Source organism: Apibacter adventoris (genome assembly GCF_002964965.1).
GTDB lineage: Bacteria > Bacteroidota > Bacteroidia > Flavobacteriales > Weeksellaceae > Apibacter > Apibacter adventoris.
In genome coordinates, this window is sequence record NZ_PSZN01000019.1 from 1 (window position 1) to 57,671 (window position 57,671).

The 57,671-nt window shown below is 31.1% G+C and carries 39 protein-coding genes and 1 tRNA gene (1 of these 40 running past the window's edge); 20 read left to right on the forward strand and 20 right to left on the reverse strand.

The window, feature by feature from the left end; genetic code table 11:
* The first annotated feature begins 152 nt into the window (after positions 1-152).
* Both C4S76_RS07695 and C4S76_RS12140 read left to right on the forward strand, forming a co-directional pair.
* A complete protein-coding gene (locus tag C4S76_RS07695; protein ID WP_105193893.1) occupies positions 153-3,269 on the forward strand; it encodes a T9SS type A sorting domain-containing protein in 3,117 nt (1,038 codons plus the stop codon).
* A 19-nt stretch (positions 3,270-3,288) separates the two neighbouring features.
* Complete coding sequence (locus C4S76_RS12140; protein ID WP_105193894.1) at positions 3,289-13,236, forward strand: SpvB/TcaC N-terminal domain-containing protein; 9,948 nt, start codon at positions 3,289-3,291, stop codon at positions 13,234-13,236.
* 1,154 nt (positions 13,237-14,390) lie between these two features.
* Here the strand turns inward: C4S76_RS12140 and C4S76_RS07705 are convergent.
* Entirely contained in the window at positions 14,391-14,690 is a 300-nt protein-coding gene (locus C4S76_RS07705) for a hypothetical protein (protein WP_105193895.1), read from the reverse strand.
* 93 nt (positions 14,691-14,783) lie between these two features.
* Between C4S76_RS07705 and C4S76_RS07710 the strand changes: the two genes are divergently transcribed.
* Positions 14,784-15,038 carry a hypothetical protein gene (locus C4S76_RS07710; protein ID WP_105193896.1) on the forward strand — a complete coding sequence of 85 codons (255 nt, stop codon included), beginning with the start codon at positions 14,784-14,786 and terminating at the stop codon, positions 15,036-15,038.
* Here C4S76_RS07710 and C4S76_RS07715 read toward each other — a convergent pair whose 3' ends face one another.
* From C4S76_RS07715 to C4S76_RS07725, 3 genes are all read right to left on the reverse strand, one after another.
* Entirely contained in the window at positions 15,039-15,971 is a 933-nt protein-coding gene (locus tag C4S76_RS07715; RefSeq protein WP_181044084.1) for a site-specific integrase, read from the reverse strand.
* Positions 15,972-16,146: 175 nt separating this feature from the next.
* Positions 16,147-16,220, reverse strand: a tRNA-Arg gene (locus tag C4S76_RS07720).
* Positions 16,221-16,258: 38 nt separating this feature from the next.
* Positions 16,259-19,942 (reverse strand): glycosyltransferase family 117 protein, encoded by a 3,684-nt coding sequence (locus C4S76_RS07725; RefSeq protein WP_105193898.1) that lies wholly within the window; start codon positions 19,940-19,942, stop codon positions 16,259-16,261.
* A 165-nt stretch (positions 19,943-20,107) separates the two neighbouring features.
* Here C4S76_RS07725 and C4S76_RS07730 point away from each other — a divergent pair, with 165 nt between their 5' ends.
* The 7 genes from C4S76_RS07730 to C4S76_RS07760 all read left to right on the forward strand — a co-directional run bounded on the left by C4S76_RS07730 (position 20,108) and on the right by C4S76_RS07760 (position 27,437).
* On the forward strand, positions 20,108-21,610 hold the full coding sequence (locus C4S76_RS07730) for a GH3 auxin-responsive promoter family protein (RefSeq protein WP_105193899.1): 1,503 nt from the start codon (positions 20,108-20,110) through the stop codon (positions 21,608-21,610).
* Between the two features lie 43 nt (positions 21,611-21,653).
* A complete protein-coding gene (locus tag C4S76_RS07735; RefSeq protein WP_105193900.1) occupies positions 21,654-22,508 on the forward strand; it encodes a glycosyltransferase family 2 protein in 855 nt (284 codons plus the stop codon).
* Positions 22,505-23,623 carry a hypothetical protein gene (locus C4S76_RS07740; RefSeq protein ID WP_105193901.1) on the forward strand — a complete coding sequence of 373 codons (1,119 nt, stop codon included), beginning with the start codon at positions 22,505-22,507 and terminating at the stop codon, positions 23,621-23,623. The genes C4S76_RS07735 and C4S76_RS07740 overlap by 4 nt, the downstream gene beginning before the upstream one ends.
* On the forward strand, positions 23,620-24,420 hold the full coding sequence (locus tag C4S76_RS07745; protein ID WP_105193902.1) for an FkbM family methyltransferase: 801 nt from the start codon (positions 23,620-23,622) through the stop codon (positions 24,418-24,420). The genes C4S76_RS07740 and C4S76_RS07745 overlap by 4 nt, the downstream gene beginning before the upstream one ends.
* An 18-nt stretch (positions 24,421-24,438) precedes the next feature.
* Positions 24,439-25,917 (forward strand): lipopolysaccharide biosynthesis protein, encoded by a 1,479-nt coding sequence (locus C4S76_RS07750; RefSeq protein WP_105193903.1) that lies wholly within the window; start codon positions 24,439-24,441, stop codon positions 25,915-25,917.
* A gap of 99 nt (positions 25,918-26,016) precedes the next feature.
* Positions 26,017-26,838, forward strand: coding sequence for a hypothetical protein (locus C4S76_RS07755; protein WP_105193904.1), 822 nt, complete (start codon positions 26,017-26,019; stop codon positions 26,836-26,838).
* 74 nt (positions 26,839-26,912) lie between these two features.
* The gene (locus tag C4S76_RS07760; protein ID WP_105193905.1) at positions 26,913-27,437 is read left to right on the forward strand and encodes a DUF4442 domain-containing protein; all 525 of its coding nucleotides are present in this window, start codon (positions 26,913-26,915) and stop codon (positions 27,435-27,437) included.
* A 21-nt stretch (positions 27,438-27,458) separates the two neighbouring features.
* On the opposite strand, the gene C4S76_RS07765 is transcribed toward C4S76_RS07760, so the two are convergent.
* From C4S76_RS07765 to C4S76_RS07780, 4 genes are all read right to left on the reverse strand, one after another.
* Positions 27,459-28,637 (reverse strand): carcinine hydrolase/isopenicillin-N N-acyltransferase family protein, encoded by a 1,179-nt coding sequence (locus C4S76_RS07765; RefSeq protein WP_105193906.1) that lies wholly within the window; start codon positions 28,635-28,637, stop codon positions 27,459-27,461.
* Between the two features lie 5 nt (positions 28,638-28,642).
* A complete protein-coding gene (locus tag C4S76_RS07770; RefSeq protein WP_105193907.1) occupies positions 28,643-29,338 on the reverse strand; it encodes a rhodanese-like domain-containing protein in 696 nt (231 codons plus the stop codon).
* 16 nt (positions 29,339-29,354) lie between these two features.
* Positions 29,355-32,132, reverse strand: a complete 2,778-nt coding sequence (locus tag C4S76_RS07775; RefSeq protein ID WP_105193908.1) for a TonB-dependent receptor — start codon at positions 32,130-32,132, stop codon at positions 29,355-29,357.
* 378 nt (positions 32,133-32,510) lie between these two features.
* Positions 32,511-33,125, reverse strand: a complete 615-nt coding sequence (locus C4S76_RS07780; RefSeq protein WP_105193909.1) for a deoxynucleoside kinase — start codon at positions 33,123-33,125, stop codon at positions 32,511-32,513.
* 160 nt (positions 33,126-33,285) lie between these two features.
* On the opposite strand from C4S76_RS07780, the gene C4S76_RS07785 reads away from it, so the two are divergent.
* The 5 genes from C4S76_RS07785 (at position 33,286) to C4S76_RS07805 (ending at position 36,856) form a co-directional block, all read left to right on the forward strand.
* Positions 33,286-33,750, forward strand: coding sequence for a hypothetical protein (locus C4S76_RS07785; protein WP_105193910.1), 465 nt, complete (start codon positions 33,286-33,288; stop codon positions 33,748-33,750).
* Between the two features lie 89 nt (positions 33,751-33,839).
* A complete protein-coding gene (gene prmA, locus C4S76_RS07790; protein WP_317045851.1) occupies positions 33,840-34,676 on the forward strand; it encodes a 50S ribosomal protein L11 methyltransferase in 837 nt (278 codons plus the stop codon).
* Entirely contained in the window at positions 34,666-34,956 is a 291-nt protein-coding gene (locus C4S76_RS07795) for an ATP-dependent Clp protease adaptor ClpS (protein ID WP_105193912.1), read from the forward strand. The genes prmA and C4S76_RS07795 overlap by 11 nt, the downstream gene beginning before the upstream one ends.
* 154 nt (positions 34,957-35,110) lie before the next feature.
* Complete coding sequence (locus C4S76_RS07800) at positions 35,111-35,857, forward strand: electron transfer flavoprotein subunit beta/FixA family protein (RefSeq protein ID WP_105193913.1); 747 nt, start codon at positions 35,111-35,113, stop codon at positions 35,855-35,857.
* Between the two features lie 39 nt (positions 35,858-35,896).
* Positions 35,897-36,856, forward strand: coding sequence for an electron transfer flavoprotein subunit alpha/FixB family protein (locus tag C4S76_RS07805; RefSeq protein ID WP_105193914.1), 960 nt, complete (start codon positions 35,897-35,899; stop codon positions 36,854-36,856).
* A gap of 98 nt (positions 36,857-36,954) precedes the next feature.
* Here the strand turns inward: C4S76_RS07805 and rpsJ are convergent, their stop codons facing one another.
* The 6 genes from rpsJ to C4S76_RS07835 form a co-directional block, all read right to left on the reverse strand.
* Positions 36,955-37,260, reverse strand: a complete 306-nt coding sequence (gene rpsJ, locus C4S76_RS07810) for a 30S ribosomal protein S10 (protein ID WP_055425679.1) — start codon at positions 37,258-37,260, stop codon at positions 36,955-36,957.
* 12 nt (positions 37,261-37,272) lie between these two features.
* The gene (gene fusA, locus C4S76_RS07815; protein ID WP_105193915.1) at positions 37,273-39,402 is read right to left on the reverse strand and encodes an elongation factor G; all 2,130 of its coding nucleotides are present in this window, start codon (positions 39,400-39,402) and stop codon (positions 37,273-37,275) included.
* A 12-nt stretch (positions 39,403-39,414) separates the two neighbouring features.
* The gene (gene rpsG, locus C4S76_RS07820; RefSeq protein WP_105193916.1) at positions 39,415-39,891 is read right to left on the reverse strand and encodes a 30S ribosomal protein S7; all 477 of its coding nucleotides are present in this window, start codon (positions 39,889-39,891) and stop codon (positions 39,415-39,417) included.
* A 24-nt stretch (positions 39,892-39,915) separates the two neighbouring features.
* Positions 39,916-40,296, reverse strand: coding sequence for a 30S ribosomal protein S12 (gene rpsL, locus C4S76_RS07825; RefSeq protein ID WP_105193917.1), 381 nt, complete (start codon positions 40,294-40,296; stop codon positions 39,916-39,918).
* A 206-nt stretch (positions 40,297-40,502) separates the two neighbouring features.
* Complete coding sequence (locus C4S76_RS07830; RefSeq protein ID WP_181044085.1) at positions 40,503-42,173, reverse strand: T9SS type A sorting domain-containing protein; 1,671 nt, start codon at positions 42,171-42,173, stop codon at positions 40,503-40,505.
* Between the two features lie 418 nt (positions 42,174-42,591).
* The gene (locus tag C4S76_RS07835) at positions 42,592-44,145 is read right to left on the reverse strand and encodes a T9SS type A sorting domain-containing protein (RefSeq protein ID WP_105193919.1); all 1,554 of its coding nucleotides are present in this window, start codon (positions 44,143-44,145) and stop codon (positions 42,592-42,594) included.
* A 160-nt stretch (positions 44,146-44,305) separates the two neighbouring features.
* Between C4S76_RS07835 and C4S76_RS07840 the strand changes: the two genes are divergently transcribed.
* Positions 44,306-44,956 (forward strand): protein-L-isoaspartate(D-aspartate) O-methyltransferase, encoded by a 651-nt coding sequence (locus tag C4S76_RS07840; RefSeq protein WP_105193920.1) that lies wholly within the window; start codon positions 44,306-44,308, stop codon positions 44,954-44,956.
* A 115-nt stretch (positions 44,957-45,071) separates the two neighbouring features.
* Here the strand turns inward: C4S76_RS07840 and mqo are convergent, their stop codons facing one another.
* Entirely contained in the window at positions 45,072-46,553 is a 1,482-nt protein-coding gene (mqo, locus tag C4S76_RS07845) for a malate dehydrogenase (quinone) (protein WP_105193921.1), read from the reverse strand.
* Between the two features lie 166 nt (positions 46,554-46,719).
* On the opposite strand from mqo, the gene C4S76_RS07850 reads away from it, so the two are divergent.
* Both C4S76_RS07850 and bshA read left to right on the forward strand, forming a co-directional pair.
* On the forward strand, positions 46,720-47,349 hold the full coding sequence (locus C4S76_RS07850) for an alpha/beta hydrolase (protein WP_105193922.1): 630 nt from the start codon (positions 46,720-46,722) through the stop codon (positions 47,347-47,349).
* 24 nt (positions 47,350-47,373) lie between these two features.
* On the forward strand, positions 47,374-48,498 hold the full coding sequence (gene bshA, locus C4S76_RS07855) for an N-acetyl-alpha-D-glucosaminyl L-malate synthase BshA (protein ID WP_105193923.1): 1,125 nt from the start codon (positions 47,374-47,376) through the stop codon (positions 48,496-48,498).
* A 429-nt stretch (positions 48,499-48,927) separates the two neighbouring features.
* On the opposite strand, the gene C4S76_RS07860 is transcribed toward bshA, so the two are convergent.
* The 5 genes from C4S76_RS07860 to surE all read right to left on the reverse strand — a co-directional run bounded on the left by C4S76_RS07860 (position 48,928) and on the right by surE (position 53,856).
* Complete coding sequence (locus C4S76_RS07860) at positions 48,928-49,764, reverse strand: hypothetical protein (RefSeq protein ID WP_105193924.1); 837 nt, start codon at positions 49,762-49,764, stop codon at positions 48,928-48,930.
* Positions 49,765-49,855: 91 nt separating this feature from the next.
* Positions 49,856-50,683: a hypothetical protein gene (locus C4S76_RS07865; protein ID WP_105193925.1), complete on the reverse strand. Its 828-nt coding sequence runs from the start codon at positions 50,681-50,683 to the stop codon at positions 49,856-49,858.
* Between the two features lie 95 nt (positions 50,684-50,778).
* Positions 50,779-50,988, reverse strand: a complete 210-nt coding sequence (locus C4S76_RS07870) for a heavy-metal-associated domain-containing protein (RefSeq protein WP_105193926.1) — start codon at positions 50,986-50,988, stop codon at positions 50,779-50,781.
* Between the two features lie 240 nt (positions 50,989-51,228).
* Positions 51,229-52,926 (reverse strand): amino acid permease, encoded by a 1,698-nt coding sequence (locus C4S76_RS07875; protein ID WP_105193927.1) that lies wholly within the window; start codon positions 52,924-52,926, stop codon positions 51,229-51,231.
* A gap of 156 nt (positions 52,927-53,082) precedes the next feature.
* Positions 53,083-53,856, reverse strand: coding sequence for a 5'/3'-nucleotidase SurE (gene surE, locus C4S76_RS07880; protein WP_105193928.1), 774 nt, complete (start codon positions 53,854-53,856; stop codon positions 53,083-53,085).
* Between the two features lie 99 nt (positions 53,857-53,955).
* On the opposite strand from surE, the gene C4S76_RS07885 reads away from it, so the two are divergent.
* Both C4S76_RS07885 and ppk1 read left to right on the forward strand, forming a co-directional pair.
* Entirely contained in the window at positions 53,956-56,082 is a 2,127-nt protein-coding gene (locus C4S76_RS07885; RefSeq protein ID WP_105193929.1) for a carboxy terminal-processing peptidase, read from the forward strand.
* Positions 56,083-56,229: 147 nt separating this feature from the next.
* Positions 56,230-57,671, forward strand: partial view of a polyphosphate kinase 1 gene (gene ppk1, locus C4S76_RS07890; RefSeq protein ID WP_105193930.1) — the 5' portion only. 628 nt of this gene lie beyond the right edge of the window; 1,442 of the gene's 2,070 nt are visible here — the first part of the coding sequence; the start codon lies at positions 56,230-56,232; its stop codon lies off the right edge, out of view.

Here is a 57,671-nt window from a genome sequence, read left to right on the forward strand (position 1 = left end):
AAAACAGCAATACACATCTTGTAATAAAAACTAAGGAGGAGGGATTATATTTAAAACAGCAAACAATAAAAAATAATATACATTAATAATTTTGGAATATAAAATATAAATTTTTAGTTTTGCCGTTCATTTATAAACTAACTATATCTACTATGAAAAAGATCTACACTTTGGTGTCTTTATGTAGCTGTTTATTATATTCCCAAGAAAAAATAATAGGTCCAGGCGGAGTACCCGGAGCAGTTTTATGGATGCAGCCGGTATCCCATACCGAAGATTGGTATGGATCATATAAATGGAAAGATTATTCCGGAGACTCACTACAAGTAAGGTATTACGATCCGCGAGGCGCTTCTTATGGAGTTGAATATTTAGGTAAAGCCGATAACTACCTGCGCAATTATAACTTTAATCCGGCATTAAGTTTTAATACCAATGATAAAGATGCGATAAAGAACCAATTAGAAAACATATCCAATTTTTGTAATTCCGACAATGAAATATCCAAAGAAATATACATTAAAGGATCAAATTTAACCACAGCGACGATAATAGGTGCGTTTTCATTAAGGGCTGACCCAATGGACCAACCCAAGAATATGTTTACATTCAACGGAGTCCCGGGGAATAGCTTTATCTTAAGTACAGATAAGATAATCAACAGCAAAGAAAGCCAAAGAGGCATATTAGATTATGGGGCAGAAGAAGGCTATGACTTTATGTACCATAGCGGGAAGAGTCCCGAATCCGATATGAACCAATTTAAAGAAAGAGCCCTTCGTTCCTTTGTCTATTACCGGACCGGTAAACCCCATACCTCTCTATGGGGAGTAAGAAACCATTCAGTAATATCCTTAGGACATAACTTCAATCCCAGCAATATAAATAACACTTCCACATTTGACCTACCTGGGGGCGACGGAGACTATGCAGAAGCCTATATACCGGAATTATTTATATACGGACGTATATTAACCCCGTTAGAAAGGATAAAAACAGAAAGTTACCTGGCCGTAAAATATGGATTTACCTTGGAACGCTCCTATTTAGATAGTGAAAGTCACCTAATATGGGATCTTGACCAAGATAAAAAATACAGCAAAAGGATCACCGGCATGATACGCGATGATAAAAGCGGATTATTCCAAAAAGGCGGGACCACCTCCTACGAAGAAAATCCAAGCTTTTCCTATAGTGTAGCCGGCGATTCCTATGAACGCCAAGGAAAATCAGTTAATGCAAGCCGCTATGGGCTCCCCAACAGGAATAAATTGTTGGTAATAGAGAGGCTTTCAGCCCATCAAAGCATGAAAGACAAAGATTATGCCTTATGGGGTGATGATAATAAAGGAATAGAGACCCAAACAGATGAACGTTATTTAGGACTTAAGCTTATGAAGCGAAGCTGGTTGTTAAATACCAATATGGGAGGGAGGCAACCAGTTCCGGAGCAGATGAAATGGAGAATAGAGAACCTGGATTATGAACAAAAAGGATATAAAATAAGTATAACGAAACCCGGAGGGAGTGCGGGCACAGGGACATTAGTCAGTGAAAGCCCGATGCCGGGTTATGAAGGGCAGATTTATTTTGAAGTAGGGCAAGGGAGTGGGCCGCTGCTTGTTAAATTCGGGACCCCGAGTATTCCTGAAATAAATAATGCTAATGATTATGGAATATATATTAACGAAAAAGGAAAAATTTACCCAATAATCAAAGGAGTATTAAAATCCCAAGACTTATGGAAACTTAAAGCTACCGCCGGAACACAAATACGCATTACCAAGACCAAAGAATCAATTATAATCAGTGCCAACGGTTGGGCGCTACCGCAAGACGGTCAAGAATTGCCACAAATCTTTATCGATAAAGAAGATATAGATAAAGATTTTTATGTAAGTATCGGAGCCTATAATTACAAAAAAGACATCCAAATAAATAACCTTCGCGCCGAGGGCTTTATAGATACGGGCAACAGAATAGAGCTCTCCTATGGCAAAGGAAGGGCTGAAGAATTTGCAAATTATTCCCAACCCACAGGGTCCCTTAGCTATTTGTTAATAGACCGCTCCGGGACAGGCAATTTTAACCCGGAAAATACAGAAATATACCCTGTAGACGAAAATGATAAGGATCGAACAAAAATTATATTCAACAATATCTTTTTCGATACAGATAATAATGGCAAAGATGCCTTTACCTTCGCTTACAGAGAAAGCAATCTGATAGCTAAAATAGAAAAAGAAAACCCGAGTTGTGATGACTTAGGAGCCTCACAAAAAGACGGAAAAATAACCCTAAAAATAGAAAGAGGCGACGAAGGCTTTCAGTATCAGCTTTATAATATAGAGACCACCCAAATAGAAAAAGAAGGCACCTTCTTTGGCAAAGAAAAATATGAGATCCCAGGCATCCCATTAGGGAATTACACATTAAAGCTAAAAGAAATAGGAGGTTTTAACCTGGTACCTACAACAGAGAATATAGAATCCAAGGGGAACAGTCAGTTTTATGTAAACTCCTCAACCTCCTATGGTTTTTTAGAAACCCATTATAAATCCGAAGCTCAAAATTACCAGATGGGCTTTACCCCACCGGTACCCGGTTTGCCGGATATATATGTAAGAAACGGAATTGAAATTACTCAGGGAAAAATATATAAGATCACCGATAACATAAAAAAACCTACCTCAATAGAAGGGATTCAGCTTAGTGCCGGAGATTTCATTCAGGTACAGAATACAGCCCCCGGGATAGTAGAATATAAAGTAAACGGAACAACCGTCGCTACCGATAAATTTTCCGATAATATTAAACAATATTACACCGTTAAACTCAATGACCCGGGAGAAGGGATTTATAACATAAAACACCATAAGCCACACCCATGGCATTTACAAGGAGTACAAAGGCAGGATTTATCAGAATCCACCATAGAAACCCCCATAACCTTAGAAACCAATTGCAAGGCAACCATAGCCCCTATTATACCTACCCCACAAGAAGAAGAAGATAAAGCCAATAATTTAGTATTATATTATAAAGACTTTACCAATAAATCATCCATTACAGCCAAAATACAACTAAAAGAATCCTCAACGTTGACTTTAGCAGTATTTGATTTTTCAGGAAACCTGATGTATAGTAAAGATATATCAGAAAGCAAAATCGAGCATCAGATAGAATTAGATACCCTGCCTAAAGGAGTTTATATCGTAAAAGTATTTACTTCAGAAGGAGAATTTACCAAGAAAATAAGCATAAACTAACTAGAAATTCAGTCATACCATGATGAAATTAAGCCAGAAACGAGCAAAAGGAATCGCCTATTTCCTACTTATAACAATGGTTTTTCAGAGTTTTGCCCCCTATCTGTCCAAAGCACGGGGAGTAAAAAGAAAAACTGTACGCATTTCCGTAATACAAAAAGGAAAAAAAGCCCGTTCCGCAGAATTTTCCGGACAGGAAGCAGAGCTAAAAAATATAGAAACATCCGCCAGGCAAGAATCAGCAAAAAAAACACTTTTCAATAGAAAGATACAATCCCCGGCAACACTCTATTATTACAAATCCGGGCAGGATGAAGGAGAAATAGGCAAAGTAGCCCACAAAAACTTTGATAATCCCGAAGACAATATGTTCCAGGTCTACCTGGAAAAAGCCCCCGAGAAAAATCAAAGAGTATACTTAACCTATGAACTTTACGGAGTATCGGACCAAAGCGGGGTTTCCCGAAGCATTAACGATTTACCCTCCCAAGGAGGTTATCTCGTACAATCCAATGCCCGATGGACGCTCCAGAAAGAAGAGCTGCGATATGATGAAATTAAAAAAGGAGAAAACTATATATTATTTACAGTTCCCGAAAAAGCTGAATACGGATATAAAATAAAGAACCTAGCCATAGAAATAGATCCCACCCCAATCGCCTCACGAGAAGTAGTAGCCGAATCTTATGCCTATGCAGGGAACGATACCTATGTAAAAGGCTTTACAACACAAAAATCTCTTCACCAAATAGAAATTAACGGGAATCAGGTTTACGTAAATAACGGAAGGTTTGAAACCATACTACCCGGAGTAGTTTCGGAAGTAGAAATAAGCACGGGACAAAATAAAAATAAAATATTAACCCGTATCATTTCAGGCAAACCGGATTACCACCATACCCTGTCAGCAGCACCTTTAGAAACCCAGAAAACCTTTAAAAAACAGAATAGCCAAAATCACCTTTCCTTATCAGGAGCAAAAATAGAAGTACAAGGAGAGAAATTGCTCACAGATAAAAATATAATAATCCGAGGATTAAGGTCAGTAGATTTACCCCCTTTAGACATGGGATTACAAAATGTAACCTCAGGCTCCGAAGGATACAAATTTTTACCACACGGAGAGCATTTTAAAGAAGGAGCAACCGTAAAGATAGCCTATGACCGGACCAAGATACCGAACGGCTATACCGAAAAAGATATTAAAACCTACTATTTTGACATAAACAGCCGCCACTGGGTAGCATTAGAACGAGATAGTGTAGACACCCAAAAACAAATAATAATATCCCATACTACCCATTTTACAGATATGATAAATGGAGTGGTACAAGCGCCGGAGTCGCCCGAGACCCAAGGATTTACCCCTACCACGATGAGTGACATTAAGGTAGCCGACCCTTTGGCAAAAGTAAACGTACTTTCTCCTCCCCAATCGAACAACAAAGGAACAGCCGGTTTGTCATACAACTTTGAGATGCCACCGGCACGAAACGGAATGATACCATCATTAAGCATACAATACAATAGTGATGCTTCCGACGGTTGGTTGGGAGAAGGTTGGGATTTAAACATCCCCGGAATCACCTTAGATACCCGTTGGGGAGTTCCCCGATATGATAAAACCCGGGAAACCGAAACTTATCTTTTAGAGGGAGTTCAGTTATTAACCCGTGGAGCCGACGGAAAGCCCCTATTAGCACACCGTGGAGAAAAAGAAGCCCGAGTACAGGACCGTCTTTTTTACCAACGAAAAGAAGGCAGTTTCTCCCGCATAATAAGAAAAGGGAACACCCCGGGGAGTTATACTTGGGAAGTAACAGACCGCAAAGGGACCCGTTATACCTATGGAGGGAATAACGGGGTACTTAAAGGGAACTTCACCAATGCCAATGGAGAACAACAAGAAGTAATAGCCGAATGGAAACTTTCACGAGTAGAAGAACTTCATGGCGATTACATAGAGTATATATACGAACAGGTAGACGAACCCGTAAGAGGCGGAATCACCTCAAAGGCCTTATACCTGAAAGAAGTCCATGCCGGAAACCGAGGAGAATCGCCCCATACCGTAGTAAAATTCGACAAAACCCAACAAAAACAAAAACAAAAAAGTAATGCCCGATATGGTTTTTTAGCTTCCCAAAACCAACTTTTAACCCGTGTAGAAGTAAATTTTGAAGGAAAAAAACTAAGAGAATATGACCTACAATATAAATCAGGAGCTTTTTATACAGATCTTTTAGACCAGGTAACCCATAAAGACGATAAAGGGGAAGAATTTACTTCCAACCGTTTTGATTATTATGACGATGTAAAATCACAAGAAGGATATGTCCCATTTAAAGAAGAGGAAGAATCTTGGGCAAGTCAAGGAGTAAGACTAAACCAAAGTAACACCACTTCCTATGGAGGTTCATTTTATACAGGATTAGGATACTTTAACGGAGATACAGTTTTCAACAGTGGTACTGCGGGAGGAAGTTATAGTTATTCAACCAGCGTTACAGAAGGAAAATCCACATTTATAGATATAAACGGAGACGGGTTGCCGGATAAAGTATACCAGGAAAAAGGAATGCTTTATTATGAGCCATGTCTATTACCCCCTTTCAAAGGAGATAATTTTGGTAAACCTATAGCCATAAAAGGAGTAAACCAATTTTCTAAAACCAAGTCTAACACTTCCAACGGAGGCGGTTCAGCTAGGGCGGGATTTGGAATAGCTTCGGCAACAGTAGGAAAAAGCACCGGGAGTACTAATACAACAACTACTGTTTATTTTACAGATGTAAACCATGATGGACTTATAGATATAGTATCCCATGGGAAAGTATATTTTAACCATATAACCTGGGACAAAGAAGGAAATCCGGTTCCTAGTTTTACCCAGCAAAGTTCACTTACCCCAAGCCCTATTATGGGAGGAGGCTTTGTAGACAGTTCAGATACCCAGGTAGATCCTAAAGAACAAGAAGATCTCATTTACAACTCTCCGCTTTACGATATAGTAAAAGTATGGGAAGCCCCCTTTGACGGGAAAATAAAAATAGAAGGAGACGTGCAGCTTCTGTCACCACAAGGAGATTATGATCCCGAAGAATACGAAAAATCGGATGGAGTAAGAGTAGCCATACAATTTAAAGGGACCGAAAGATGGAATAAAAGTATAAACAAAGGAGATTTTTCATCTTACCCAACCCATGTAACCCTGCCGGAGACTATAAGCCAAGGAGATAAAATTTATTTTAGAGTACAGTCCGGAAATCAAGAAATGTCTAATGGTAGTTTTGACCAGGTAAATTGGGATCCTGTAATAACCTATATAGAATCAGAAAATATCAAAACCGCACTCGATATTGAGAATCCGGATGGTCAGAAAGTATACATTTTCCCATCAAAAGAAGCCAACATAGCCTCTCAAAGTACAGTAACTCGCGTACCGGAATTTAAAAAAGTAATAATATCAGGAGTTTTAGAAAAGCCGATTACCTCAGATAATGTAACAGTTAAAGTGATTCAGGCGAATGATGATCGCTCACAAGAAGTACAGGTTTACGAAAAAACCTTTGCTTGGAATGAAACCTACGCAGGGAATTTAGAAATAAAAGTTCCAGAAGGCTCAACCTTCACTAACTTTTATTTTTCTCTTACTTCGCCTACTAATGTGAATTGGAAAGAAGTAAACTGGAAACCCCAAATAAAAGTAGATGAAGATGATGATTTTTTACCGGCGACTGTTAATTACAGTATTTACCGACAAATACAACAAGGGAGTTATTATCCGGTAAATTTTGACCAAGCAACAGACGGAGAAAAACCGACCAAGAAATTTACCATTACTTCGCATATAATTCCTGAAAACCCATCAGAAGTTGACGAATTTAGTGGAGATATACATATTTCCGTCAAGAAAAAAACCGGCTTATTAGGAGAATATACAATAACCCTATACAAAGGAATAATCACCAATTCACCGGCTAAAGAAATAGAAGTAACCGCCTCTCTTTCCGCCACAGAAAATATATGGGTAGAAGGATATACACAAGATAAAGGAATCATCAAAAACCTGAAAGCCTTACAATTTACAATTCAGCCGGAAAAAGGTCTTCCAGACCAAATCAGAGGAAACGTATTTACCCCGGAGCAAGAAAGAGGATTCGGTCCCATGTATAGAGGCTGGGGACAATTTATATACAATGCCAATGCCGGACGGTATGCCCAGCCTATGAAAGAAAAAGAATTGGTCCTTCCGGAAAATGAAAATACGCAGTTGGATCCAAGGACCATGATATTTATCCCTATAGGATTAGATACAGAAACCAAAAGTTATTGGGCTGGAGCAGACAGATACGTGTATAACAAAGGCACCATAATGAGTGCTTCCCGTTTAGGAGAAAAAGAAGTACGGCTGACTAATCCTTTAGAAGGAATGAGCAGTAAACCATCCAAAGAAGGAGGATGTTTACAAGGATCAACAGCAGTGGGAGTAAATCTTACCAGCAAATCTAAAAATACCACTAAACAGGTGGGAGCATCTGTAGGAGTTTCGCTTAATTATAGTGATTCCGAAGGTTCAGATGAAACCAAAATATCATTTTCCGATATGAATGGGGACGGCTATCCGGATATCATCACCCCCCATAAAATCCAATATACCAATACCCGGGGAGGATTTGACGGAGAAATAGCCGATGCCGGTAAAGGCTATAAAGGGAACCACTACAGTACCAGTACCAGTAAAGCTTATGCTTTTGGTGCCAACCCTATTACAGCCGTTTCCATATTAACCAAAAAAGGTGATGGGGAAAAAAAGAACTCAGCAAATGCAAAAGCCTCAGAAGTAGGGATCAGTTCAGTAGATTTATCATTTAGCGCACCTAAAATCAGTGAAAAAGTAGAACATACCCTTATGGATATCAATGGAGACGGACTTCCTGACAAAATATATAAAAATGGAAAAGTACGCCTAAACTTAGGCTATGGCTTTACATCAGAGATAGATTGGGATATAGACGAAATACAGAAAGGTAAATCCGAAATCATAAGTGGAGGAGTAGAACTAGGTTTAGAAGCATTTAGAAAAGCAAAAAGTCAAGATGTAGCTTCTTCAAGTTTTTCCGGAGGAATTAATGTAAATACAGTTACCAATACTTCAAAATTCAGCTTTATAGATGTAAACAATGACGGGTTGGTAGATAAAGTACGAATGAGTGATGGGCACGCCTGGGTTTCCCTAAATAAAGGAGCCTCCTTTGCCCGAGAAATAGAATGGAAGCAAATGAGCCGCATTTCCAAGTCTTCCTCAGTAAGTATATCTACGAATGTTTCCTATAACATAAATATTACGATTCCGTTGCCATTTTCAATTCCATTAAAATTAACGCTTAACCCGGGAGTCAGCTCTACCACTTCCACCGCAGTAACCTCTTTTGAAATAAAAGATGTAGATGCAGATGGGTATCCCGATATGGTTTGGACAAGCAATACAGGAAGTATAAAAGTAAAAAGGTCGGCTATAGGAAAAACCAATAAACTCAAAACGGTATCCAATTCCCTAGGTGGAAAATTCACCTTAGATTATACCCATACCGCGGCCACCTATGACCATCCCGGGGGGAAATGGGTATTATCCTCAGTAGAGACCGAAGACGGCATAAAAGATGACGGCTCCAATACCCGAGTAGAATATGTATATACCCAAGGGAAACAAGACAGGCACGAGCGAGAATTCTTAGGATTCGGCAAAGTAGAGATCCACAGCATCGATACCGAAAAAAACAATGAAATCTACCGAAGCACAATACAAGAATATGACGTAAGCGATTACTACCATGCCGGCAATCTGCTCAAGAGCACCTTGCAGGACGGATCCGGGAATAAATACACAGAAACATTACATAAATATTACGAATATGAAGTAAAACAAAAAGGAGTAGCCGATTATGAAATAACTAGCACCCCCTTATGTTCCGATAACCAATCGACCTATACCCCGCTTAAATATACCCAAAATAAAGTATACGAAGGAGGAGATAGGGGAATGATAATAAATGAATCTTTCTATGAATATGGAATAAAAGGGCTTTCATCTAATTTAGGAGAAATTATTTATTATAAATATAGTGACAAAGGAAATTTAGGAGAAAACGGAACCGGACCAAGCAATTACCAGACCCGGATATCCTATACCGCAAATCCTGCCAAACATATTTACGGGCTGATCTCCAAAGTGGTGGTAACAAATAACCAGGGAGGAACAAGCAGGGAAACAGATGTTTCTTACGACCTGAATTATGCCAATCATATAACCCAAATAACGAAGTATTTAGAAGGAGGAGCACCTGTTACAACTAAATATACTTATGATATTTACGGGAATATTACACAAAAAACCTTACCGGGAAACCACAAAAACGAACAGATGTGGTATAAATACCGATATGATTCAAAATACCATATGTATGTAGAACGCATAGACGATGCCTACGGGTATACCAGCCAGTTAGAAAATTATGACTACCGATACGGCATACCGTTAAGTTCAAAAGACATCAACGGGTACTTTATGGAAACCACCCTGGATAATTTAGGAAGAATCCTAACGGTAACCGGTCCTAACGAACTGGAGCTCAATGTGCCCTATACCATTAAAAACGAATATCAGCCTACGGCAGAATTAGATGAGAACGGCGAAATAAAACGTCCGGCCTATGCCGTAACCCGACATTACGACCCGCAGCACCCGGGAGACGATATAGAAACGGTAAGCTTTGTAGACGGCTTCGGAGCAGCCCTACAAGTAAAAAAAGAAGGAATAATCACCGAAACCGATGCACAAGGAAGCCATCCGAAGACCCAAGAAGTCTGGATAGTAAGCGGTAGAAACAAATATGACCCGTTTGGAAGAGTAATTGAAAGTTACTATCCCGTAACCGAAGACCCGTCCAACAAACTCATATTCAACCGCACCTTTGATACCGTAGCCCCAACGCGCACGCGTTACGATGTCTTAGACCGAATGTTGGAAACCACCCTTCCGGATGAAACCCAGAGTACCGCAGCCTATACCCTGAACCCTTCGGATCGTACCCGGGTAACCACTACCACCGATGCCTTAGGAGGAAAACAGGCCACCTATACCAACGGATCCGGATTAACAGTAAAAACCGAACAATTATCCGGTCCATCAGGAACTATAACCACCCGTTTCACCTACGACGACATCCAACAGTTGACCGAGGTAACCGATACCGAAGGACAGAAGACCACTTCCCGATATGATATGCTGGGAAGAAGAACACAAATTACCCATCCTTCCGCCGGAACCGTAACCTTAGCCTATGATGACCTAGGAAATGTAATTAGCCGCCAGACCTCAAACTTAGCCCCAACCGGCAAAACTATAAACTATGAATACGAATATACACGGCTAAATAAAATTACCTATCCGGAACATCCCGAAAACAATGTAACCTATTACTACGGGAATAAAAATGCCAAAGAAAACCGTGTCGGCAGGCTTATGCTGCAAGAAGATGCCACCGGAGCCCAAGAATTTAAATACGGAACCCTGGGAGAAGTAACCGAAGTACGCCGCACCGTGATTATTCCGAACCAGGCCATAGCCACCTATGTCACCCAGATGCGCTATGACAGCTGGAACCGAATAGAACAGATCATCTATCCGGATGAAGAAAAAGTAAGCTATAGCTACAATACAGCCGGGCTATTGACCGGAGTAAAAGGCAGCAAGTCCTACAGCTACAACTATGTAAACCAGATAGGTTATGATAAATTCGAGCAAAGGAACTACCTGAAATACTGCAACGGTACCGAAACCACCTATACCTATGATCCACAACGCCGCAGGCTGACGGACTTACAAGTATGGACTCCGACAGGCAACCGAACCCAGATAATGGATAACCGTTATACCTACGATGCCGTAAGCAATGTATTAAGTGTAGCCAACCAGGCCCCACTACCGGGAAATTCATCGAATAATCCGGGAGGACAAATGAAGCATGAGTACACCTATGACAGCCTATACCGCTTATCCTCAGCCGCAGGCACCTATACCGGAGCAGACGGGAAAACCGCCGGATACCAACTCACCATGGAGTATGATAACCTGCATAACATAGTAAGTAAAAAACAAGACCTGACCCAAAAGAACATTATGTTTGACGGAGGGCTGAGTGCAGGGTATGAGCTGAAATATAAGTATGATTCCCACAAAAAGAATCAAATCACCTCACTGGCAGATCAGAATTACCGTAACGAAGAAGAAAAAATCCAAGAAAAACGAGAACAAAAACAAGACTGGCAGTATGACCCTAACGGGAACCTTATTTACGTAAATACCAGCCAGAAAAAGAAAGACGGCACCATAACCGATAAAACCGGAGAAAGGAAACTGCTTTGGGACGAAGAAAACCGCTTACGCGCCCTAGATGACAACGGATATGTAAGCAACTATTGGTATGATGCCTCAGGAGAAAGAGTGATAAAAACCAGCGGAGAGAGTGAACAGATGTATGTAAACGCACTATTTGCCGGAGGGAACACCCAAACCGGACGATTCACCGCCTATATCAATCCGTATTTAGTAGTGAGCCCTAACGGGAAATACACCAAGCATTACTACATAGGAAGCCAACGAATAGTAAGTAAGCTCGGCGATATAGAAAGCTTCGGGGCCGATCCTCGCAGAATAGAATATGCCGGCGATGACCTAAGGGGAGTAAAAATAAACTGGAAAGAAAAATACGAACGTAGCCTGCAGGATATAAAAGACAATTATGCCTATTTTGAAGTACCTTACCATGGAAAAGACCATAATGATTATGTAAACGGAGCAGGCTTCTGCTGTGAAGGAAAGGATAAAAAACTCCAAACCTATGGAGGGGGAATCGGCAAAGGGAATGAAGAATATGAAAAGATGCAGTATTATTATCATGCAGATCATTTGGGAAGTAGCAGTTATATTACTAACTTAGACGCACAAATAGTACAGCATGTAGAATATGTACCATTTGGGGAGGTGTTTATTGAGGAAAGGAACCAGAGTTGGAATACCCCTTACCTGTTTAATGGCAAGGAACTGGATGAGGAAACGGGGTTATACTATTACGGGGCTAGGTACTACAACCCGAGAGAAAGTATCTTCTTGAGCGTGGATCCACTCTTTGAAAAAACAATGACTCCGTATCAATACACCTATCAGAATCCAATTAATTATACTGATCCAGATGGAAAGTGGCCTATTTTAATAAATGGTAGAGTTAGTAACGATAGCGAACGAGGAAGTAGTACATATTGGGATAAAAATGTACGAGAAACGATTAAAAATAAGACAGGATATTATCATAGTCAATTTATGTATGTTGATGGGGATAGAGGGATGCTTGCAGCAAAAAGAATATTAAATGGGAGAAATCAAGGTATAGCAGATGCTAAAGCAGTATATGCAAGGATGAAGGAGACAATGAAGAATGGTAAAATAACAGAGCAATTACAAGTAATTTCACATAGTCGTGGAGGGGCTTTTGCTAATGGTTATATGAAAGGATTAACAGCAGAGATAATAAAGTTAGCAGAGAAAGATAAGATAGGTTTTTCTTATGGGAAAGATAATATAATTGAATATTCTGTTAATATTGCGCCTCATCAGTCATCTTCTTTATATTATCCAGAAAGTGGAGCCACAAATGTAAATATTAGCCATAATGGAGATATCTTATCAGGAGTAGGTGCAACAGGTAATGTAATCAATGTAGCTTCAAATACGGATGAGATAGGATTTGATCAACATGGAAATGCAACATATAATAAAGAGTTAGGATTTACTTTAGAAGTTTTAGAGAATGGAAAAGGAAATGTTAAGCAACAATTACAGGAAAAATATAAAGAATGGGATAAGTCGAGAACTCCTCATTCTGGAGTAAAATCGGAAGTTAAATAAGATTAGTGTAAAGATGGATAATCAATTTTTCTATAGTGATAATTTTATTTTATATACTATTTCAATAATTTGTTTTATAATCATAGTGAGATTATTTAGGATTAATAAGAGCCTAGGAGTTATTAATATTGCTATTTTTTTCTTTTATAGTTCTATTTTGTATTATAATTTATTTTGTAAAAGCCAAGGAGGCTCTGGATTATTATGGTGGTTTTATCTTGTAATGCTAACCTTGATTCAGGTTTTAATACTTGGAATTTATTTTTGTATTAGATATTTTAATAAAAATTAATAATAAATAAAGTTAGAATTTCGCTTTATAAATTACACGCCAAAATTTACACAGATTTGTAATTAGATAAGAAAAGAGCCCGATTTGTATCGGGCTTTTTTATTTTAAGGTTTTTCATTCAGCAGGTCCAACAACTCCATTTCCTCTTCAGGGATAAGGGAATGGATAAGAGCAATTATATTATAAAAACCCATTTCATTTGGGAAGTAGCAGTTATATTACTAACTTAGACGCACAAATAGTACAGCATGTAGAATATGTACCATTTGGGGAGGTGTTTATTGAGGAAAGGAACCAGAGTAGACTCCATAACTGTAGTGTTTGATATTTGATTATTTATCTAGTTTCTCTGTATCTGTTTTGGGAACTATCTTTATTTTATCTAGTTCAAGTTAATTTATGCTATCTTGAGTAACTTTTTTATATATAGAGTTTATTGTTTTTTGAAAAAGTTCGGAGGGTATGTTAACTATAGCTTTTCCTTTTTTTAGTATCATATGTGTATTTGCATAAATTCGAGTTCTCAATGAGATCATTATTGGACGATGTCCTTTTACCCTTAATTTATATGAATGAAAGATCAAGAAAATCATTCTACATATTAGTTAGCAGTTAGATTTTTCTTCTTGGACGATTTCCAATCTGTTGGGCTTATCTAAATTTTAGAGTATGAGCACCCAAATTTTGTTTTTGTTATCATGTGTAATTTACATTGTCGTTTTCAGTAATTACACATTTGAAGTGATTTAGTAAAAAAATCTAAAACCTATTATAGGAGTGGATTTAGAGCACTGTGACCGCGGAAGGATCGGTTTGAAAATGTTTATATACACTTAATGGGATATTTACATAAAAAATGGTGTCAACTTTGTGTCAGATTTTTCTTTAAGTCTTTCATTTTTTGTATTACTTCATCAATTATCTGTTCATTATTTTTAACAGTATTTTCTTCTTCTTTTTTTTCTTCTGTATTTCCAAATAACCACTTACTATCAATAGTTGGAAAAGATCTATATAATTTTTCTAAAATATCATATCCAGGATTATTTTTATTTAATTGGAAAGTAACGGTTGTGTAAATAAGATCATTTTTAATACAAAATTCTCTAAGAGATAACTTATTGTCTTTCAGTAATTTTTTTATTTTCTCACCTATTTCCATAAAAAATGATTACGAAATATTGTAAATAATGTTTGTTTAATTATAATATATTGTGTAATTTTGCGCTAGAATTACAATTTTTAGTACAAAGACATGACAAAAGTAAAAAATAAAACAACACTCACAAAAATGCATTCGCATAATTTTGATTTTCTTCCTAGAAATTATTGTGAGAAAGCTCAGGAAATTTTAAAGAAACAAGGTTTTTCTTTTCAAGATAGTACTATATATAGTGTGAAAGCACGAAGGAGGGGAAATGTTTTTATTTTCCAAGCTCTTATCAATGTAGAAAAAGAGCATAAGTTACTTCTTGCTTCTATTGAAAATACTTTAAGGAAAAATTTTTAATTATTTATCATATGAAAGATTTATATATTGTTCTGACAATCTATTAACTAAAAGATCAGGAGTGTGATTTATAATAGATATGGCTTTTTCATTAATTTTTAAACGATGTATATAAGGTTTATTTGTTTCAGTTTTTACAGGTATAAATTCTAATAAGCCCGAAAAAACTTGCTCTCTAGTTATTTTTTGAATATCAGAAATTCTCAGTCCAGTATAACAAGAGAAAAGGAATGTACCAAGTGGAATTTTTTGCCCAGGATTGATAAATTCAGAAAAATAATAATTATAAAGTAACTTTAATTCTTCAGTACTAAGGGCAACACGATTTGAACGAATATTTTTTACTTTAATATCATCTAAGTCAATTAAAAGATTGATACCAGATTTTAAAGCTCTTTTTAAATATTTTTTGATAATTTTAAGATTAGAATAATAAGTATTTAGGCTTCTACCTGTTTTTATAAAATATCTTTTATAATCTGAAATAAAATTGACATTAATATCTGTAAAGTAAATTTCATTTTTATATTTTTTCAAATTGTTAAGAATACTTTGGTGTCTTTTAAAAGTACCTGGTTTCAATAATATTTTATCTTTATTTAATTCATATTGAAAAAAAGAAATGAATTCGCCTCTAGGAACATTGTTTTTTAATTCTTCAACTAATTTATCTACCGTTAAAACTTGGTCAGCTAAACGGTAATAAGTTTTGATATTAGTAATTTTAGCTGCAATATTATCCAAGATAAGTTGGATATCTTTATCTACTTTATCTTTAATAATTACTTTCTGAGAAATAGGATCAAATTTATTAGGCTCTATTCTAATATCTAAAGACAATCTTCTTCTAATGCCTTTTTGAGTAATAGATAGATACATCAGGCTCAATCCTTTCTGATTTTTATAATTCCGAACGATAAATTTTGTATTCATTGGCACAAACATTTTTTTTGTGTCACATATTGTGTCATAAAGTTGTAAAATTTGATTATTTTCCATATTATTTCAATTAAATATAATAAACAAAAAAAAGCATTTATATACCACTCTTTCAGTGGTTTATAAATGCTTTTAAATTTTATTTTGAAGTTTCTACCTACTAGCTCAGTGACCGCGGAAGGATTCGAACCCTCAACCCTCAGAGCCGAAATCTGATATTCTATCCAGTTGAACTACGCGGCCTACATTTTGTTTTTTCAAAATGCAAAAGTAATTATAAATTATTTTAATTTCATCATAATTGATGAAATTTCTTCAGCTTTTTCCTGTCCATAAACAGAATCTAGAGGATATAAAATTTGTAACATCTGCCCGTAAGAATACATAAGATTTTCTATAGAAGCACTATGTTCTTTTGCTATATTTTCCCCTAACATTTCGACTGATTTTAAACGTTTATCAAAAGGTTTAAATGATTCGGTAATATAAGCTATAGCTTTGTCCTTTTGATCTAAATCTATATAAGTATTAACTATATTTGCAGTTATGTAAGCATAGTATTGCGAAAGTTTAGCCATGTCATCGGTAACAAAAGTTTGTTTATTTTGGAATGGATCATCGGAGAAAGGAGAAAGTGCCTGGTTTTTATGTGTTTTAAATAAATTTGCAATTATGTAAGCATAGTTTTTCAAAAGCTTAGTAAAGTGATCATCGGAGGATAGGGATAAATAGTAGTTTAGCTCATTTAGTACCTGATCTTTATATATTTCAGCTAATTTTAAACCTTCTGTTTCTTTACCTATATAAAAATATGCACTGATGATAGTATTGAATGAAGGGGTTCCCGGATATAAATTCAAAGGGATTTCTTTGTTAATCAGTTGTAATACATCATAGGCTCTTTTTTTATCGCCTGCTTTTGCTAGAGCAATAGCAGCTCTACCACAAGCCATTCTATAATTTAAAATATTACTTCTACAAGTTTCATCAAAATAAGCCTTAGAATCTTTTAAGTTACCAAATTTGTAATCCATAACTAAGTGATATAAAGTATTAGGATTAATTCTTCCTTGTTCTCCGGTTTCATTTTCAGGAGTGTAAATTGGTACCAGTTTGGATACTAATCCCTGAAATTCCAAATAATTATCTGTGTACATTAAATTTGCAGATGAATATGTACCTCCTGAACTAAAATATATAGATCGATCCCAATTATAATTTGAAAATAAATTAATCATAGCCAAGCCATCTTTGTTTAAAGCTCCCTGTTTGATTTCTATAGTAAGGTTGTTAACAATAAGATTAGCATCTTCAGGTTTTACAATCCCATATTTTAAAGCATTTTGTTTATTTACCGGTATATATATTTTCTTAACAGGTAAAAAACCTATGTTTTTTACCATATCTTTTTTCTCAGGAGAATAATAAAAATCCCTCAAAAGATTTTGTACATTTTTATTTTTAAGAAATTGTATAGCTTCTTTAGCAGAAATACTATCCTGTGTAGCAAATTTTTTTAATTGGATATAATCGGCAGGTACATGATCTCCCCAACTAGCAAAAAGTTGTTTCCATAAATTTGGATTCATTAAAATGACCTGATCATTTACTCCATCTCTATATTCTTCATGAGATAAAGATGAAGGAAGCCCTGGGGCTTTATAAGTTTTTCTTAAAACCTGATCAATATACCAAGCAGTTCCCAGTAAAGTAAAATTAACAACTTTAGCATCAGATCTAAATTCTTCTGTTTCCTGTAAGGCCCATAACGGATATGTATCATTATCTCCGAATACAAAGAGAATAGGATTATTTTTATCTAAATCTTGTAAATAACTTTTTGAAAAGTCGTAAGCCGTGTACCTCCTGCTACGGTCATGATCATCCCAGTTTTGAAATCCTACTAAAACAGGAATAGCTAAAGTAGCAAAACCGGTAATGATACTTGTTTTCTCAAGTTTTAGTTCAGTAAGTAAATACATTATTGCGGTTACCCCTAAACCTATCCAGATAGCAAAAGTATAAAAAGAAGTAACCAAAGCATAATCTCTTTCTCTTGGCTCAAATGGACTTACGCTCGTATATAAAATAATACCGGCTCCTGTAAGTAAAAATAAAACAATAAGAGCAAAATTTCTTCCCGTATCTCGATTTAGCTGAAAGAAAAATCCGATGAGACCTAATAACAATGGAAGACAGTAATATACATTGGTGCCTTTATTTTTATATGCTGCAGGTAGTTGTTCCTGATTCCCTAGACGAGCATTATCCCAAAATTTAAAACCGGTAATCCAGTTTCCTTTCGTGTTTTCATAATTTCCCTGAATATCATTTTGTTTTCCTGAAAAATTCCAAAGGAAGTATCTTATAAACATATACCCCATTTGGTAAGTCATCATAAAATTAAAATTTTGCCACAATGTAGGTTTTTTTATGACCATAAGGTCATTAAATTTTTTATAAGAAGAAATATTTATGGTACCTTTATTTTTAGCATATCTAAGAGAATCTAAAGTTTTCTCCTGATATTTACTAACCTCAGGCGCTATTTTATCATAAAGTTGCTGATATAAAGGTTCTAATTGCTCCTGAGGGAGATTAATTAGGTTATTTTGGCGTAGATATTCTTCAATGTGCCCATTTGCTGCATTTTTCACATAATCAGGATCTGCATCAAAATCAGGGAATCCTTCCATTAAACCATAATTTTGCATAATGTCATCACTGGGTTTAAACATCCGTGGTAAAATACTAATTTGGGCTGGGTTGAATTTATAATTTTGTCTTCTTCCTGTAACAATATATCTTCCGGTTTTTTCATCTTTTTCATAAATAGGACCATTATCTACCATGATAGCACTTCCGTTATCATCGTATAATATTCCGTTGTTATCAAGATAAGCGGTATAATTGGGGCCATAAAATACTGGCCAGTCTCCATATTGTGCACGATTATAGTAATCTAACATACCGATAGCATTATCAGGATCATTTAAATTTATTGGTGGATTTGCATTGGCTCTTATGGGTAAAACTACCCAGCTAGAAAATCCTATTAGCATGAAAAGTATGGAAAGTAAAACAGTATTAGCAATAGTATATCCTTTTTTAATAGTATATTTCAATGAAAAATAAAATATTGCAACAATTACAATAAATGCAAATATAGACCCGCTGTTAAAAGGCATTTGCAGATCATTCACAAAAAATATTTCAGATTTGCCAAAAAAGGTCATGGTAAGAGGAAAAATAATTTTGAAAACCAATAAAAAGACTCCTCCGATTATTAAGCTGGCAATTATAAAATTTTTCCAGGTAAATTTATATTTTTTGGTATAATAAATATAGCCTAAAGTTGGAATCACTAAGATTACCATTAAATGCACTCCTACAGATAATCCTATAATTAAAGAAATTAACACGAGCCATCTATTAGATCGGGAATTATCAAAATCATTCTCCCATTTGCATATCAACCATAATAGTAAAGCTGTGAAACAGGAAGCCGCAGCATAAACTTCTCCTTCAACTGCAGAAAACCAAAAAGTGTCGGTAAATGTGAAGGTTAAAGCTCCTACAGCCCCACTTAAGAGAATAATAATTTTTTGATAATTAGTATATTCTTTTGGTTCAGTGCGTGTAAATAAGGTCTTTCTGGCAAAATGTGTAATGGTCCAAAATAAAAATAAAATGGTAAAAGCACTCATTATGGCAGACATGGCATTAATAACCAACGAATATTTAGTTTCGTCTCCTAAGGCAAAAAGAGCCCATACAGCTCCTAGTATCTGAAAAAATACTGCACCGGGAGAATGGGTGACTTCTAATTTAACTGCAGATGAAATGTATTCACCACAGTCCCAAAAACTAAAATTAGGTTCTATAGTAGCTAAGTAAGTTATTGCAGCTATAAGGAATACAAACCAGCCTGTCAGATTGTTTAGTTTATTGTAATTTAATTTCATTTTACCCTAAATTATAATTTGCGAATATACTAATAATATTATTTTTAAGTAAGTAGAAATATGTAGAATCTAAAAAGAATAATTAATAATATAAAATTCCAAGCAGATAAAAAAACATTAAATTAAATTCCGATATTTGTTCACAACAAACCGGATTAGTAAAAAATGGGATTTATTAAAAAAAAGATAGCATTATGGTGGGCTTTTAATCATTGTAAACAACAAGAAAAATGGAAAAATAGGCCAATTGAAATTCAAAATATATGGTTTCAAAAACTGATTAAAACGGCGGAAAATACACACTTTGGCAAAGAATATAATTTTTCACAGATACAAACAATCAAAGATTATCAGGAACAAGTACCGGTTTTTGATTATGAAAAGTTAAGATTATACATTGATAAAATAAAGGAAGGGGAAAAAGACGTATTGTGGCCGGGAAAGCCCTTGTATTTAGCAAAAACTTCCGGTACTACTTCAGGGATTAAATATATTCCTATAACAAAAGATTCCATGCCTTTTCATATTGAGGGTGCTAAAAGTGCCTTGTTCCATTATATTAATAAAAGAAAAAATTCTGATTTCGTAAATGGTAAAATGATTTTTTTGCAGGGAAGCCCTAAATTGGATGATATTCATGGAATTAAAGTAGGAAGATTATCTGGGATTTCGGCTCATTTTGTGCCTAAATATCTTCAAAGTAATAGATTACCTTCTTGGAAAACCAATTGCATGGAAGATTGGGAGGCTAAAATAGATTGTATTATAGATGAAACTATCCATCAGAATATGACGTTAATAAGTGGCATACCTCCATGGTTAGTAATGTATTATGAAAAATTAATTGAAAAATCCGGAAAGAATATAATACAAACATTTCCAAACCTGCAATTATTGGTAACAGGAGGGGTTAATTATAAACCCTATGAAGAAAAAATGGAAGAACTTATAGGACGTAAAATTGATATTGTACAGACCTATCCTGCTTCAGAAGGTTTTATTGCTTTTCAAGATGATGTAGATACAAATGAATTATTGCTTATGCTTAATCATGGAATTTTTTATGAATTTATACCTATGGAAGAAATTCATAAAAAACAACCGAAACGCTTAACTATAGAAGAAATAGAATTAAATAAAGATTATTCAATAGTTTTAACTACAAATGCCGGATTATGGTCTTATCAGATAGGAGATACGGTAAGATTTGTCAATAAAAAACCTTTTAAAATTATTGTTTCAGGAAGAACTCAACATTATACTTCTGCCTTTGGAGAACATGTAATTTCTTATGAAGTTGAAGGAGCATTAAAAGAAATATCAGAAAAAAATCATATACTGATTCAAGAGTTTACATTGGCTCCAGAAGTTAATCCCTCTCAAGGGTTGCCTTATCATGAATGGTTTATTGAATTTGAAAGGGTGCCCGATAATATTCATGCTTTTTCTTTAGAATTAGATAAGGCTTTAAGAAAAAGAAATACTTATTATGATGATTTAATTTCAGGAGGTATTTTGAGACCCTTAAAAATATCTGTAGTACGAAAAAATGGATTTAATGATTATATGAAGGAAATAGGAAAGTTGGGAGGACAAAATAAACTTCCACGTTTATCTAATGATCGTAAAATTGCCGATGTATTGGAAAAATATCTAAAGAAACCATAATTTAAAATTAATCTATATTTTTTTGAAAAAATAATTAAATTTATTGAGACTTTTAGTAATTATCCCCGTATATAATGAAGAACAGCATTTAGAGGAATGCTTAATTTCTTTTGCAGCCCAAACTTATAAAGATATAGAATGGGTAATTGTGAATGATGCATCTACAGATAATTCTTTATCCATTATAGAATCTTTTTGTAAAAACAAAACAAATTTTACGTTTGTAAACCTTACTCACAAATCAGAGCATAATCCAGGCGCAAAAGTTGTCAAGACTTTTTATGAAGGATTAAAATCTAAAAATTGGAAAGATTTTGACGTAATAGCTAAATTAGATTCAGATATAATATTACCTGCGAATTATTATGAAACTATGATCTCGGAATTACAAAAAAATCCAAAGATAGGAATGGTGGGAGGATTAGTATACATTGAAAAAAATGGAAATTGGATACATGAAAATGTAGCCAATAAAAATCATATAAGAGGAGCTATAAAAACCTATCGTAAGGAATGTTTTAACGATATTGGTGGATTAAGGGAAACTTTAGGTTGGGATAATTTAGATGTGTTGTTAAGTCGTATGTATGGGTGGGAAGTCAAAGTTATACAAACAATTTGGGTAAAGTTATTAAAACCGACTGCTTATGTTTATAATGATACAAAAGCAGAAAAAAGAGGAAGGTATTTTTATAACATAGGTTTAGATAAAAAACTTGCTTTTATTTCTTGTGCGAAAGCTTCATGGAAAGATCATTCTTTAAAAAATTTTTTTACATCATTCTCAACTTTTCTTACTATGGAAAAGAATAAAGAACTTCGTAAAATATCTCAAAAAGAAATTTCGTATATACGAAAATACAGATGGAATGAAATGTTGAAAAAATTAAAATTATGAGATTAGCTATTCTGGAATTTGAAACTCATTCTCATTTATTATACCTATGGGAGGAATTGTTGAAAGATGTGAAAGAATTAGATTATAAATTCTTTATTACCTCTGCTATAGCCCAGCATATTTCAGAAATACCGTTAAATAAAAAACAAATTATTAAAATAGATAATATATCAGAAAATATTCATGAATTAATGTCTTATGATGTGGTTATCTTCAATACTTTACATCGTAATTTTGATAAATTTACATCTATTTTTATTCATGGAAATGTTTTACTTCTTGTTCATAACAGTAACTTTTATTTTCATTCCATTGCCCCTCAATGGAAATATTTAAGAAAAGTGAAAAATATAAATCTAATTTATTATTATTTAAAAATTATATTTAGAGAAAAAATATATCAGACTAAAGATATTATAAATAAAGCTTGGGGATATGGCTATTTGAATGCAAATGTAGCATTTAATAATAAAAGAGAAGGAATACATAATTTTGTAATCCCACTCCATTATAATTCTTTTTTTTCACTTTTAAAAAATACATATGAAATTAAAATTGTTATACCGGGTAATGTTTCTTGTAATCGTAGAAACTATTCTTTGATATTTGATCTAATTTTGAAAATTAGACCTCAAGAAAAACTTAGATTTATATTTTTAGGTAAACCGGAAGGGCATAGAATGATCCAAAAATTGGAAAAATTAAAAAAATCTATACTGCATCCGAATGTTAAAATAGAATATTATACACAAAGAATTCCTCAAGATGATTTTATAAAGCAAATGCAACAGGCTCATTTTGTCTTATGCCCGATACTAAAAGAAACTCAATTTTATTTACAACCAGAAATATACGGAAAGACTAAAGCTAGTGGTAATGAAGGTGATTGTATTTATTATGGGAAAATAGGAATATTTCCTGATTATTATAAGATTCAAAATTGGACATGTTTGTATTATAAGAATAAAAATAATCTTTGTACTATTTTGGAAAACCTTACATATGAAAAGTACATATACTATCATCAAGAGTTATCTGATAAAATAGAAATATTTACTAAAGAAAATTCGAAAAAAAAATTACTCAACCTGATAAAAAATGTTAAAACAGCATGAATAGTTTTAGAAATACAGCTATAAAGTGGGCTTATAAATATTGGCCGGCTCTATATAAAAAAAGGTTTTTTAAAAAGTTGAATAATTTAAATCAATATAATATCAGAAAAAGAAATGTAGAATTTGAATTTTTACTTCTTACAAAATATCTACAACAAGATAGTATTTTTTTGGATGTAGGGGTAAATATGGGATCATATCTATACTTTGCAGAAAAATTTATTACTGATAAAAATATTTACGGTTTTGAACCTCAACCAGCTTTATATAAAAGAATCAAGTATTTATTTCCCAATATAAATGTTTATAATATCGCTTTAACAGATACGCAAGGAATTTTAAAATTTAAAGTTCCGATGGTGGGAAATAGAGAGTCTACAGGCAGAGGTACTTTGAAGATAGATTATATAGAAGAAGATGAAACCTCTAATAAAATATATGATGTGCAGGCCAATACGTTGGATTGGTTTGTTGAAGAAAAACAAATATCCAAAATTTCATTAATAAAAATAGATGTAGAAGGTGCAGAAATTAATGTAATTAAAGGAGGAGCGAATACAATAAGAAAATTTAGGCCTATACTATTGATAGAAGTAGAAGAAAGACACCATAAAGATAAACTTTGGAATATTATACAACCTATATTAAATTTAAATTATACACCGTATTATTTAGATAGGGAAACGTTCGATTTAATCAAATTAAAGCAAGATACGCTAATTTATCAGGAAATTACTAATATTAAAAATAAAGAAATGTATATTAATAATTTTATATTTTTGCCTAATTCAATTTGAAGCTATTAAAAACAAAGTATGGGAATAGTAGCAAGGCAAGGAATTAAATACAGTATTATAAGTTATCTTAGTTTTTTATTGGGTACTTTTTCAACTATTTTTATATATCCCACAAATACTCAATTTTTAGGACAGTTACGATTTATACAACCAGCTGCTGAATTAATATATCCTTTTGTAGTTTTTGGATTAAGTTTTGCAAACATAAGGTTTCATCAAAAGTTTAAAGTTCAAAATCAACAAATTGATTTTTTAGAATTTTCTGTGAAATTTATATTTTGCAATTTTATTTTCAGTTTACTTATTTATCTAATTTTAGCATACACTATCCCATTAGTAAGAGATACTAATTATTGGAAAATGCGGTATTATATAATGCCTACAGTACTTATTTTAGCTTTGACACAATTATTTGCCAGATATATATCTAATTTTAAAAGAGTGGCTATCACTGGAATATTTGAAAATTTTTTTCCAAAATTAGGTTCGTTAATTGCTTTTATTTTCTGTGTATATTTAGGAATCTCTCATAAAATTTCATTATATATTTTTATTCTTTTTTTTGCTTTTGGTTTGATTGGAATTATATACTATTTTTTTCACTTAAATAAAGATAAAAAAAGTGGCACTTTAAGTATTTTAAAAGATAAAGAATTCAAATCAGAATTATTTTACTTTTGTCTTTTTGCAGTTTTGGGAAATTTAGGAAATCAGTTAGCTCTTAAAATTGATAATATAATGATAGCAGAATTGATAGATTATAAACAAAATGGAGTATATTCAATACTTATATCAATTGTAGGCTTCTTATCAGTTCCGTTATTAGGGGTATTTGCTATATCAGGACCTATTATTGTAGAAAAACTTGAAACCCACAAATGGGAAGAATTAAGGGAATTTTATCAAAAAATTTCAAGATTTCTATTTCTTTTTGGTACAATATTATTGTCCTGTATATTTTCAGGAATGGATTATCTATTTCACTTAATGAAAAATGGGCAAGATTTGATAAACGCTAAATCTGTGGTATATATTTTAGGATTTGCAACCCTTTTTGATTTAGCAACCGGATTTAACAGCCAAATTATTAATTATTCAAAATACTACAGATTTAATATATATGCAATGCTTTTACTAGCGGTATTAACCATAATATCAAATTGGATTTTTATTGTTCATTTTCATTTAGGGATAGAGGGTGTATCTTTGGCAACAGCTATCTCCCTTACTATTTTTAATATAGTTAAAGTAATCTTTAATTATAAAAAATTTGGAATACAGCCTTTTACAAAAATATTTATTCCTATTCTTCTTACTGGTGTTGTTAGTGTATTAATTGCTTATACAGTGCCTGATTTTACTAATAATTTATGTAATCTTATTCTAAAACCTTCTATAGTCCTTTGCATATTTTTTATATCAAACTTTGGGTTTAAATTTATTCCTTTACAACAAATATTCAAGACCAATTTTAAAAATTTTTTAACAGGTAAATAAAAGTAATATATTTTATCAATCATTTAAAAGAGTATTAAATGAATAATCTAACTATCAATCATATTTTAATGTATTTTTGTTTATAGAAATGTATTATTAATGAAACTTATTTATTGTTGTATATTATGTAATTTGTGTTTTTTATTATCTTCTCAAGAAAGAAAAATTCTGGAAGGGAAGGTATATATTAATGATTCTCAAGAGTCTATATCTGGAATTTATGTAAAAAATCAGACAACCCATTATACAACAATTACCGATATAGTAGGTAACTTTAGCTTGCCGGCACGTCAAGGAGACGAAATTATATTTCAATCTTATAATATTGAAAATCGTACACTTATTGTCACTCCTCTAATGGATAAAAACCAGGCAATATTCATACATTTAAATGTAAAAGAAAAGGAAATACCTGAAATATATGTTACGCCCTTTAAAACTTATGGTAGTATTGAACTTGATGTAAAGAGGATACCTATGATGAATAAAACTAATGAATTATTAGCGAAATTGGGCGATTTGACTCCGTATAAAAAATTAGATGGTAGTACAGATGTAGATACAGAAGCAGCTAAGTTATCGAATATGAAAATTAGTATTGAAAGTATTATTGATATGCTTACTGGAGATGGTAAAAAACGAGAGAGATTGCAAACCTATGAAAATCAAATAAAAATAATAAGAAATATAAGAGAATATTTTGGAGATCAATATTTTATAGGATTAGGACTTGAAAAACATGAAATAGATGAATTTATATTATATACATATCTAAATTATAATATTAAGTTTTTTTATGATCATAATAATTATTTCCAAATTTTAAATGTTTTTGATAAAAATGTTTTAACCTTTAAAGCACTTAAACAAAATACTATTCCCACATCACCTAAGGTAGGAAAGACTTATTTTAAAAATTAAGAAAAGCTTAAATAAAAATTTGATTTATCGTTGTTATTAAAATCATATATTTAAAAAGCTAAATATTTGATAAGATGTATAAAAAAATAGCTAAAATTCTTTATAAAATTTTTACTCCCGCAACAGTTTATAAATATTTTTTCAGCATATCTCCTATGTATAGACGTTCTACAGGTAAAATTAAATATGTATCTAAAAATTTAGATACAATTAACATAGAAATTCCTCTTTCTTATAAAAATAAAAATTATGCAGATTCCATATTCGGGGGTAGTTTGTTTTCAGCAACTGATCCTATTTACATGATGCAGTTAATTAAAATTTTAGGAGATAGTTATATAATATGGGACAAATATTCCAGCATACATTATATTAGGCCAGCCAAAGAAAATGCCTATGCTTCCTTTATTTTTTCAAAAGAAGAAATAGACAATATAAAAAGTGGAATAAGAAAAAATGGAGAAATAGTCTGGGATAAAAAATTATCAATTACAGATAAAAACGGAGGTATATTTTGTTTTCTTGAAAAAAAAATTTACATAGCAGACAAATTTTTTTACAATCGAAAAATAAATACCCCCCATATTTCTATGAACTAAATTTTTTAATTTATAGTAGGGTTATTCTAAATATAATTGGGGAACATAATCATCGATCCATTGATAAAAATCGGTTATTTCTTTTTCATTTAATCTTCCATTTTTTCTCCATAAATCAAGATATTTTTCAGATTTCTTGAATATATTGTTTTCTGTAACATAAATCTTAGGCAAAATTTTAAGTAATTCTTCTACATTTATATAGTCATTACCTTCTCCTCTTTCAATAGGGAAAAGTTTTTTCTTAATACAGCTGGCCCATTCGTCCATTAAAGTTTTTTGTTGTTTATCTGCTATGAGTATTTTAGGAAGAATATGCTTATTATTTAACCATAATGGAATAGTTACAGAACCTAAAGTACTTCCCAATATAGTCCAAGCCGTAGTTAATGAAGGAGATTCATTGGTTTTTACTCCTTGAAATACAACTGCAGAAGCTGTAAAATAACGGGGTATAAAATCTCGAAAAGCGGCAAATTTTTCTTTATATTGGTTTAAATTTACTTTGGTTAGCCCATGAACAAGGCATTTGGAAACATCCTGTAAAAAAAATCTGGGCGTTAAATTATTATTTAAAGAAGCATTGTATAATAATTCTTGAGCTTGCATATATCGGCTATATCCTTTACCCTCATTAATCAATCCAGAAAATGAATAATTTGTTCGTATTATATAACCAAAAGGAGCTATTATGGGGTCATTAGCATCAAATTTAGTAAATCCGGTATTATTCGTTTCATAATAAGCCGCTCCACCTTTGGCGTCAATTACACCAAAATTAGAGCTTAAACGTAAAGGTTTTGACAAATGATTAAGTAAGTTTTCAAAATCTTCAAGAGTAGCACAAGTTTCTAAAGCCAGTCTCATAATTTCCCCATCTTGTCTTTTTTCGTCTTTTAGAGCAGGATAGTTTATATTATAACTATCAGAATTTATAATAGCAAATCCGGCACTGTTATGTCCATTTAAAACACTTTTTTCCTCTATATCCATAGGGTTTACCATTCCAATAAATGAGTATTTACCTTGGGTAGAATAAATAAGTCGACTGTGAAGAGTTTGGGTATCTCTGTTTTTATATAAAATAGGTCTTCCGTCTGGAGTAGCTTTTCCCGAGACCACAGCAGTAGTACAAGCATGTAGAAAGCGTACAGACAAAAATAGCATAAAAACTATTCCCCATATAGCGTATTTTTTCATAAATTTTATCTTATAAGGTTTTCAATATATTCTATAAGTTTTTGTTTTTTTATATAACCGGATTTTTCCCATTCTATTTTCTGATTTTTATAAGCAATTAAAATAGGAAATTCTCTTTTGGTGAAAGATTGCACAAGATTTCTGTTTTCATCTGCATTAATTTTAACTATCTGGATTTTCTCTTTGTAATTTTTTTCTAATTCATTTAGTTCGAAATCCATTTGGTTACAAGAACTACACCAAGGTGTATAAAATTCAATAAGAATAATAGGAAAAGACAAAAGTATTTTTTGATATTCTTTCGCAGAAATCTTATCTTCTTTTTCTCCCACAAGCGAATATCCTTTACGTATCCATTGAGTTATCCCACCATTCAATTCATATAAATTTTTATATCCTAAACTTTTAAGGATTTCTAATGTAGAAATACTTCTTGCCCCAGATCTACAATAAATAAGATAGGTTTTAGATTGTTCTAGTTTTTTTAATTGGCTTAGAAAATTTTCACTTCTATAATCTATTAATATAGCATTTTCAATATGTCCCAAATTGAATTCTTCCGGAGTTCTTACATCTAAAATAACTATGTCAGGATTGGTCATTTTATTGAAAAAATCTTCTGGTTCCAAAGCTTCAGAATTTTGTCCTAATATTTGAGAGGTACTGATAATCATGATGATAAAAAGTAATATAGGTTTCATTTATATTGTAAATTTACTAAAAATCAAAATTTACTTTACTAAATAAATAACGTCCGTTAAATCCGAATTGGCTGACATATCTGGAATATACAAATTGTCCATTGTTACTATTTGAAGCTATAGCTACTTTCTCCGGATAGATATTAAATAAATTATTAGCTCCGACAGTTATTTTAAGGAATTTAAGAACCTTGTAACTAATAGAAGTATCCGTAACCCATCGGGGATTATAAAATTGTTGATATTCAACATATGTAGGCTCTGTTACTCCACCAAAATAATTATTTCTAACGAAGAATGACCATTTACTAATATCATAAGTTAATGATAAATTAAATTTTTGATTTGGTATAGCATTTTCTATATATATTTTACTAGCATCACTAAAATAAATTTTTTCTTTTCCTTTTAATAATTCCGATGTATGTATATTTCCCACTTGTTGAGTATATGAAATAGTCCCAGCAAGGTCAATAAATAATTTTCCTTTTCCTAAACTAGTTTGGTAAGAAATTACAGCATCTAAACCTTTAGTTTCTGTATTAATAGCATTAGCGAAAAATCGAGCTTTTTGAGCCCCAGCTTGTTGTAGAATTTTATAGATTTCTTGATCAACCGTAGATCCGTTAGGATCTCCCCCAAATAAATCTGTATATACAATTCTGTCATTTACGCGAGTGAAATATCCATCCAGACTAATATGTAATGGACCTAATTTGCTGGTTAATCCGGCACTTATACTTTTAGATTTTTCAGCTTTTAAATTAGGAATTCCTAACAATCCGGCAATTTTACTGTCATTAGTGAAAGTTCCAACTTCATACATATTACCATTAAGATATAAAGTACTGGTATTAGAATAGTATCTTTGTTGTAAGGAAGGTGCCCTAAACCCCGTATTTCCTGACCCACGGAATGTTAAATTAGGAAGAATTTTATAACGGAAAGCTATTTTTCCGTTTACAGTATTTCCAAAATCATTATAATATTCATATCTGGCAGCTGCATTTATAAGGAAAGAAGATGAAAAATTAATTTCTAAGTCTGCATACCCAGCTAATGAATTTCTATGTGAATCTGTTGCATTTTCAGGAGAAAAACCGGCATTTCCTTGAGCTCCTCCTGCTATTGGAGTTTTACCATCGGGAGCAAACTTTATCGGGATATTACCATTAATATCAGGAATGATTGATATGCTTCCATCCTTATTGGTAATTGATTTGCCTAGCCCATAGTTGGCATAAGACGCTTCCTCTCCGGCAATGATTTGATATCTTTCATATCTGTATTCTCCTCCAAAGGCAATGTTAACACCTGAGAGCCAGTCTAACTCACGTGAAACATCCATATTAAAAACATTTTGCATAAATTTTAGTTTTCCTCCCTGAAAAGAAGTAGGTGAAGCAGATTCTAAAGAAGCATTGACCGTATTTTTTGTTTTATTATTAAATACATTTTGTCCATAGGTATTACTTATATCAATTTTCCAATCTGATATTTTACTTTTTATTCCTACTACAACAGATCGGTCATAAATGCTGGCTTCTGCTTGAGGAAGAAATCCTAAAGGGTAAATTTCATTTACATTATTGGCAGAATTAGGATATCTATAAAATTGTGATGCTATGCTATTCCTATAACCAAAAATACCAAAAGAATATAATTCTGTGATGGGATTTACCGGGAGTATAGCATTATAAGCTATTTGTCCACTTAATAGTTTAGATTGTCCTATTTTTAAACTATAATCTCTTCTTGTTGTATGAGTAGCAGCTAAAAAATCATTTGTCTTATCAATACCTATACCACTAGAAAAATCTTTATATATAGTACCATTATAAATTCCTCCACGATTGGTTGAGTTTCTTTTATCAAATGTTGTAGAAAAATTAATAAAACCTCCTTGTTTTCCTAATGGTATGCCATAGTTTAAGTTTACTTGTACATTTTCACCATCATGAGAAGTTTTATCTTGAGCAATATTTTTACTTAAATATTCGCCTCCTGTAATACTTGCACTAAATTTATTTATTGTATTTTTAAGAATAATGTTAATTACACCAGCAACAGCATCACTACCATATTGTGCAGCAGCAGCATCTCTAAGTATTTCTATTCTATCGATGGAGGAAACCGGAATTGCATTCATATCTGTTCCAACAGTTCCTTTTCCAAAAGTCCCGTTTACATTGATAGTTGCAGAATTATAACGTCTTTTTCCATTAACTAAAACTAAAACTTGATCTGGACCCAATCCACGTAAAGATGCCGGATCAGTCATATCTGTACTGCCACCTAAGGATTGAGGTGTAGAAGTAAATGAAGGTGCAACATAATTTAAAATTTGATTAATACTAACTTGAGCGCCATTACCTGCTACTTTTTTTATATCAATAATATCTACAGGAGTAGGAGAGTCTAGTAAAGTACGAGAAGTAAAACGAGTGCCTGTTATGACCACATCTACAATTTGCCGAGAATTAATTTTAAAATCAAGATTTTTAATGTCTTCATCTATAAGAATAATTTTTTTAGAAATTTTATCCTCATCTAAGGGTTCTGCAGTAATTGTGTAATTTCCCGGAGATAGTTTTAATGTATATTCTCCATTTTCATCTGTATATGTATATTCTTTTGTATTTTCAACAGATATTTTTATTTCTGGTAATATAATTCCCTTTTCATCTACTACTTTACCTTTAACAAGAATTTCTTTATTAGGTTGTGCATATAAGTATATATCGGTTAATAAGACAATTAATACTCCTATAGCCAGGTTTAGTTTTAATTTCATTGTTTGCGAATTATTAATTTGATTGTTATTCCTATAGGATTAGTAGGAATATCATGTAAATATAATGACTTTTATCATATAAATAAATAATAATAAAAAAAATAATTTAATTTTTTTATTATTATTTTAAAAATCTATGAAATATGCTTTTAAATTGAATAAGACTAGGCTATATTAGATTTAATTCTATATGATAATTTATAATATTGATATTCAGTAATATAGTATTTATATGTAGATACAAAACTATAATTGATACAATGTTTCACTTTCTATCAAATTAGTTTTATAAAAAATAAGAATGGTTTAAATTATTTTACTATTTATTAAAATAGTTTAAAATAAAAAAATAGTGATTTAGAAAAAATAGATAATTTTTTAAAATAAACCGTGTATATTAGCCTCTACTTGATTAATAATATTTCCTAAATCCTCTTGATTGTCAACAAAATTTGTATGATCTACATCAATAATTAATAAATTGCCTTCTTTATAATTACTAATCCATGTTTCATATTTTTCATTTAAGCGATTAAGGTAATCGATGCTTATAGAAGATTCATACTCTCTACCTCTTTTTTGTATTTGGTTAACTAAAGTAGGGATAGTAGCCCGTAAATAAATAAGTAAATCAGGAGGCTGAATAAAATCTTTCATTAAGTTAAATAAATTCAGATAGTTTTTGTAATCGCGAGTTTGCATTAAACCCATTTCATGAAGATTAGCAGCAAAAATATAAACATCTTCATAAATAGTCCGGTCTTGAATAATATTTTTTTTACTTTCTCTAATTTCTTGAATTTGCTTAAATCGAGAACTTAAAAAATAGATTTGAAGATTAAAAGACCATTTTGCCATATCATAATAAAAATCATCCAAATAAGGATTATCTCGGGCATCCTCATATTGAGGAGTCCATTTATAATATTTAGCTAATAATTTGGTTAAAGTAGTCTTACCTGCTCCAATATTTCCGGTAATAGCAATATGCATTTTTAAAGGTTAAATTTTTTGTAAAGATACGCATCCTATAAACTTATTTGAAATAAATGTTTAATTAATATGTTTAAAATTCTATTTATAATTATTATTTTTATATAATTCACAATTATATAATTTAATTTATATATTTATATAATATTTATGTAATAGTATGATTGAGATTTTTATTGGAGTATCGGCATTTTTATTTTTACTCATTCTTTTTTTTATTTTAAGGAAAAAGAAAAAAATAACAAAAGAAGTAAAATTTACAAGTTTACCTGAAAAAAACATATCGGTAGATAACAAAAAGAAAGAGATAGTTAAGGAATTTGAATTAACAGTTTTAGGAACCGATGAAAAAGCAAAACGGACAAGTAGAAACCGCCAAATGTTATTAATGGAAATGAGTAGTTATGATGAAGTAATATTAGAATTATCAAAGGAAAAAAATAACATATGGGTATTAAATGAAAATAGGTATGATATAGGATATCTAAGAAAAGAAGATAGAGATTTAATATTACCTTATATAGAGAATAATGAATATTCTATAGAAACAGGTGTAGAGCGTTTTTTTAGAAGTGAGCGAGGAGAAAGTTTAATTATATATGTTACTGTATTAGGATTTATATAAGTAATTTTCGTATTAAGTACTTTTACTGTCTGTTGATTATGATAAATTAATTATATATTTGCTGCAATTTTATTATTAATAAATTTATAATGAAATATACAGAATATCAATTTATTGTTAAACCTTTAGATCCCTGGAAAGATATATTAATAGCTTATTTAGCAGAATTACCTTTTGAAAGTTTTATTGATACGGAAGATGGTTTTTTAACCTATGTAAAAACCGATCAAGATAATGAAGAACAAGTGAAAAAGTTACCTATATTGTCATCTTCAGATGTACAAATAATATATAAGAGAAAAAATGTTCCTGATATTAATTGGAACGAAGAATGGGAAAAAAACTTTTCACCAATAAACATAGAAAATAAGATATATTTACATGCTAATTTTCATCCCAAGAAAGATACTATTCCTTATCAAATACTTATACAACCAAAAATGTCTTTTGGTACAGGACATCACGAAACAACCTATAATATGCTTCATGCTATGTTATCAATGGATTTTCAAGGAAAATCAGTATTAGATATGGGATGTGGAACAGGGGTTCTAGCAATTTTTGCTAAAATGAAAGGAGCTGGATATGTAGAAGCTATAGATATTGATGAATGGTCTTATGAAAATTCTATTGAAAATGCACAGAAAAATTTGGTAGAGATAACAGTAAGATTAGGAGATGCAAATATATTAAAGGAAGAAACCATGTTCGATGTAATACTAGCAAACATAAATAAAAATATTTTATTGCAAGATATTAAAACTTATAGTAAATATTTGAAACCTCAAGGGAAATTATTGGTAAGTGGAATTTATAACCACGATTATGAAGATATAATCGTAGAATCTAGTAAATATGGTCTGAAATTTGAACAAAAATGGGAAAAAAATAACTGGATATCAATATTATTAAATCATGATTTGTAACAATAACTATCCTAATTGGAAAGAGAGTGAAGAATATGATACATTAATATCTGAAGATTCTTCACATGTAATAATATTGCATAATGATGAAGTAAATACCTTCGATTTTGTCATAGAGTGTTTAATTGAAATTTGTGAACATACATTGGAACAAGCACAACAATGTACTTTTCTAGTTCATTATAAAGGGAAATGTGAAGTAAAAACAGGCTCATTAGAAAAATTAATTCCTTTAAATAATGCATTATTAAGAAAAGGTCTTTCCTCAGAAATTGTCTGAATCCATAAATGTTATATAAAAAAAATCCTATACACTGAAAATAGGATTTTTTTGTTTTGATAGGACTTTAATTCTAGAAAATACAAAAATAGATTAAAAATTTTAAGATGAATACATAATAATTTTATTACATTAGACTGGAAAAAAACAAAAAATGAAAATATTAGTAGCTATAAGTTGTGTTCCTGATACTACATCAAAAATAAATTTCACTCAGGATAAAAAAAAATTTGATAAAAATGGCATTCAATATGTAATTAATCCACAAGATGAATATTGTTTAAGTAAAGCTATATATCTACAGGAAAAACAAAATGCAGAAGTCACTATTGTTACCGTAGGAGATCTATCTGTAGAACCGGTAATGCGAAAAGCCTTGGCTATAGGAGCTCAAAATGCAATACGAGTAAATATAGAACCCATAGATAGTCAAAATGTGGCTAAAGAAATAGCAGAAATAGTAAAACAGGGAGATTATGATATAATACTATTAGGAAAAGAATCTTTAGATTATAATGGGGGTATGGTACCCGGACTGGTTGCTGCTGAGTTAGATTTACCATTTGTAAATGGAGTTATAGGATTAGAAATAGAAAATAAAACCATAAAAGTGACTCGCGAGTTAGAAAATGGTGTAGAATTAATTTCATTAGATTTACCCGTTGTATTGGCAGGTCAAAAAGGTTTGGTAGAAGAAAACCAATTAAAAATTCCTAATATAAGAGGAATTATGGCGGCAAAAAACAAATCATTAAATGTGGTAGAAGCTAAATTTTCAGATATAAAACTTAGGATTGATGAATATGAGAAGCCTAAATCCAGATCTCATGTAGTTCTTGTAGATAAAGAAAATTTAGATGATTTAATTCAATTATTACATGAGCAGGCTAAAGTAATCTAAAAGATTTAAAATGATTCATTAATTTAAACACAATTAAAAATGATTTATGCATATATAGAAAATTTAAATGGTAAATATAAAAATTCATCAATAGAAATAGTTTCTTACGCTAAAAATATAGCAGATGCTCAAGGAGACAGTGTAACAGCTATAACCTTTAATGCAGTAGATTCGCCCGAAATTCTTTACAAATATGGTGCAAATAACGTTTATAATATAAAAAATGAAGCTTTAAAAAACTTTGATCCGAAAGTATATGCGTCATTAATTTCTCAATTAATAGAAGGAAATTATATTATATTTTCACATTCTGATGAAAGTACATCGATAGCACCTTTTTTAGTTAAAGAAAAAGAAGCTGTTTATATAACTAATGTAATATCTCAACCTTTATCTTTTTCACCATTTAAAGTGAAAAGAAATATTTTTTCCGGGAAAGGTATTGCAGTAGTAGAAACCTCAAACCCTTTTTTGATAATTACTGTAGCATTAAACTCAACGGGTGTTAAAGAAAATCCCGTATTAGGTAGAGTGATAAATCCCCTGATTACGATACCTGATGATTCTCCATATAAGGTAGAAAGTATAGAAGAATCTGATAGTAAAATAGATTTAAAAGAAGCTAAAATTGTAGTTAGCGGTGGAAGAGGAATGAAAGGACCGGAAAATTGGGGAATTATAGAAGATCTTGCTCAAGTTTTAAATGCAGCTGAAGCTTGTACCAAACCGGTTTCAGATATGGGATGGAGACCTCATTCAGAACATGTTGGGCAAACTGGAAAGAATATAGCACCTAAACTCTATATAGCAATAGGAATATCTGGTGCCATACAACATTTAGCTGGTGTAAACGGAAGTAAAACTATACTTGTTATAAATAATGATCCGGAAGCTCCTTTCTTTAAATCTGCAGATTATGGAGTAGTTGGAGATTTATTTGAAGTAGTCCCTAAATTAACAGAAAAACTCAAATCTTTTATAAATAATAAGAAGATATAAAATTAAATTTAAGTTAAAAAATAAATTGTTTAATAAAAAAACCTTCTGAATATTCAGAAGGTTTTTTTATGGAAATAAAGTAAATATAATATGTACTTTTATACTTTAATTTCTACTTCCACACCACTAGGAAGTTCTAACTTCATTAGAGCATCTACTGTTTTTGAAGAAGAACTGTAAATATCCATTAATCTTTTATGAGAATTTAATTGAAATTGCTCACGAGATTTTTTATTTACATGTGGAGAACGTAAAACAGTAAAGATTCTTTTATGTGTAGGTAATGGAATAGGTCCATTTACGACAGCACCGGTAGCCTTTACGGTTTTTACGATTTTTTCAGCTGATTTATCAACTAAATTATAATCGTAAGATTTAAGTTTTATTCGTATTTTTTGACTCATTGTTTTTTTATTTTAAACGGTTGCACCTTTAGACTTTGCAATTACTTCTTCGGCTACGTTTTGAGGAGCAGCTTCATAATGGTCAAATTCCATAGTGGAGGTGGCTCGCCCTGAAGATAACGTACGTAAAGAAGTTACATATCCAAACATCTCTGATAATGGAACAAAAGCTTTAATTACTTTCGCATTATTTCTATCGTCCATACCAGTAACGGTAGCTCTTCTACGATTTAAATCGCCTACAATATCACCCATATATTCTTCCGGAGTTAAAGCCTCCAGCTTCATAATAGGTTCCATAATTACAGGTTTAGCTTTTCTTGCCGCTTCTTTAAATCCTAGTTTAGCCGCTAGTTCAAATGATAATTGATCAGAGTCTACCGGGTGGAAAGATCCATCCTTAAGAGTGATTTTCATACCATCAATTTCATAACCTGCTAAAGGTCCATTCTTCATAGATTCTTTAAATCCTTTTTCTACAGAAGGGATAAATTCTCTTGGAATATTACCACCTTTAATTTCATTTACAAATTCAAGACCGGATTTACCTTCCTCCGCAGGACTGATAGAGAAGACAATATCTGCAAATTTACCACGACCACCGGTTTGCTTTTTGTAAACTTCTCTATGATCTGCATCGCCAGTTAAAGCTTCTTTATATTCAACCTGAGGTTGTCCTTGGTTTACTTCAACTTTAAATTCTCTTTTTAAACGGTCTATAATAATATCTAAATGAAGTTCCCCCATACCGGAAATAATAGTTTGTCCGGATGCTTCATCTGTTTTCACTTGAAAAGTAGGGTCTTCTTCTGCTAATTTTCCTAAAGCCATACCTAATTTGTCAACATCGGCTTTGGTTTTAGGTTCTATTGCTATCCCAATTACAGGATCAGGGAATATCATGCTTTCCAAAACAATCGGAGCTTTTTCATCACATAGAGTATCCCCGGTTTTAATATCTTTAAATCCAACCGCAGCACCAATATCACCCGCTTCAATATATTCTACAGGATTTTGTTTATTAGCATGCATTTGGTAAATACGAGAAATTCTTTCCTTATCACCGGAACGAGTGTTTAATACATATGAACCTGCATCTAAGTGTCCGGAATAAGCTCTAAAAAATGCTAAACGTCCTACAAACGGATCTGTAGCAATTTTAAAAGCTAAAGCAGCAAAAGGTTCTTTAGAATCTGGTTTTCTAGCAATAGGTTCATCTGTTCTAGGATCTGTTCCTTCAATAGCTTCTTTATCTAGAGGCGATGGAAGATATCTACAAACAGCATCAAGCATGAATTGAACTCCTTTATTTTTGAAAGAAGAGCCACAAACCATAGGGATAATACTTATATCTATAGTTGCTTTACGAAGAGCTGTGTGAACTTCTTCTTCCGTAATGGAATTTGGATCATCGAAAAATTTTTCCATTAAATTTTCGTCATATTCCGCTACGGCTTCAATTAAAATTTGTCGGTATTGCATAACTTCTTCCTCCATTTCTGCAGGAATGTCTACAATATCAAATGTAGAACCGAAGTTATCATCATGCCATATAATAGCTCTGTTTTTTACAAGGTCTACAACTCCTTTAAAATCTTCTTCAGAACCGATGGGTAAAACAATAGGAACCGCGTTGGATCCTAACATCTCTTTTACCTGACGACAAACATTTAAAAAATCTGCTCCCTGACGGTCCATTTTATTAACGAATCCCATTCTTGGAACTCTATAGTTATCTGCTAATCTCCAGTTAGTTTCCGATTGAGGTTCCACACCATCAACGGCACTAAATAAAAATACTAAACCATCCAATACCCGCAAAGATCGGTTAACCTCTACGGTAAAATCTACGTGTCCCGGGGTATCTATAATGTTAAAATGATAAGGTTTAGTTTCCGGTAATTTTTTACCATCATCTGCTACTGGAAAATTCCAATTACATGTTGTTGCTGCAGAAGTAATTGTAATACCTCTTTCAGCTTCCTGAGCCATCCAGTCCATTGTAGAAGCTCCATCATGAACTTCTCCTATTTTATGGTTTACTCCGGTATAAAATAAAATACGTTCTGTGGTGGTAGTCTTCCCGGCATCAATGTGGGCAGCGATACCAATATTACGTGTATAATTTAAATCTCTTGACATAGTAAATTTCTGTTAGAATCTGAAATGAGAAAATGCTTTATTTGCTTCCGCCATGCGGTGAGTATCTGTTTTCTTTTTAACTGCAGCTCCTTCTTCTTTAGCAGCAGCTAAAATTTCGGCAGCTAACTTTTGTGACATAGCTTTCTCATTTCTATCTCTAGAATATTTGATCAACCATTTCATTGCCATAGAAATTTTTCTATCTGGTCGTATAGGCATAGGAATTTGGAAGTTTGCACCACCAACTCTTCGGCTACGAACCTCAACGTGAGGCATTACATTTTCTAAAGCATCTTTCCAAATATCTAAAGATGATTTTTCTGGGTCTTCTTTTTTAGCTTCTACGATTTCTAAAGCATCGTAAAAAATTTTAAAAGCGATACTCTTTTTACCATCTGTCATTAAGTTGTTAACGAAACGAGTTACTAACTGATCGTTAAACTTGGGATCTGGTAAGAGTGTACGTTTTTTTGCTTTCGTTTTTCTCATTTTACCTGAATAATTTCGTTAATACTATTTTTTGTCTTTAGGACGTTTAGCACCATATTTACTTCTTCTTTGTAAACGACCTTGTACACCTGCGGTGTCTAAAGCTCCTCTAACGATGTGATAACGAACTCCCGGTAAATCTTTTACCCTTCCGCCTCTCACCAATACTATCGAGTGCTCTTGCAGATTATGTCCTTCTCCTGGTATGTAAGCATTTACCTCTTTCCCGTTTGTCAAACGTACTCTAGCAACTTTTCTAAGTGCTGAGTTTGGTTTTTTTGGGGTAGTGGTATATACACGGGTACATACTCCACGACGTTGTGGACAAGAATCTAAAGCAACCGATTTACTCTTCTTGGTAAGTGTGGCTCTTCCTTTTCTTACTAATTGTTGAATAGTTGGCATTTATGCTCTTTTAAATTTTAGTGTGCAAATGTAATGTTTTTTTAGAAGAATACAAAAATAATATCCTCATAATCTTTTTATTACTTAACGGTTATGTTAATTTTATTTTACTCATAGTTTTTATTTAAACTTTTGCCGATAAAATCATACAAATAAAAAAGGCTTCAATCTAATGAAGCCCTTTATAAAGTTAAATTAATAAATAATTATTTCTTAATGATCTTTTTTGTAATGGTACCTTGACTTGTTTTTATGGTGAGTATGTAGTTACCACTAGATAAGCCTTGTAGATTTACTTCTTTATTGATAACCGGACTTACTTTTTTTACTTCATTACCGGAATAATCATATATACTTACAGATTCTATTTGAGAAGGTGTATTGATTTTTAATACATCAATTACCGGATTAGGATATACCTTTAAGTTAGAAGTTTCAACTTCAGGTCCTGTTAAAGTAAAATTGTCAGGTATTTTAAAATCTCTATTTTTAGCAGAAAAATCTTGAATCATAGAGTTGGTAATTGTTACTTCATATTCTATATCTAAATTTGGATATAAAGCATTGGTCATTTTACAAAGAAGAGTTTTACCCTTATTACCCGGTCCGGGATAAAAAGCTCCATTAGAGGCAAACATAGCAACTTTTTGATTGGTAGTCTTGTCATACCATGTATAAGTAGTTAATGTTTCATGAATATTATATTCGGAGGAAAGGTCAATCAAATCTAAAAAACCTTTCGTACCTCCTTTCCATATAGCTTGGGGACCTAATTTACTTAATGTTCCATATTTAAGATTAGAAAAATCTCCTTTTAAAGTAGAAAATTTTAATAAGTTATCATAACAATTCAAATGTAATAATTCTCTAACATTAGATAAATCTAAAGAAGTTAATTGATTATTATTACAATCTAGGAATTCTAAAATAGGATTATGAGATAAATCTAAAGAGGTCAATTGATTATTATTGCATTTTAGTTCTTTTAAATTAGGGTTGTTAGACAAATTTAAAGAAGTTAATTGATTATTATTACAAGCTAACAATTCTAAATTTGTATAGGGAGTTACATCTAAAGAAGATATTTGATTTTCATCACATAAGATTTTATTCAGATTTGTATTTTTGCCCTTAGGTAGGTTTAAAGAGGTTAATTTATTCTTTTCACAATCTAAATATTCTAAGTTATTATTGTAAGATAAATCTAAAGAGTTTAGTAAATTAGTATTACAAACCAGAACTTTTAAATTAAGATTATTAGATAAATTTATTGCACTTAATTTATTTTCATAGCAAATCAGACTTTTCAACTTAGGATTTTTTGAAAGATCTAAAGAGGTTAATTGATTTCCATTACAATCTAAAAATTCTAAATTAGAATTATGAGATAGGTCTAAAGAAGTTATTTTATTTGAATAACAAATTAGATTGCTTAAATTGTAATTTGTAGCTACATCTATTGAGGAAATATTAGTTTGTATAATTTCTAAAAGCTCTAAATTTTTAAAATAGCTACCATTAAATGTACCGTAAAAATTTTGATAAATTTGAATACGTGTTAACACTTTGTGATTTCCTGATGCTTTCCAAGTAAGTGGAGGGGTTTCCATATCACTGGTTGTTATTTTATTTATCAAGTCATCCGGATTTCCGCTGATAGCGTCTTCTATATCTTTCCAAGTCAAGTTCGCAACCTCATAATTATACTTTCCTATAGTGTTTGAATATTGCATTAGAAAGGACAATATTCCAAAAACATCCATAGCATCATAATTAGAAGTAGTGGAAGATACAAAATTCTTTTGAAGGTAATTTGCTTTTGCAGAAGGAGAACCTGAGGCTAAAGCATAAGTGTTAAAAATAAATAACACTGACATAAATAATAAAATTTTTCTCATAAGTAATATATTTTAAAAGTTATTTTCGACTAATGTAAGAAAAATATTTTATAATTATAATAAAAAATTAAATTACTTGAATGGTTTGTTTTTTATTCATAAGTTTATGATGAAAAAGTTATTATTTGTAGTAATTATGTTTGTTTTTATATTTTATTCTTTAATTTATAAAAATTCAGTTTGTGATGTGTATATCTGTTAAAGGGCAAGGATGTAAAGAATCTTATTATAATAACAATTACGGAGACTTAAAAAAACTATTGTACGGATATTTATAAGATTTCTAAAAGTGAAGCAAAAAAAATGAGGAGAGGGTTTTGTGGATATGAGTAAATTATTTCATAAAATCAAAACCCGCCTGATTGCGGGTTTTGATTATAGGTTAATTAAGATTCTTTTATTTCTTAATAATCTTTTTTGTAATGGTACCTTGGTTTGTTTTTACGGTGAGTATGTAGTTACCACTAGATAAGCCTTGTAGATTAACTTCTTTATTGATAACCGGACTTACTTTTTTTACTTCATTGCCGGAATAATCATATATACTTACAGATTCTATTTGAGAAGGTGTATTGATTTTTAATACATCGGTTACCGGATTAGGATATATTTTTAAATTAGAAGTTTCTGCTTCAGGCCCTGTTAAGGTAAAACCTTCAGGGATTTTGAAATCCCTGGTTTTAGCAGAAAAACCTTGAGTCATAGAGTTGGTTATGGTTACTTCATATTCTAAAGTAAAATTAGGATATGAAGCATTGGTCATTTTACAAATAAGGGTTTTTCCTGCATTGGCCGGGCTGGCATAGAAAGTACCATTAGCTGCAAACATTGTAACTTCCTGATTAGTGGCTTTATTATACCATTTAAAGGTAGTCAAAGTTCCATTAATATTGAATTCGGAAGAAAGGTCAATTAATTCAAAAAAACCTTTAGTGCCTCCTTTTAATAAGGCTTGAGGGGTAAAGGTAGACATACTACTATGATTATAGAAATTTCCTTTTAAAGTAGAGAATTTTAATTGATTTTCACTACAAACAATATAGTTTAAATTTGGATTTTTAGATACATCTAAAGAGGTTAATTTATTAGAGCTACAATATAAAGTAACTAAACTAGTGTTATTAGGTAAATTCAAAAGAGTTAATTGATTGGAAGAACATTCTATTAGTTGCAAATAAGTGTTTTTTGATAAATCTAAAGAAGTTAATTTATTTTCTTGGCAGTATAAGCTATTCAAATTAGTATTATTAGTTAAATTTAAGAAGGTTATTCGATTATTATTACACCACAAATATTGTAAATATGTATTTTTAGATACATCTAAAGAAGTTAGTTGATTATAATTACAATCTAATGTACTTAAACTAGAATTTTTAGAAATATCTAGTGAAGTTAATCGGTTAGTATTACAAATTAAAGTCCATAAATATATATTTTTAGAAACATCTAAAGAGGTTAATTGATTTTTATGACAATACAAATATCGTAAATTTGTATTTTTTGAAATATCAATAGAGGTTATTTTAGATTCAGAGATTTGTAAGACTGTTAGATTCTTAAAATACTTTCCATCAAAAATTCCTGTAAGTGGGATGTTAGAAAAAACAAATCTATATAAAACTCTGGAGTTTCCGACTACTTTCCATCCAAAAGTCGGATATTGAGAGCCTGCGCCTAATTTATTAAAAATAGCATCCGGATTTCCACTGATAGCTTCCGCCATATCATTCCAGGTTAAACCCGCTTCTTCGTAGTTATACTTTCCTGTCGTTTCAGAATACTGCATCAAAAAAGTTAGTATTCCAAAGATGTCCATAGGATCGTAATTGGAAGTCGTAGGAGCTGTAAAGTTCTTTTTTAGGTAGGTTTGTTTTGCTGAAGGAGAACCTGAGGCCAAGGCCTGAGTGCTTATAAAACACCCAAGCAACATAAATATTAAAATTTTTTTCATAGGTAAAATAATTTAAAGGTTATTTTATAGCAATATAATATAAATATTTGAATTATTTATAATAAAAATATATTTTTATTTTATGCTGAAACTAAAAACGGATAGGGAAAATAAGGGTTGGGTATTGCATCCCTTTTATATTTTAAATAACTTGCGAACGATGAAATTGGATACATTAAAACATAAGGGAAGAAGAAATCAACTAATTGAATTACTGAAACGAAAAGGAATACATGATTTAAATGTTCTACATGCCTTAAATGAAATTCCCAGACATATTTTTATAGATTCTGCTTTTGAAGATTTTGCCTACGAAGATCGTGCATTTCCTATTCTTTCAGGGCAAACCATTTCTCACCCTTATACGGTAGCTTTTCAAACTCAGTTGCTCCATGTACAGAAAGGGGAAAAGGTGCTGGAAATAGGTACAGGTTCCGGATATCAGACTGCCGTACTGGTTGCTTTAGGTGCTCAGGTTTTCACTATTGAAAGACAAAAGGAGCTTTTTGATTTCTCTAAAAATATATTAAAGAAAATCCATTTTTCTCCTAAGCATCAGATTTTTGGAGATGGTTATCAGGGGTTGCCTTCATTTGCTCCATTTGATAAGATTATTGTTACAGCAGGCGCACCAGTCTTGCCCAAGAAATTATTAGAACAACTTTCTGTGGGAGGAGTTATGGTAATTCCCATTGGAAACAAGGAACAAAAAATGTATACCATATTGCGATTAGATGATAAAAATTTTGAAACTCTTGAATTTGGAGAGTATCAGTTTGTTCCTATGTTAGAAAAAAGAGAATTGGGTTAATTTTTAGCAATATCATAAAGGATATATTTCTAAAATGATTTCGGATAATAATTACTCATAATTTTCTATACAGAGTTTGATGGTTAATAATTAACTGAGAGATAATAAAAAGATACTATAAATTTAATTGTAATATTTCATGAGATTTTTTTCTAACATCATCACAATACGATTCTTCGTTAAAATCTTTATTAAAAGAAGGAATCATTTCTGTTAATTTAGATTGCCATTTAGCAGATTTATACTCTTCAGGGAAACACTGTTTAATTAAATTTATCATAATATCTACAGCAGTGGAGGCTCCGGGAGAAGCTCCTAATAATGCAGCAATAGAAGTGTCTTTAGCAAAAATAACTTCTGTTCCGAATTTTAAAACGCCACCTTTTTCTTTGTCTTTTTCTATAACTTGTACTCTTTGTCCGGCTACTTCTTCATCCCAATCCTCAATAGCAGCCATAGGTAAATATTCCTTCAAAGCTTCAATTTTTTGTTTTTTAGTCAATTTAACCTGATCTATCAAATATTGGGTTAAATCCATATTATGCCATCCAGCCTCAATCATGGCTCCTATATTTTCAAATTGCAGAGATTTAAAAAGATCTAAAAAAGATCCGTGTTTTAAAAATTTTGTAGAAAATACGGCAAAGGGCCCGAATAATAATTTTTTTTCTCCCATAATCATACGTGTATCTAAATGGGGAACAGACATAGGGGGAGCGCCTAAATTGGCTTTTCCGTAAACTTTTGCATGATGTCTTTGTACAATTTTTTCGTTATTGCAGATGAGCCATTCTCCGCCTACAGGGAAACCACCAAAACCTCTGGCTTCCCTTATGCCGGATTTTTCTAATAATAAAATAGCTCCTCCGCCTGCTCCTATAAAAACAAAATCTGCACTAACCTGGAAACTTTCATCCGTTTTTTTATTTTGTATTTTCAGATTCCACTTTCCATCATTCATTTTATCTATATCTTTTACTTTATGATTTAGGTGTAATTCAATTTCATTCTTAGATTGCAAATGATTAAAAATTTCACGAGTTAACGCTCCGAAATCAATATCTGTTCCCAGATCAATTCTTGTAGCAGCTACTTTTTGTTTTTCATTTCTGCCTTCCATCACTAATGGAATCCAAGATTCAATTTCTTTCCTGTCTTCAGAATATTTCATAGATTTAAACAATGGATGTTTAATCATTGCATTATAACGTTTTTTTAAAAATTGAATATCTTTTTCATTTTCAACAAAACTGTAATGCGGAGTGGAGTGTATAAAAGTATCAGGTGAGGAAATATATTGCTGAGTTACTAGATAACTCCAGAATTCTTTGGATAATTCAAATTGAGAAGCTGTATGCACAGCTTTTGAAATATCTATAGAACCATCCGAAATTTCAGGGGTATAATTTAATTCACAAAAACCAGAGTGTCCTGTACCTGCATTGTTAAGAGCTGAAGAACTTTCTCCGGCAACTTCATTAAGTACTTCATACACTTTTATTCTAGCATCAGGTATTAATTTTTTTAGTAGCATACTTAATGTAGCGCTCATAATGCCGGCACCTATACAAACAACTTCTTTTTTTTCTCTATTCATTTTTATTGTGATTTATTTGTATATATTCAAAAATTATACCTTAATGTAATAGTATTTTGTATTTTAATGTATATATATTAATAAATTACTATTTTTATAAAAGTGAACTAAAAAAATGGATTAGTCTAAAAAAAATAGATTATTTTTGTTTTATATAATTAAAAAAATGGTACATTATTTATTGAGAGAACCCAAATCAGCTATAGAAAAACCTTATCTTATACTTCTATTACATGGATATGGAAGTAATGAACAAGATTTATTTAGTTTTGCTGAAGAATTACCCGAGGATGCATATGTAATTAGCCTAAGAGGGCTAAGGAATGTTGGAACGGAGGGTTTTTCTTGGTTTGATCTTGATTTTACAAATGGTGCCAGAATGGTTGACTATGGGCAAGCAATAGAAGCTCAGCATTATATCAATGAATTTATTGAAGAAATTAAAAATAAGTATTTTTTTGATCAAAATAATATTAATCTTATTGGGTTTAGTCAGGGAGCGATTCTTTCTTTCTCTTTAGCTTTACATAATCCTAAAATATATAGAAAAATACTTTGTTTAAGCGGTTATCCTGATCCGGAATTATTAAAAGATATAAATATGGGAGAGGATTTTACACAATTAGAATTTTTCTTTTCTCATGGTGATAAAGACCCTATAATACCTATTCAATGGTCTAGACAATTTAAATCAATTTGTGAAGAGCTGGATATAGATTATGAATATCATGAGTATGAAGAGGGACACGGTATTAATTCAGAGAATTATTATGATATGTTAAATTTTTTAAGGTAGAAAATATTATACAATATTTGAAAAATGAAAATAGGTGTTGTTTGTTACCCTACATATGGTGGTAGTGGAATTGTAGCTACGCAGGTAGGAATGGATATGGCTGCCTTAGGAAACCAAGTACATTTTATAAGTTATAGTTTACCAGCTCGATTAGATGTTACCTTACCGAATATTTACTTTCATCAGGTGAGTATAAAAAATTATCCTTTATTTGAATACCAACCTTTTTCTTTAGCCCTGTCTACTATAATAGTTAATATTGCAGAAACTCAAGGTTTAGACCTACTACATGTACACTATGCAATACCTCATGCCTATGCAGCATATTTTGCTAAACAGATATTAATGCAAAAAGGGATTAATTTACCTATAATAACTACTTTACACGGAACAGATATTACACTGGTAGGAAAACATCCTGTGTATAAATCCGGTGTAGAATTTTCTATCAATCAATCTGATTATATAACATCGGTTTCTGAAAGTTTGAAAAGAGATACTTATGAAGTTTTTTCAATTAAGAAAAATATAGAAGTTATTCCAAATTTTATTGATAATGATTTAATTAAAGATACTCAACCTTGTTTAAGAGGAAATTTTGTGAGTACTAATGAAAAATTATTGATTCATGTTTCTAATTTACGAAAGATTAAAAGAATTGATGATGTGGTCAAAATTTTTAATTTGGTTCAGAAGAAAATAAAATCAAAATTATTGATTGTAGGAGAAGGGCCAGAATCAGAAACAATAGAAAAACTTACTCATGAATTTAAATTAGAAGATAAAATAAAGACCATAGGCAGCATTCAGAATGTTCCATGTATTTTAAGTGTGGCGGATTTATTTTTATTACCTTCTGAACAGGAAAGCTTCGGTTTGGCGGCTTTAGAAGCTATGGCTTGCAGTCTACCGGTAATATCGAGTAATGCGGGAGGAATAACAGAAGTAAATAAAGATGGTTTTTCTGGATTTGCTTCACCTGTAGGTGATGTGGAATCGATGGCCAAGCACGCTATTTACTTATTAGAAGATGACTCACGTTTGCAAAAGTTTAAAAAACAAGCGAAAGAACAAGCTTTATTATTTGATAAGAAAAAAATTTTTCCTATGTATGAAGACTTATATCATAGGGCATTATTACTAAAATAAAATTTTAATATTAAAAAATTATGTTTTATTGATAAATAATAAAGTAAGTATATTTTTATTTTCGTGCATCTTTATTATTATTAAATTTTCATTATATAAGTCAAATAAAAAGCAGATTAGTTATAATAATATATTTACTTTATTATCTATATTTTAAGTATATTAATATGATTTTTTATTTATCTTAATCTATTGTAATATATTTATAATCAAATATATAAGAAGCCTTAAATTCGCCTGTAACAGCGTCTTTTCCTTCGATGGTTAAAGTATAATTTTCACTATCAAAAGAAATGGTATGAATAAAGAACGTTTAGTAGTACAATTTTGTTTTTATTTTTTATTAATTTAAAAGTTATTAATTGAATATTATAAAAACAAAGGCATATTGAAATATGTTAATATGCCTTTGTTTTTATATATTATATTTTACTTTTCCTGATCTACCATAATAGTTTGATATTCGAATGCATAAGAAGCCTTAAATTCGCCAGTAACGGCATCTTTTCCTTCGATGGTTAAAGGATAATTTTCATTATCATAGGTAATGGTATAAATAATAGAATGTTCAGCAACAGAAGAATTATCATAATAAAAATCCTCACGTACTCGATTATTATGGGATAAGGTTAAATATAAGTCATTGTTAGTAACAATCTTAAAGTAAGGATTATATTCTTCAAAAGGATTGATTTTTTGATCATATAAATATGCATCTTTAAAAGTATATGCTGAAATTGATTCTATATTATTTGTTGAATTATATGTATATATATAATCAGTAAATTTACTAGAACATGAATCGTCTAGGCACGATTCTGACATGGTTAATAGATTTTGAGTATAGTGAAAATTTCCTTTATGAACAATTTCTCCTTTTTTTATTGTATTAGAATTTGATAATAAATTATCTGAATAAAAAAGTTCTACAGTATTATCCAGTTCATTCTTATTGTATTTTAATATTTTAATTAATTTTTTGTCATTATCATATTCAAAATCTCTGTATGAACCGACTTGTTCTAAGTCTGTAAGTTTGGAAACCTGTCCGTTTTCATAAGAAAATTCATAAGTATTAGTTTGATATTGAGGGGACTGGTTTGAATCTACATATGTCAATTTTTTAATTGACAAACGACGAATGACCTTTTGAGTTTTAGACTCAGGTTTATTAATAACATCGATATCATCATTATCATCATTATCACTACTGCAGCTAAATAGAATAAAGAGTAGAATGTTTAGTAGTACAATTTTGTTTTTCATTTTTTATTAATTTAAGAGTTATTAATTGAATATTATAAAACAAAGACACATTAAAATATGTTAATATGCCTTTGTTTTTATATATTATATTTTACTTTTCCTGATCTACCATAATAGTTTGATAATCGAATGTATAAGAAACCCATAATCTATCTGTAACCGCATCTTTTCCTATGACGGTTAAAGGATAATTTTCATTATCATAAGTTATGGTATAAATAATTGTTCGGTAAGCTACAGAAGTGGAATTAGAATATACATTCTCACTTACAGGATTGTTATGAGATAAAGTTAAATATAGGTAATTATTAGTAATAATCTTAAAATATGGATTATATTCCTTAAAAGGATTGATTTTTAAATCATATAAAAATACACTTTTTTTATTTTGATCTGAAAATGATTCTAAATTATTTGTTGAATAATAAGTATATGTAATAGGGTTTAAGCCAGAACACGATTCAGGATCTGAACAGGTTTCTGAGCTAGTTAATAGGTTCTGAGTATAATTATATTTATCGATTTGAGTAATTTCACCTTTTTCTGTTGTGGTTGTGTATGATAATAAATTACCTGAATAATAAAAGTCTACACTACTATCCAAAATATTATTATCATAGTTTAATATTTTAATTAATTTTTTTTCTTTATCATACTCAAAATCGCTGTAAGAACCTACTTTTTCAACATCTGTAAGTTTAGAAACCTGTCCGTTTTCATAAGAAAATTCAAAAGTATTAGTAGTATAAATGGGATTATAATTAGAATCTATGTTATCCCAACCTTTAATTGATAAATGATGAATAACCTTTAGAGGTTTAGGTTCAGGCTTACTAATAATATAAATATCATCATTATCACTACCACAACCCCATAGAAATATAAGTAGAATATTCAGTAGTATGGTTTTATTGTTCATTTTTTAGTTATGAATTGTTCAAATGTATGAAAAATTTATTAAATATATATTTTATTAATAAAAAAAATATTATTTATTATAACAAAGAAAAATATTTAATTTTTTTGAATAGTAAAACCCGCTTTTTTTACAATATTTATAATATCTTCTTCCGTAGCTCCCAAACTTTGTATGGTTAAAATTTTATTCGGATTGTTCGTATCAACAGACCATGTTTTAATCCCAGGGATTTTGTTAAGAAAGGGTGTTACAGCATTTACACATCCTTGGCAATCTATATTAGTTTTAAATTTTAATTCTTTCATATTTTTTATCTTTTATAATTGTACAAAAATAAGAATTTAGATAAATACTAGTTTTATAGTATTATGGATAGAATTTATAAGTTAATCTTCAAATATTCTTTTATATTTTTCTATTAAATATTTAAAAATATTAGTCTAAAAATCATTTTTTATTATTTAAAAAAATAAAAAGAACTAAGCATAATATTACAAATACACATATTCCAATAATTACTCCCATTGCATTTTCTTTTGAATTGTTTACTTATTAAGCAGATTTTTAGCCTTAATTATATAGTAAATGTAGAATAAAAAATTAAAAATACAAAGAGTAGAAGAAAAGTATATTAAAAGTGAGTCATTTTTATTTATTAAAGAATGATGGCAATAAGTCATAACCCCTAATATAAAACAAAGTATAATTCCGGTAATAGAGGTAATTTTATAACTATAAGCTCGGTCTGTAAGTGTATCATGAATTGCTATTTTACTTTTTACAATACCATATACTAAATACACGTCCATGCCGATAATCATCCAAGCAACTAGCCTTATCCAGGTATCCATAGGTAGAGATAGCATAATAAACAGGCAGGTAATAGCACCTAAAATTGGAATATAAGGAACCCAAGGGGTTCTGAAGCCACGAGATGCATCCGGATTTTTTTTTCTTAAAATTATTACTCCAATACAAACTAACACGAAGGCAAATAAAGTACCTATACTTGTCATTTCACTCACAACTTTCCCCGGTATAAATGCAGCAAATAGGCTGATAAATATCATGAATATAAAATTGGATTTTACAGGGGTTTTAAATTTGGGATAAATGTCTGAAAATATTTTAGGTATTAGTCCATCTTGGCTCATTGAATAAAATACACGACTTTGGCCTAAAAGCATTACCAAGATAATAGAGGAATAGCCTAACAAAACGGAAGCGATAATAAATATATTTAGCCAAGGATAAGCAGGAACTATACTTCCATCGGGTCCCACAGTTCCCATATTTTTAATAGCTGTAACAATAGGAGCTAAAGCATCCGAATTATTGGCTGTGCCAAATTCTTTGTAATTAACCACTCCTGTTAATACATAGGCAAAAGCAACATACAAAATAGTGCATATTAAAAGAGAACCTAAAATCCCTATAGGCATATTTCTTTTAGGGTTTTTAGTCTCTTGAGCAGTTGTGGAAACAGCATCAAATCCTATGTAAGCAAAAAAAACTAATCCTGCAGCTCTGAATATTCCCGACCATCCATATTCACCAAATTTACCTGTTGTATTATGGGGAATTAAAGGAGTTAAATTTTCAGGATTTACAAATTTGAATCCTAAAGCAATAAATAGTAAAACTATAAGAACTTTTAAAACTACAATAAAATTATTGAAAAGAGCAGAACCTTTTGTTCCTCTCATTAATATAAAAGACATTAAGCATACCATAAATGCTGCAGGTAAATTTATAATTCCGTTTACAGTAATACCATTATCTAATTCAAAAGTCTCAAAAGGAGTTTTTAATAATTCAGGAGGAAAGTGTATATTAAAATTGAGCAATAATTGATTGAAATATCCTGTCCAGCTAGAAGCAACAGCTGCAGCGGCTACTGAGTATTCCAAAACTAAATCCCATCCGATAATCCATGCAATAAATTCGCCCATTGTAGCATAAGAATAAGTATAAGCACTTCCGGCAACTGGTATCATAGAGGCAAATTCAGCATAACAAAGTCCTGCAAGCGCACAACCTATGGCAGCAATAATAAATGAAATCATAATACCTGGTCCGGCGTAGTCTCCAGCCGCTTGACCGGTAACAGAAAATAATCCGGCTCCTACCACAACTCCCACTCCTAAGGCTACTAGAGCCATAGCACTAAGTGATCTTTTTAATTTAGATTTTTTCCCTGACTCTTCAATTATTTTTTCAATAGATTTCCTTTTAAATAGCATATGCGATTATTTTAAAAAACTGATGCTAAATTAAAAATAAAAATAATTTTAAAGATAATATATAAATAAAAAATTAATTTATTTGAATTATTATTTATAAAACAAATATTTTTTTGATAAATTAATATAATATTATTTTTATTATATTACAATGAATTATAAATTTAAATTCCATTGTTTAATTTTTTCAAGGAAATGAAAAGCGGTCATATCAAACCTTATCGGAACAATACTTATATAATTATGATTTAGAGCCCATTCATCTGTATCATCTCCTTTGTCTAAATTAGACCATTTACCGGTGAGCCAATAATAGGTTTTTCCTTTAGGGTCTATTCGTTTATCGAATTCTTCTTCCCAAAGAGCATTTGCCTGTCTACAGATTTTGATGCCTTTTAACTGTTTTTCATCAGCTTTAGGAATATTTACATTTAGGACAACACCTTCCGGTAGTTTATGAGTTATTACATTCTCTGTTATGGATTTAATATATTTTTTAGCAGCTTTAAAATTAGCATTAAAAGAATAATCACACAAAGAAAAACCTATGGAGGGAATCCCCTCAATACCTCCTTCAATTGCGGCAGACATGGTACCTGAATAAATTACATTGATAGAAGAGTTTGATCCATGGTTAATTCCTGAAACACATAAATCAGGTTTTTTAGGTAAGATTTGATTTATAGCTAATTTAACACAATCGACAGGAGTACCACTACATGCCCATTCTTGTTGGGGACCTTGATCTAAAGCGATTTTTTCAACCCGTAAAGTGGAGTTTATAGTAATAGCATGCCCCATACCGCTTTGAGGTTTATCTGGAGCGATCACGTATACTTCCCCAATCTCATTCATAATTTTGATTAATTCTCGAATACCAGGAGCAGTAATTCCATCATCATTGGTTATTAGTATTAAAGGCTTTTCCATAGAACTTAAATAAAATTTTAAATTTGTAACAAAACTAAGTTTTTCATCACAAAAATATCTTATCTTTGGACTTATTTTTTTAAAATATAATAAAGAAAAATGTTAAATTTAAAGAAAACCTGGATATTTATATCATTATGCTCTATGAGCCTTTTGGTATTTTGTTTTAATGCTTCTTCGCAGGACGACAGGGAAAAAGAGATCTTTAAAAGAGTAAAAGAAACTTTGCTTTATACAAGTTATGCACCAAAAAATTTAGATGAAAAATATTCCAGGGATGTCTATAAAAAATATATGGAAGATTTAGATCCATTTAAAAGATATTTTCTAAAATCAGATATTGATGAATTCGGAAAATATGAAAATAAAATGAGTGAAATGTTTATTAATAATGATGTTTCATTTTTCCATGTATCAGTAGATAGATTATATAAAAGAGTGAATGAGACTGAAGGGTATATAAATGATATCTTTAATTCTCCTTTAAATTTTAATGAGGATGATTACATGATTGTAGATGAAAAGAAAAGAGATTTTCCCTTAAATCAAGCAGAAGCAAAAAAATACTGGAAAAATTATATAAAATATAGAGTTCTTCAAGAAATATTCAATTCAAATAATAGTACTGATAGTTTAAATAATGAAGAAAAATCTCTTAAAGAAAATACAAAAAAAGAAAAAAAGCCTAAAACCAAAGAGGAAATTGAAGCAGATGCAATAAAAAAAGTAAAAGAAAATATATCAGAATATTTTAGACAAATAAAACTTAGAAAAAAAGCAGATCTTTTTTCAATATTTATCAATGCCTATACGGAAGTTTTTGATGTTCATACCACTTATTTTTCACCTAAAGATAAGGATAATTTTAATACAGCAATGAGTGGTAAAATTATAGGAATAGGGGCTACTTTACAAGATAATAAGGGGTATCCTACTATAAGAGAATTAGTAATAGGGGGACCTGCATGGAAATCTAAACAAATTGAAGCAGGAGATAAAATTGTGAAAGTACAGCAAGGAAAAAAAGGTAATCCGGTAAGTGTTGTAGGGATGTTATTGGATGATGCTATAAGGCTTATAAGAGGAGAAGAAGGGACAACAATTGTATTAACTCTTGAAAAAAAGGACGGAAGTACTAAAATTGTTACATTAATTAGGGAAGAGATAGAAATACAGGAAACTTTTGTAAGAAGTGCCGTAATTACAGATGAGAAAGGTAATAAATATGGAATTTTATATTTACCTGAATTTTATGTTAATTTGGAAAATAATACAAAAGGCAGAGATTGTTCGGATGATATTAAGAAAGAAATTAATGAGCTGAAAAAACAAAATATTAAAGGACTTATCATGGATGTGAGAAATAATGGAGGAGGTTCTTTGTCAGAAGTAATTGACATTACAGGATTGTTTATTGGAAGAGGTCCGGTTGTTCAGGTTAAAGATTCAAATGGAAAAATAAAAGTTTTAGAAAGTAAAGAAAAAGATTTAGTTTGGGATGGTCCTTTAGTGCTTATGACAAATGAACTTTCTGCTTCAGCTTCTGAAATATTAGCTGGAGCTATGCAGGATTATCAGAGAGCAGTTATTGTTGGTCCTTCGCAAACCTATGGAAAAGGAACAGTGCAAACGATATATCCTTTAGATCGATTTAGTATGTCTGATGACAAATATGGAGCATTAAAAGTAACTATACAAAAATTTTATAGAATTACAGGAAGCTCTACCCAATTGAAAGGAGTAAAATCAGATATTATAATTCCTGATTTATTATCTTATTCAGATATTTTTGAGAAATCACAAGAATTTGCATTACCTTGGGACCAGATAAATAAGTCGAATTTTATTATATGGCAAGGTGTTCCTAAAATTAATTATGAATATTTGAAAACAAAAAGTGCTGAAAGATTGAAAAATAGTTCTTATGTAGCATCTATAGAAGCCGCAGGGAAATGGAGCAAAGAAATAGAGCAAATAGTTAAAATTCCATTAAAATATGATAAATTCATGTTAGAAATGGAAAAAAGAAAAGAACAAGGTAAAAAATACGAAAAAGAAACGGATTATGATGCAAAAGTTTCAATAGAGGCGCCAACTTATGAATTGGCTAAATTTAAGTCGGATACTGTACTTAAGGCCAAAAGAGAAGATTGGTATAAAGGAATGAAAAAAGATTTTAACCTAAGAGAATCTATCAATGTTTTAAATGATATTATAGGGCATTAAGATTTTATATATAATAATATAAATATATAGGAAGCAATTCATAAAAATATATGAATTGCTTTTTTTTATAACAAATATCATCATTAAATCTTATGAAAAAAGTAAAATTAATTGTAATTTTAACTACAAACATAAACTAAAGACCAAATGAAAAAGAATTATAAATATATAAATAGGGAGATAAGTTGGCTTAAATTTAATTCTAGAGTTTTACAGGAAGCAATGGACAAAAAAAATCCTTTATTAGAAAGATTGCGTTTTTTAGGAATTTATTCCAATAATCTGGATGAATTTTATAAAGTCAGATATGCTTACATTGCCAGAATGATTCAATTTAATAGTAAATATAATAATATAGTTGAAGAGCAAAAAGATACGGACTTATTAGAAGAAATAAATAGAACAGTAGCACATCAACAGCAAAAATATGATAATCTTTATTCTCAAATAATCAAAGAATTAGCCAAAGAAAAAACTTTATTAGTAGATGAGAAAACAATTCCAGAAACTTTAAAGCCTTTTGTAGAAGATTTTTATGAAAATAAACTTAGTCATAATTTAACAGTATTATATTGGAAAGAAGGAGATAAGATACTTAATTTAAAAGATAATGTATTTTATTTAATAGTAACAATGACTAAAAAAAATAAGAATCATCAATATGCATTAATAGAAGTACCCACAGATCGTTTTTCAAGATTTTTGGTTTTGCCTGATATAAATGACAAGCACCATGTAATTTTTTTAGAAGATGTAATTCGATATCATCTAAAAGATATATTTCAATTTTTTAAATTCGATACAATAGAAGGAAAGTCTATAAAACTATCCAAAGATGCAGATTTATCTATAGATAATGATGTACAGGTTAGTTATATGGAAAGTGTTTCTGAGGCATTAAAAGAAAGACAAAAAGGATTACCAGTTCGATTGGTTTATGATAAAACTATTGATGCTAGAACATTAAAGTTTTTAAAAAAAATGTTTGATTTGGATGAGTATGATAGTTTGGCTCCGGGAGGGAAATATCATAATAAAAAAGATTTTATGAAATTTCCTACATTAGGAAGAAAAGATTTAGAATATAAAAAAATAGTCCCTGTAATTCCTAAAATACTTAAAGAAGAAAGAAATTACTTTAAAGCTTTTGCTAGAGAAGATACTTTATTATATGCCCCTTATTATGACTATTCAGTTTTCTTGAAATTTTTGAGAGGAGCAGCCATAGATCCAAAAGTTAAAAAAATAAAAATTACTATATATAGAGTGGCTGATGATTCTCAGGTATTAAGTGCGTTAATTAATGCTGCAAAAAACGGAAAAGATGTGACGGCTGTTTTAGAACTTAGAGCGAGATTTGATGAAGCACATAACATAAAATGGTCAAAACAGTTACAAGATGAAGGAGTTAAAGTTATATTTGGAGTTCCAGGATTAAAAGTTCATTCCAAAATTGGAATTGTAGAAAGAGAACTTCAAAGAGGTTGTGCAGAAAAATATGCTTTTGTATCTACAGGTAATTTTCATGAAGGAACAGCTAAAGCATATACCGATTTTACTTTATTTACAGCTAACGAAAGTATTGTAAA

Bases quoted from the DNA above. Each gene is read 5' to 3' on its own strand.
- surE (WP_105193928.1), bottom strand. From the start codon at position 53,856: ATGGAAAAGCCTTTAATACTAATAACCAATGATGATGGAATTACTGCT.
- rpsL (WP_105193917.1), bottom strand. From the start codon at position 40,296: ATGCCAACTATTCAACAATTAGTAAGAAAAGGAAGAGCCACACTTACC.
- C4S76_RS07765 (WP_105193906.1), bottom strand. From the start codon at position 28,637: ATGAAAAAATACGCTATATGGGGAATAGTTTTTATGCTATTTTTGTCT.
- rpsJ (WP_055425679.1), bottom strand. From the start codon at position 37,260: ATGAGTCAAAAAATACGAATAAAACTTAAATCTTACGATTATAATTTA.
- fusA (WP_105193915.1), bottom strand. From the start codon at position 39,402: ATGTCAAGAGATTTAAATTATACACGTAATATTGGTATCGCTGCCCAC.
- C4S76_RS07705 (WP_105193895.1), bottom strand. From the start codon at position 14,690: ATGGAAATAGGTGAGAAAATAAAAAAATTACTGAAAGACAATAAGTTA.
- C4S76_RS07785 (WP_105193910.1), top strand. From the start codon at position 33,286: ATGATTGAGATTTTTATTGGAGTATCGGCATTTTTATTTTTACTCATT.
- C4S76_RS07870 (WP_105193926.1), bottom strand. From the start codon at position 50,988: ATGAAAGAATTAAAATTTAAAACTAATATAGATTGCCAAGGATGTGTA.
- C4S76_RS07805 (WP_105193914.1), top strand. From the start codon at position 35,897: ATGATTTATGCATATATAGAAAATTTAAATGGTAAATATAAAAATTCA.
- C4S76_RS07755 (WP_105193904.1), top strand. From the start codon at position 26,017: ATGAAACTTATTTATTGTTGTATATTATGTAATTTGTGTTTTTTATTA.
- C4S76_RS12140 (WP_105193894.1), top strand. From the start codon at position 3,289: ATGATGAAATTAAGCCAGAAACGAGCAAAAGGAATCGCCTATTTCCTA.
- C4S76_RS07710 (WP_105193896.1), top strand. From the start codon at position 14,784: ATGACAAAAGTAAAAAATAAAACAACACTCACAAAAATGCATTCGCAT.
- C4S76_RS07840 (WP_105193920.1), top strand. From the start codon at position 44,306: ATGAAATTGGATACATTAAAACATAAGGGAAGAAGAAATCAACTAATT.
- C4S76_RS07725 (WP_105193898.1), bottom strand. From the start codon at position 19,942: ATGAAATTAAATTACAATAAACTAAACAATCTGACAGGCTGGTTTGTA.
- C4S76_RS07780 (WP_105193909.1), bottom strand. From the start codon at position 33,125: ATGCATATTGCTATTACCGGAAATATTGGAGCAGGTAAGACTACTTTA.
- rpsG (WP_105193916.1), bottom strand. From the start codon at position 39,891: ATGAGAAAAACGAAAGCAAAAAAACGTACACTCTTACCAGATCCCAAG.
- bshA (WP_105193923.1), top strand. From the start codon at position 47,374: ATGAAAATAGGTGTTGTTTGTTACCCTACATATGGTGGTAGTGGAATT.
- C4S76_RS07745 (WP_105193902.1), top strand. From the start codon at position 23,620: ATGAATAGTTTTAGAAATACAGCTATAAAGTGGGCTTATAAATATTGG.
- C4S76_RS07885 (WP_105193929.1), top strand. From the start codon at position 53,956: ATGTTAAATTTAAAGAAAACCTGGATATTTATATCATTATGCTCTATG.
- C4S76_RS07795 (WP_105193912.1), top strand. From the start codon at position 34,666: ATGATTTGTAACAATAACTATCCTAATTGGAAAGAGAGTGAAGAATAT.
- C4S76_RS07800 (WP_105193913.1), top strand. From the start codon at position 35,111: ATGAAAATATTAGTAGCTATAAGTTGTGTTCCTGATACTACATCAAAA.
- C4S76_RS07860 (WP_105193924.1), bottom strand. From the start codon at position 49,764: ATGAAAAACAAAATTGTACTACTAAACATTCTACTCTTTATTCTATTT.
- C4S76_RS07750 (WP_105193903.1), top strand. From the start codon at position 24,439: ATGGGAATAGTAGCAAGGCAAGGAATTAAATACAGTATTATAAGTTAT.
- C4S76_RS07760 (WP_105193905.1), top strand. From the start codon at position 26,913: ATGTATAAAAAAATAGCTAAAATTCTTTATAAAATTTTTACTCCCGCA.
- C4S76_RS07835 (WP_105193919.1), bottom strand. From the start codon at position 44,145: ATGAAAAAAATTTTAATATTTATGTTGCTTGGGTGTTTTATAAGCACT.
- prmA (WP_317045851.1), top strand. From the start codon at position 33,840: ATGAAATATACAGAATATCAATTTATTGTTAAACCTTTAGATCCCTGG.
- C4S76_RS07715 (WP_181044084.1), bottom strand. From the start codon at position 15,971: ATGAATACAAAATTTATCGTTCGGAATTATAAAAATCAGAAAGGATTG.
- C4S76_RS07770 (WP_105193907.1), bottom strand. From the start codon at position 29,338: ATGAAACCTATATTACTTTTTATCATCATGATTATCAGTACCTCTCAA.
- C4S76_RS07850 (WP_105193922.1), top strand. From the start codon at position 46,720: ATGGTACATTATTTATTGAGAGAACCCAAATCAGCTATAGAAAAACCT.
- C4S76_RS07865 (WP_105193925.1), bottom strand. From the start codon at position 50,683: ATGAACAATAAAACCATACTACTGAATATTCTACTTATATTTCTATGG.
- mqo (WP_105193921.1), bottom strand. From the start codon at position 46,553: ATGAATAGAGAAAAAAAAGAAGTTGTTTGTATAGGTGCCGGCATTATG.
- C4S76_RS07775 (WP_105193908.1), bottom strand. From the start codon at position 32,132: ATGAAATTAAAACTAAACCTGGCTATAGGAGTATTAATTGTCTTATTA.
- C4S76_RS07830 (WP_181044085.1), bottom strand. From the start codon at position 42,173: ATGTCAGTGTTATTTATTTTTAACACTTATGCTTTAGCCTCAGGTTCT.
- C4S76_RS07875 (WP_105193927.1), bottom strand. From the start codon at position 52,926: ATGCTATTTAAAAGGAAATCTATTGAAAAAATAATTGAAGAGTCAGGG.
- C4S76_RS07730 (WP_105193899.1), top strand. From the start codon at position 20,108: ATGGGATTTATTAAAAAAAAGATAGCATTATGGTGGGCTTTTAATCAT.
- C4S76_RS07740 (WP_105193901.1), top strand. From the start codon at position 22,505: ATGAGATTAGCTATTCTGGAATTTGAAACTCATTCTCATTTATTATAC.
- C4S76_RS07695 (WP_105193893.1), top strand. From the start codon at position 153: ATGAAAAAGATCTACACTTTGGTGTCTTTATGTAGCTGTTTATTATAT.